Raw genomic sequence first — 55113 nt, forward strand, 5'->3', positions numbered from 1 at the left:
CGAGATGCGTGAGCAGGTCAAGAAAATGGCCCTGGAGCTCGGGGTCATTGGCCTGATGAACACCCAGCTGGCCTATCAGGATGGCAAGATCTACGTGATCGAAGTCAATCCGCGCGCCTCGCGCACCGTGCCCTTTGTGTCCAAGTGCATCGGCGTGTCTCTGGCTAAAGTGGCAGCGCGCTGCCAGGCCGGTACCAGCCTGAAGGATCAGGGCTTTACCCAGGAAATCGTGCCCAGCTACTTCAGTGTCAAAGAGGCGGTGTTCCCGTTCAACAAATTCCCGGCGGTGGATCCGATTCTCGGCCCGGAAATGAAATCCACCGGTGAAGTGATGGGGGTGGGCGACACCTTCGGCGAGGCCTATGCCAAATCGCAGCTGGGCGCCAGCAGCCGTATCCCCACCGAGGGCACCGTGTTTATCAGTGTGCGTGAAGTGGACAAGCCGGGCGTGGTCAAGGTGGGTAAAGACCTGATCGAGCTGGGCTTCAAGCTGGTCGCCACCCGCGGCACCGCCGCGGTCCTCAAAAAAGCCGGTCTGGCGGTTGAGGTGGTCAACAAGGTGCAGGAAGGTCGTCCGCACATTGTCGACATGATTAAAAATCGTCAGATTGATCTGATCATCAATACCACGGAAGGCCGTCAGGCGATCAAGGATTCTTCCTCCATTCGCCGCAGTGCGGAAAATGGCCGGGTGTACTACACCACGACCATGGCCGGTGGCGAAGCCATTTGTATGGCGCTCAACGAAGGTCGCGAGACCCGTGTGCGCCGCCTGCAGGATCTGCATGAGAGGGCAAAGGTATGAGCAGCAAATTCCCGATGACAGTGGACGGCGCACAAAAGCTGCGCGAGGAGCTCGAGCAGCTGAAAAAGGTCGATCGCCCGCGTATCAGTCAGGCGATTGCCGACGCCCGTGAGCATGGCGACCTGAAGGAAAATGCCGAGTATCACGCGGCGCGCGAGCAGCAGAGTTTTTGTGAGGGTCGGATTCAGGAGATCGAAGGCAAGCTTGGCAATGCACAGATCATCGATGTAAAGAAAATCCCTCATTCAGGCAAGGTGATCTTCGGCACCACTGTGACCATCATCAATTGCGATACCGATGAGCAGGTCACTTACCAGATCGTCGGTGACGACGAGGCCAATGTGAAGGCGAACAAGATTTCCGTCAACTCACCCATCGCCCGCGCCCTGATTGGCAAGGAAGAGGGTGACGTCACCGTGGTACGCGCACCCGGCGGTGAGATCGAGTACGAAATTGACAAGGTGGAGCATATTTAGGGAAGCAGGGCGGTGCGCTGATGCGTGCCGCTTTGTCGGATTACGCCCTGCGGGCTAATCCGACCTACTGGGTGCAGCGTGCCATTTTTGTCGAATTACGGCTGCGCCTAATCCGACACTGAGGCACCCGACCCGCCGTTAGCGCAACAGATTCGACAGCTTCGGGTTCGGCTCTTTCGCAGGTTTGTACACCAATGCAATCTTGCCCACCTGCTGAATCACTTCCACCTTGGGTAAAGCCTTGATCTGCTCGATCACTGCGTTGCGGTCCTCGCGCTCCGTCACCGCCAGCTTGACCTTGATCAGCTCGTGGTCGTTCAGCGCCCGGTTGAGCTCTTTGAGTACACCCTCAGTCAAGCCATTGTCGGCCACGGTGACAACGGGTTTGAGGTTGTGCCCGATGGAGCGGAACTGTTTTTTGCGGTCGGCACTGAGGGGCATAGATTTACCTTGTTTTATCGAAAAAGTGGATGCGGTATTGTAACCCATCCCTCAAGTGACTTCGCGGATTTATCATGGCCAGATCGAAAAGCAGTAACCGGTGGCTGGAGGAGCACTTCAACGACCATTACGTCAAATTGTCCCAGCGCGATGGCTACCGCTCCCGGGCCAGCTACAAGCTCCTGGAAATCAATGACAAAGACCGACTGATCCGTCCGGGCCTGACGGTAGTAGATTTAGGCGCGGCCCCCGGCGGCTGGTCCCAGGTGGCGGCCCGGTTGGTCGGGGACAAGGGCCGGGTTCTGGCCTCGGATATCCTGCCCATGGATACCATAGCCGGGGTAGATTTCATCCAGGGCGACTTTACCGAAACCGAGGTCTTCGAGCAGCTGATGGCGGCGATGGACGGGCAGCGGGCCGACCTTGTAATCTCGGACATGGCCCCCAACATGAGTGGTGTGGATGCCGTGGATCAGCCCCAGGCCATGTATCTGGTGGAGCTGGCGCTCGATATGGCGCAGCAGGTACTGAAACCAAACGGCGCTTTTGTTGCCAAAGTCTTTCAGGGTGAGGGCTTCGACGATTATCTGAAGAGTGCCCGCAGCCTGTTCACCAAGGTCGCTATTCGCAAACCCCAGGCCTCGCGGCCCCGTTCACGCGAGGTTTACCTGGTCGCCAAGGGCTACAAAGCCCCCTAAATTCGCCCCCTCGACGGTACATTTGGGTGTATTCACAGTATACTGGCCAGTGATGCCCGACAGTCTGAGTAAAGCAGTGAGGACGTTTCCTTGAACGATATGACCAAAAATTTGATTCTGTGGCTGGTGATCGCCGCTGTGCTGTTCACCGTGTTCCAGGGTTTCAACCAGGAACAGGCGGACCCCAAGCTCACTTACTCCGAGTTTGTGAGTGCGGTGAAAAACGACCAGGTGCGGGAAGTGACCGTGGACGGCCTCAGAATTGAGGGGGTCTACAGTGACGGCTCGCGCTTTACCACGATTCGTCCTCAATTGCCGGACAACAAGATCATCGACGAGCTGATCAACCACCGGGTCGACGTCGAGGGTGTCGAGCCTTCGACCCCGAGCCTCTGGCAGCAGCTGCTGGTGGCCAGCTTCCCGATTTTGATCATTATTGCGGTGTTCCTGTTCTTTATGCGCCAGATGCAGGGCGGTGCAGGTGGCCGCGGCGGCCCCATGAGCTTTGGCAAGAGCAAGGCGCGGCTGCTGGGTGAAGACCAGATCAAGACCACCTTTGCCGATGTCGCCGGGGTCGACGAAGCCCGGGAAGATGTGCAGGAGCTGGTTGAATACCTGCGCGATCCCTCCAAATTCCAGCGTCTTGGCGGCCAGATCCCGCGCGGCGTGCTGATGGCGGGCCCGCCCGGGACCGGTAAGACCCTGCTCGCCAAGGCCATCGCCGGCGAGGCCAAGGTGCCTTTCTTCTCGATTTCCGGTTCCGACTTCGTGGAGATGTTTGTCGGTGTCGGTGCCTCCCGGGTACGGGATATGTTCGAGCAGGCCAAAAAACAGTCGCCGTGTATCATCTTTATTGATGAAATCGACGCCGTGGGTCGCCATCGGGGCGGCGGTCACGGGGGCGGTCACGATGAGCGTGAGCAGACCCTGAACCAGCTGCTGGTGGAAATGGACGGCTTTGAAGGTAACGAAGGGGTTATCGTGATTGCCGCCACCAACCGCCCAGACGTGCTCGATAAGGCGCTGCTGCGCCCGGGTCGCTTCGACCGCCAGGTGGTGGTGGGACTGCCCGATATTCGCGGCCGCGAACAGATTCTCAAGGTCCATATGCGCAAGGTGCCGATCGACGAGCGCACCAACCCGGGCATTATCGCCCGCGGTACGCCGGGCTTCTCGGGTGCTGACCTGGCCAACCTGGTGAACGAGGCCGCGCTCTTCGCGGCGCGTGGCAACAAGCGCCTGGTGACCATGGAAGAGTTCGAGAAGGCGCGCGACAAGATCATGATGGGGGCCGAGCGCCGCTCCATGGTGATGAGCGAAAAAGAGAAGGAAAACACCGCCTACCACGAAGCCGGCCATGCCATTGTCGGCAAGTTGGTGCCGGAGCACGACCCGATTCACAAGGTCACCATTATCCCTCGTGGCCGGGCTCTGGGTGTCACCCAATTCCTGCCGGAAGGCGACAAGTACAGCATGAGCCGTCGGGCTATCGAGTCCAGCATCTGTACCCTGTTCGGCGGTCGTATTGCCGAGGAGATGACCCTGGGCGCTGAGGGTATTACGACCGGTGCTTCGAACGATATCGAGCGGGCCACCGAGCTGGCGCGCAACATGGTGACCAAGTGGGGGCTGTCTGACAAGCTGGGCCCGCTTCACTATGGTGAAGATGAAGGCATGATGCCCGGTACCGGTAAGGCCAACTATTCCGGCGATACCTCCAAGCTCATCGATGAAGAGGTGCGCCGTATTATTGATAGCTGCTACAAACGGGCCGATCAAATCCTGCACGACAACCGCGATATTCTGGAGGCCATGAAAGAAGCGCTGATGGAGTACGAAACCATCGATGCCGAGCAGGTCGAAGACCTGATGGCCCGTCGCAAGGTGCGTCCGCCGCGGGATTGGCACGATGACGACTTCAACAGCCACTTGCGCAACAAAGACGGCAAGGGCGAAAGTGAAGATGCCAAAGACGGCAAGCAAGCCGACGACGGCAAAACCGGGCCCATTGGCGGTCCGGCGGAAGATCACTGACGCCAGTCATCATCAGGTTATAATTGAGACCCCGGGGCAACCCGGGGTTTTTGTTTTACTGGACCCTAAGCGAGACCGGTTATGCAGCTTGCGTGCGGCACCCACCGCCTGGATCTGAGTCGCCCCCAGGTGATGGGGATTCTCAATACCACCCCCGATTCCTTCTCCGACGGCGGTCACTACTACCGCAACGGACAGTTGTCTCTGGCGCGCGCCCTTGAGCGCGGCCGGCAGATGTTGGCAGAAGGGGCGGCCATCATCGATGTTGGCGGTGAGTCCACCCGTCCGGGGGCGGTGCCGGTGTCCGAACAGGAAGAGCTGGATCGGGTCGTGCCGGTGGTCGAGCGCCTGGTGGCCGAGTTGGGCGCCCTGGTATCGGTGGATACCAGCCGTCCCGGGGTGATCCGTGAGGCGGCGGCGGCCGGTGCCGGCATGCTCAACGACGTCAGGGCGCTCACGCGCGACGGCGCCCTCCAGGCCGCTGCCGACACGGGGTTGCCGGTGTGCGTGATGCACATGCAGGGGCAGCCCGACACCATGCAGGCGCAGCCCGCTTACGGGGATGTGGTAAGCGAAGTGAAGGGTTTCTTGCATCACCGGATCGACGCCTGTCGCGCTGCCGGTATCGGACCTGAGCGGCTGATCCTGGATCCCGGGTTTGGCTTTGGCAAAACTCTGGCGCATAATCTCGCTTTGTTGCGTCGCCTGCCGGAACTGGTTGCTCTGGGCTACCCGGTACTGGTGGGCATGTCGCGCAAATCCATGCTTGAACACCTGCTCGGTCGGGCTCTGGAAGACCGCCTGGCGGGCAGCCTGGCGCTGGCGCTGGCGGCGGCCCAGCGGGGCGCACATATTATCCGGGTGCACGACGTCGCAGCCACCCGGGATGTACTCGACGTCGAAGCGGCGCTGCACAGCCCGCTCGACGACTGACACGGAGAGATAAACCCATGACACGCAAATATTTTGGCACCGATGGCATTCGCGGCAAGGTAGGCGACCATCCGATCACCCCGGAGTTTATGCTCAAGCTGGGCTGGGCTGCAGGTCGGGTCCTGGTGGACCGCTACCCGGGCCCGAACCTGATCCTGATTGGCAAGGACACGCGAATTTCCGGTTATATGTTCGAATCGGCGCTGCAGGCGGGCCTGATCAGCGCCGGTGTCGATGTCGGCTTGCTGGGGCCTATGCCCACCCCCGGGATTGCCTACCTGACCCGGACCTTCCAGGCCCAGGCGGGCATCGTGATCAGCGCCTCGCACAACAGTTACCACGACAACGGCATCAAATTCTTCAGCGGCAATGGCACCAAGCTGCCGGACGAGATCGAGCGCCAGATCGAGGAAGAACTGGACAAGCCGATGGTAACGGCCGAACGTCTGGGCAAGGCCCGGCGGATCGACGACGCCGCCGGTCGCTACATTGAGTTCTGCAAGGGCACCATGCCCTGGGGGTTCAGCCTGGCGGGCCTGCAGATCGTGCTCGACTGCGCCAATGGCGCGACTTACCACATTGCGCCCAATGTCTTCAGCGAGCTGGGGGCCAAGGTGATTCCGGTTGCGGCCGAACCCAACGGCACCAACATCAACCGCAGCTGCGGCTCTACCAAGCCCGAGGCAATGAAAGAAAAGGTCGTGGAGATGGGGGCCGACCTCGGCATCGCCTTTGATGGCGACGGCGACCGGGTGGTTTTTGTCGATCACAAGGGGAATATTGTCGACGGCGATGAACTGCTGTTTATTATCGCCGAGGATGCCCATGAGTACGGCGGCGGGTGTGACGGGGTCGTGGGCACGCTGATGACCAATTTCGGCTTTGAGTTGGCGGTGAACAAACTGGGCATTCCCTTCTATCGGGCCAAAGTCGGCGACCGCTACGTCCTTGAGGCCATGCGCGATAACGGCTGGAAGTACGGCGGTGAATCTTCCGGCCACATTGTCTGCGGCAATGTCACCACTACCGGTGACGGCATCATTTCTGCCTTGCAGGTGCTCAAGGCGATGGTCAGCCGGGATGAAAGCCTGTACAAAGTGCGCCAGGGCATGACCAAAATGCCCCAGACCATGATCAACGTTCAGATGCCCACGCGCATGGATATTTCCGACAACCCCGCCATCGCCGAAGCGGTTGCCGCAACCGAGGCTAAACTTGGGGATACAGGTAGGGTATTATTGCGCCCCTCCGGCACCGAGCCCGTTGTTCGGGTGATGGTTGAAGGGCAGGATAAAGCCCAGGTCAAAGCGCTGGCCCAAGAGCTCGCGACCGCCGTGGAAAACGCACTACACTAAAAACGAGACAACTGAGAGAGACCTGGCGGGTACAGGGTGGCACAAAGTCGGTACGGGTGATTGTATGTTGCGGCTTTCTTCGCTACCATTGGCGCCCGCTTTGTCGGGAGGCACTATTTGGACGCACAAAAACCAGGCCCCCAACGACGCCCGTTGGTGGTAGCGAACTGGAAGTTGAACGGTTCCCGGCGTAGCAATCAGGCTTTATTGGAAGCGCTGGTCGCGGGCTGGAAAGCGCAATCGGGTTCGGCAGAGGTGGCGATATGTCCACCGTTTATTTATTTGCCGCAAGCCGCTGAGCTGCTGGAAAAAAGCGAATTCTACCTGGGTGGGCAGAACCTGAGTCAGTATAGCGAGGGCGCCTACACCGGTGAAGTATCGGGAAAAATGCTGGCTGAGACCGGTTGCCGGTACGTGATTATAGGCCACAGTGAGCGCCGTCAGTTGTTTAATGAAACTGACGAGTTGGTAGCCGAAAAGTTTGCGGCTGCTTTGAGCCACGGCCTGACGCCAATACTCTGCGTGGGCGAATCGCTCGAAGAGTGTGACGGCGGCCACACCTTGGCAGTCGTTGGGCGCCAGCTCGGTGTGGTTATCGACAAGGTGGGGCTGGAGGCATTTGCCCGCGCTGTGGTGGCTTATGAGCCTGTTTGGGCAATCGGCACCGGGCGTCATGCAACACCGGCTGATGCTCAGCGCGTCCACGCCTACATCCGCGAACGTCTGGGGGTGCAGGGCGAGACCATTCAGGTCTTGTACGGTGGTAGCGTAAAGCCTGATAATGCCCCCGAATTGTTTGCCATGGCAGATATCGATGGCGGCCTGATTGGTGGGGCGTCACTGAAAAGTGAAGATTTTTTGGCGATTTGTCGCGCAGCAGGGTAGAATACGCCCCCTGAAATTGACTGCGAATCAATGAGTCGCTCAATTAGAGAATTGAATGATGGAAAACCTCGTACTCGTACTACATTCGCTGACCGCAATCGCGATCGTTGTGCTTATCCTGCTTCAGCAGGGTAAGGGTGCAACCGCCGGTGCCTCCTTTGGGGGTGGCGCTTCGCAAACCGTATTCGGCAGTAGCGGCAGCGTCAGTTTCTTTGCCCGCGTGACCGCGATCATGGCGGTGGTATTCTTCGCCACCAGCTTTGGCTTGGCAATTATTGCCAAGAACAAAGCCGACATCGGTGATCTGGGCGTACCCGCTGTTATCGAATCCCGCGACGCGGTGCAAGACTCCGATATCCCCATGGTGGATGATGATGCCGACGACGGCAGCACAATCCCCGAGGTGCCGGAAGACTAAGTTGTAACAACGCGCAGCGTGTCGGGATACTGGCACGCTGGGTGTTAAGTAAGTAGTAATGAGTTTGACCCCTTATTATGCCCAAGTGGTGGAATTGGTAGACACGCTATCTTGAGGGGGTAGTGGCGCAAGCCGTGCCGGTTCAAGTCCGGCCTTGGGCACCATATTAAAAAAGGCTCTCCTAACGGAGAGCCTTTTTTTTTAAGCTTTGATGCGTCTCGCTTGAGGTTTAAGGCTGGTCAATTCCTCGATCTTGACCGGGCGGCCTTCGTCGATACTCTTGCGCGCGGCGACACCGATCAGCACAGCCATGGCACCATCCCGGAAATTGGCTTTTTGGCCCACGTTGCGCTCGGGAGGGATACCCTTAAACACATGGGCGTTGAGGATCGGATCGCCGCCCCAGTGAGCCCGGCGGACATAGGGCAATTCGATACGTCTGTGACTGCCGAAGTTGTTGGCAATATTGATCTCCTGCACACCTTCATCCCGGGCGCTGTGACTGCTAAGGCCCATTTCCTTCTCATAGATTGAGGCCTGGTCAATGGCCGCCTGTTCCAACCAGGGGATGCCTTCCCAGGTTTCGGCGCGGCCCGCCTTGCCATTGAAGGCCAGGCGGAAGCCTTCGAAGGGCGAATAGGTGGTCAGCGAATAGTTCACAATGACATTGTTGGCGTAGCGAATCTGTACGCTCATCTTGTCAAAAATGTCGATCTCTTCACGCCACAGACAGTTATCGCGAATATAGCCATCGTGATGCTCGTTGTTGACATAGAGGTTGGTCGCCAGCTCGTCCTGGGTGATATCCCAGTGGTAGTCCCCGCACGCTTTCTTGTGCGGACATCCCCGGCACTTCTCACCGCGGAATGCGTTATTCTTGCCGTAATGCTCCAGATCACCGTAAGCATGGACTTCCACCGGGTCCGATTCCAGGTACCAGTTCAGCAGGTCGAAATGGTGTGCTGACTTGTGCAGCAGCAGGGTACCCCCTTTGTCGCGCAGGCCGTGCCAGCGACGGAAGTAGGATGCGCCGTGATACGTATTCAGGTACCAATTGAAATCGACCGAAACAACGTCTCCAATCTCCTTGGTTTCCAATACTTCTTTCATGGATGTGAACATCAGACCATAGCGATAGTTGAAGGCCATGATCAGCTCGCCTTTGGAGTTTTCTACCGCCTCCTGAATGGCCGTACACTTGAACTCGTCGGTGGTCATCGGTTTTTCGGTGACCACACTGATGTTTTTTCCGAGAGACTTGATGATGATCTCATCGTGGCTGGCATCGTCCGTGGTCACCATAACGAGGTCGATATCCTCGACCTGTGCCAGCATCTGATCAATGTGGGTAAAGGTCGGGCAATCGACCCCAATATACTCCTTGGCAAAGGCCAGACGACCGGGGTTGAGGTCACACAGTGCGACAAACTCAACGCTATCACTGAAGTTCTGCACCAGGTCACGCCCCCAGAAGCGCACGCCCCGAATACCGGTACCGACCAAGGCGACACGCTTCTTGCGGCCGGCAGAGGGTCCGGCAAAAGAGCCCATGGCGGTGGTGGTCAGCATGGACCCGGCGAGCACCTTGCCGGTACTGGTGATGAAGTTTCTTCGGTCAATGGAATGGTTTTTATCTGTCATGATTTTGTCTCTCATTGCTGTATTTATAATGTGTTATCACGGCTTGAGGTTACAACGCCGGGGGCTGCCAGATAGTGTGCGCTCTGGCGGTTGTGCGATCCGAACCCGGTAGCGTAAGCACCCCCATAGTTTGGCAACCAGGACTTTTTTACAAGCATCTGCAAAAGTAAACATTTGTAAAGCTCTGGTTGGGTGATACGGATACGGCTGCGTCGGGAACCCCCATTTCAATAATATGTATGATAATTGCCAAAGCAATCATGCGCCCCCAATGCTATAATTTCCAGGTGATAATGCGGGAAAATATGCCAGGCGCAAGTGTAAAGATCCTTTCTTCCCAGCCCCAAACACGTTATGGTTTATATGACTTTATGTGACGGCGGTGATCATGGCAAAAAACAATAAGCGGACACCCCACACGCTGCCTGGTCACGGCGGCCAGCGGGGCAAATTTGGTCTGGAAGTGGGTTTGGCGGTGCTGGTGCTGTTGACACTGATGGCGATCGTGGCGGAGCGCCCGATTCTCGAGACCAGCCTGACTCTCACAGCAGATGATGGCTATGTGGCCAGCTACGATGATTCGGGCGAAGGCGGGCGCAGTTCCTCGATCATTACCGATCCGCATGCCATGCAGTGGCGCTGCGAGCTTGCCGATCAGGGACCCTATACCTTTTGCGGTTTCGAGTTGATCCTGGATCTTGAGCGTCAAAGCGGCATTGACCTGCGCAGGTACGATCGCATTCGTATCGACCTGAACTACGAGGGGCCGACCGAGACCATTCGCTTCTATTTACGCAACTTCGATACCGCGTACAGCATTCCCCAGGTCAACGACTCTACCAAGTACAATCAAATCGAATTCAATGCGGCACTCGCCAGCGGCGGTGACCCCCTGGAATTTGCGATGGCAGACTTTTTTGTCGCCAACTGGTGGTTTCAGCGCTATCGCCTGTCGCCAGCGATGGGGCATCCGCAGTTCGATAATATTGTTGTGATTGAGGTGCAAACGGGGTCTACCGCCATACCCGGAGAGCACCGTTTTGAGCTGGGTAACATCACCTTTACCGGTCAGATCCTTACCACCGAGCAGTGGTACCAGTTTATCGTTGGGGTCTGGCTCGCTGCGGCCCTGATCTTCCTGGGGTCGCGTACGCTGGTATTGAAAGGCGAAATCAGGCGTCGCCGCTGGCGCGAGCGCGAACTGATGGAAATTAACCGGCTGCTCGATTCCCGCGGTCGGGCGTTGGAGGAAAAGGCGCGTACCGATCCGCTGACGGGGGCGTTTAACCGCGAGGGCATTGAAGGTGCAATCAAGGTCGGTCTTGAGGAGTATCGCCGTCAAGGCAAGCCGTTGTCATTGATTCTGCTCGACGTGGATCACTTCAAGCAAGTCAACGACCGCTTTGGTCACGGGGTGGGTGACCAGATACTGACCGGGTTGACGCGGCTCGTGCAAGCCAATATCCGCGACAGTGATATTTTTGCCCGCTGGGGTGGTGAGGAGTTCTTGTTGGTGTGTCGCAACACGTCGCTCTACGACGCGGCGAACCTGGCCGAAAAGTTACGCCAGTTGATTGCCAGCCACGACTTTGGCGAACCGGGCCGAGTCACCGCCAGCTTTGGGGTGGCGACCTTGCGTTCGCAGGAAAGCCTGGATCAGATTTTCTCGCGCACGGATGAGGCGCTGTACAAAGCCAAAGGGGCGGGCAGGGATCGGGCCGAGGTGTCCCGTTAGCGCAGAATAATGCGGTATGCCTCCTCCTCAAGATCGTAACGTTGCTTGCCCGGGATGGCTTTTATAAAGTGGGTGTCGGCATCCTGAGCGTGGTGTTGTTTCAGTGCCACCGACAAACTGTAGTGGTCGCCCAGGTGGTAGTGATGAAACTGCCAGTCCTTGTCGTTATCGTTCAGGCTCGGGTCAAAGTGGACGTGAATACTGCCGTTGTTGTCGATATGAAACTCGGGCTTGGCCAGGCCGGCGGAAATGCCGGTGCCACGGGCTTTGAAGTAGGCCTCTTTGAGTGTCCAGAGCTCGAAGAAATGTTGCCGCCGGCGCTGCTCGGGGCTTTTCTCCAACGCCTCGATTTCGCTTTCGGCAAAGAAGCGCTTGGCGACCGCGCGCCAGTTGGCGGCGCGACTGCTGTTCTCGATGTCGACGCCGATGGTGGTTTCGCCGGTAACGGCGATGGCGAGCCAGTCACCGCTGTGGCTGACACTGAAGCTCAGGGGCAGCTGAGTGTTCACAAGCTTGGGTTTGCCTTTCTGGTCCCGCTCAAACTCCCACTGCGCAGGTTTGATACTGTCACTGTACTGGGATAGGCACCAGCGCACTGAAGCGCGCGAGATCAGGCGTTCGCGCCTTACCGCCGGGCTATTGCTGGCATCCTCCAGATGTTGTTGTTCTTCATCGCTGAGCCATTCGCCGTATTGCGCGATCAGCGCCTCGTCGTCGACCGTGCGCAGATCAACCAGCCAGATGTGCACAGTTTTCAGGGGCAGTAGCTTCATAATCAGTGGTTCCGGTCGTGCTGAGTAGATGTCTGTGAGTATAGTCAAACCCGGCGCAGGTGCGAGCGTCAACCGCTGGTGTGTGTCGATCAATGTATTGCCGAATAGCTGAGCAAAAAACTGTGCGGCGAACCCGCGCCGCACAGTTTTTGTCAGGAAGGTCAGAGTTCGAGTGTAATCAGGGATTTGGCGGGCACCGGCACGATCAACTTGTCGCCACGGACATGGGCCCGATTGTAGGGGCGCGGCATCAGCTTGTCGGGGTCATCAAAAGTGTTGTGAGCGTTCATCTCATCGGCAACAAGAATTCGGCCACGGGTCACTCCTGTCACGTCTATCCCTTTCAGCTCGATCTCGACGGTGCGGGTCATGTGCGGGTCGATATTGGTCAGGCTGATGTGAATCCGGCCCTCGTTGTCGCGCGAAGCGGTGCCGCTCAGTGCTGGCAGACTTTGACTCGCGTAGGTGTACTCGCCCGTCTCCAGCGCTATGGGAAAGGCCTGAGCGTCATGGTGCACCTGGTACATATCGAACACATGGTAGGTGGGGGTCAGGATCATCTGTTCGCCATCGGTGAGAATCATGGCCTGCAGCACGTTCACGGTCTGCGCGATGTTGGCCATTTTGACCCGGTCCAGGTGGCGATGGAAGGTGTCCAGTGTAACGGAGGCTGTGAGCGCATCGCGCAGGGTGTTCTGTTGATACAGGAAGCCGGGAATCGAGCCCTCTTCCTGTTCGTGCCAGGTACCCCATTCACCCACGATCAGCCATACGCGCTGCTCGGGGTCGTACTTGTCCATGATTGCGATGTGCCGGGTGAGCAGCTCTTCCATCTCTTGTGTGCGCTCCATCAGTTCGAACCAGTCACTCTCGTCAAAGTCGACTGCCTGGCCTTTTTGGGTCACCCAGTCGCCCTGGATGGTGTAGTGATGCAGGTCCAGGCCATCGATCATATCGCCGGCGCGTTTCATCATCACTTCGGTCCAGTGGTAATCGTCACCGGCCGCCCCGGCTGCGACCCGGAAGGGGCGAACATTCTCATAGGGGTGCAGATAGGTGGCGTAACGGCGATAGAGATCGGCGTAGTACTCAGGACGCATGTTGCCGCCGCAGCCCCAGCTCTCGTTGCCCACGCCCCAGTACTCCACATTCCAGGGGGCTTCCCGGCCGTTTTCGGCGCGCAGGCGCGACATGGGACTTTCGCCCGGGTGGTTCATATACTGCCACCAGTCGGCCATATCCTGGACGGTGCCGCTGCCGACATTGCCGACTACGACTGGCTCGGTGCCCAGCTCGTCCACCAGGGCCATAAATTCGTGGGTGCCGACGGCGTTATTTTCGGTAACGCCGCCCCACAGGTTGTTGACCACTGAGGGGCGCTCCTCCTTGGGACCGATACCGTGCTGCCAAAAATAGTAGTCGGCAAAACAGCCGCCGGGCCAGCGCAGGTTGGGAATGGCGATGGCCTTGAGCGCCTCGACCACGTCCTGGCGAATCACATACTCGCCTTGGTCATCCTTTTTCCAAAAGCCGTCGTAAATGCCGCGCCCCAGGTGCTCGGCAAACTGACCGTAAAGGTGTCGACTGATTTCACCCGCAGAGCCTTGGGTATCAATGGTCATACGGTGGGTTTCTGCCAGAGCGCTGGCCGTTGGGAGCGCCAGACTGGCGGTGAGCAGCAGGGTGCTGAGTCGTTTCATCGTTCTATCCCGTCGGGTTATTATTGCTGGAACATAATAGTCATAAGTACAATATCATGCCGCGGGAGCGCAGGACCAGTCTGAAAACGGTAAAGGATATTAAAGATCGGAAGGATTAATCCTTCGGGTTACCGAGGTGCCGGAACTGGCCACTGATCAGCACCAGAATGCCCAGAATACCCAAGGGCAGGAGGGTGGAGACATCCAGTGCCGATTCCGCCTGTATGGCGTTGCGCGCACCGTAGATGGCGCTGCAGTAGACTGACCACTTGATTGAGAGGCCAATGACGGTGGCGGCGATGAAGGTGGGCAGTGGCAGGCGCAGCAGGCCGGCGCTGAAGTTGACGATCACGTGGGGAAAGCCCGGCAGCATACGCAGGGCGGTTTGGGTCAGCAGGTCGCCGCGCTCGGTCAGCAGTTTGTAGATCCGTTGGCCGATACGGGTACGCGGGGCCGCTTCGCGCAGGCGGCTGCTCAGGGCATAGCCGCCGAGGGCACCGGCCAGGCTGCCCGCCACCAAGAGCAGAGTGGCCGTCAGGGGCGGGTGAAACGGCGCTATTAGCCACAGACACATACTGCCCGGCAGACCCAGACTCATCATTACCGCCATGGTGATCAGGATCAGGGCGATGGCCCAAGGCTTATCCGCGGCGGATTCACCCCAACCCATGATGTGGGCGGGCGTCAGGGGGGTAAAAGTAAACGCCAGGAACAGCAGCGCCAGTCCCACCACGATGGCAACGGTACGGGTGTGTTGTCTCTGTTCCTGTTCCTGCGGATCCGGCTGGTCCATAAAAGGGCTATTGCGTCCTGTTATCGGTCTCATCTGTATTCTAGAGGACTGGAGGACAAACTACCAACCCGCTAGTCACCTATTGGCGGGGCAGGGAAGGTAGATTCAAGCCCCAGCGAACCGCGAGCATCCGCAGGGCGAAGACCACGGCGACGCCGGTGAAAAAGGCACCGGTTTCCGGCACCGACAAGGCCCGCAAGGCCAGATAGACCAGGATCCCGACGATGGCTGCTGTGGCATAAACTTCCTTGTGCAGCACCAGAGGTACGTGGGCGGTGATGACATCGCGCAAGATGCCGCCAAACACCCCGGTCATGGTGCCCATGACCACCGCGATCATCGGCGAGTGACCCGCCGCGAGCGTCAACTGCGCGCCGGAGAGCGCGAAAATCGCGAGTCCTGCGGCGTCAGCGGCCAGAAATAATAGGCCGGGGGGAGGTCGACGGCTGAGGTAGATGAGCGTGATCAGCGTCGCCATGGCGATGGTGGCCAGATACCAGTGGTCGACGATCCAGAAGATCGGATGGCGCCCCAGGAGCAGATCGCGCAAGGTGCCGCCGCCGATGGCCGTGAGCGTGGCCACGACCAGCATGCCAAAGACATCCAGATTGCGCTCGCGCGTAGCAAGCACACCGCTGGCTGCGAATACGGCAACACCGGCCAGGTCGAGGTAGTAGAGCAGCATGGGGTCTCCGTTGTGTGCCGCTGCCGGTGGGTCTGGTTGCGGGATGTGTCGGATTACGCCCTGCGGGCTAATCCGACCTACAGGGATGGGTGCCTCAGGTGTCGGATTACGCCCTGTGGGCTAATCCGACCTACGAGGGACCATGTGCCTCTGGTGTCGGATTACGCCTGCGGCTAATCCGACCTACGGGAGGCGGTGTGCCGATGTTTGTGTAGGTCGGATTAGGCGCAGCCGTAATCCGACAGTGAGGCACTGATCCGGATAATGCCTTGTGGCCGGCGTAGTCCGCTGAGGCTCAACATGAGCCGAAGGCGATAGGGTGAAGCCCAGCAGGGTGGAGCCAAGCCGTGTGCGACGCACCGTGTCAAGAACAGGTGGAGCGCCGCAAGGCGATATGGTGGGCCCAGCAGGACTTGAACCTGCGACCAATCGATTATGAGTCGACTGCTCTAACCAGCTGAGCTATAGGCCCGTAAAAAAGAGGCCGCATTATAAGGCCACCGGCGGGCGGTGGCCAGCGGCAGGCCCGCAGTGCGGGCCGGAGGTTACTCGTCCAGGAAGCTGCGCAGGTGATCGGAGCGGCTCGGGTGACGCAACTTGCGCAACGCCTTGGCTTCGATCTGGCGGATGCGCTCGCGGGTCACGTCAAACTGCTTGCCCACTTCTTCCAGGGTGTGGTCGGTGTTCATGTCGATACCGAAACGCATGCGCAGTACTTTGGCTTCCCGGGCAGTCAGGCCCGCGAGGACTTCGCGGGTGGCTTCGGTCAGGCCTTCAGTGGTGGCCGACTCAATCGGTGACACAATGGTGGTGTCCTCGATAAAATCACCCAGGTGCGAGTCTTCGTCGTCGCCAATGGGCGTCTCCATGGAGATCGGCTCTTTGGCGATTTTGAGCACCTTGCGCACTTTGTCTTCGGGCATTTCCATGCGCTCACCCAGCTCTTCCGGGGTGGGCTCGCGGCCCATCTCCTGCAGCATCTGGCGGGACACACGGTTGAGTTTGTTGATGGTCTCAATCATGTGCACCGGAATCCGGATGGTGCGCGCCTGGTCGGCGATGGAGCGGGTGATGGCCTGGCGAATCCACCAGGTGGCATAGGTGGAGAACTTGTAGCCCCGACGGTATTCAAACTTGTCCACGGCTTTCATCAGGCCGATGTTGCCTTCCTGAATCAGGTCCAGGAACTGCAGGCCGCGGTTGGTGTACTTTTTGGCGATGGAAATCACCAGACGCAAGTTGGCCTCCACCATTTCTTTCTTGGCGCGGCGGGCGCGGGCCTCACCGATGGACATGCGGCGGTTGATGTCCTTGATCAACATCAGGGTCAGGCCGCTCTCTTCCTCGATCTGCTGCAACTTGCGTTGGGCGCGGGCAATATCGCCCTCAACCCCGCGCAGGGCGTCGGAGTAATCGCGCTTCTTCTTGATGATCTCGGGAATCCAGGCTTCGTTGGTCTCGTTGCCCGGGAATTCCTTCATAAAGGTTTTGCGCGGCATCTTGCTGTGACGCACACACAAACGCATGATGGCGCGCTCTTCGCGGCGAACGCGCTCCAGGATAATGCGCACCTGGGTGTAGATGGGTTCGAACTGGCGTGGCGGCAATTTGAAGAACTTGAACAGTTCGCCGAGGGCGGTCAGTTCTTTTTGGGCCTGTTTGCTTTCGCGACCGTGTTTGGCGGCGATTTTTTCGGCCTTGGTCAGCTGTTTTTGCAAGTCGGCAAAGCGCGCACGGGCTTCTTCCGGATCGACACCGGAGGTGGTTTCTTCTTCCTCCTCCGGCTCATCGGAATCGTCATCGTTGTTGTCATCAGACGCTTTGGTGCTGGCGCTGTCATCGCTGCGCGGGGTCGCCGGCGGGATGTTGTCGTGAGGATCGAGCCAGCCGATGATAACGTCGGGCAGGCGACGCTCTTCCTTTTCCACCAGATCAAATTCGTCAATGATCTGCTGAACGGCGCCGGGCCAGTAGGCCAGGGCGTGCATCAGCTCGCGTACGCCCTCTTCGATACGCTTGGCAATGGCGATCTCGCCCTCACGGGTGAGCAGCTCCACGGTACCCATTTCGCGCATGTACATGCGCACCGGGTCGGTGGTGCGACCGGCTTCGGTCTCCACGGCGGCCAGTGCGGCGGCGGCCTCGGCGGCGGCAATCTCATCGGGCGAGGCTTCGCCGTCGGTCATCAGCAGGGTTTCGGCGTCTGGTGCGGTTTCGTAGACGCGAATACCCATGTCGTTGATCATCTGAATGATGTCTTCGACCTGATCGGGATCTGAGATGTCCTCCGGCAAGTGGTCGTTGACCTCGGAGTAAGTCAGGTAACCCTGTTCCTTGCCCCGGGCAATCAACTCTTTGATGCGAGACTGTTGCTGTTTAGCGTCGTCAGCCATTCGGTACCCTGTAACGTGTGGAGGTGATAGAAATGCAAAGCGCGCGATTATAACGTAACTATTGGCCCGGATTCCATAAAATCAACCCTCGGGGGTGATTTTACCGGCCAGTGCCTGGTCGACCAGCTGCTTTTTTTCCTCGGCGCTGAGCTGGCCGAAATCGGCCTGCTTGAGCCGTGCCAGCGACGCCTGTCGGCGCTCCTCGCTCAGTTGTCGGCGCAATCCGGTCAGGCAGTCGCGCAATGCGCTGGCGGCGTCGTACTCGGCCTTGGCGGCCTTATCCGGCCGGGGCCGGGCTATGGCGCTGGCGGCAGCCAAAAGGTCGTGACCGGCAATCGCCGCCAGGGTTTCAGTGGCGTCTGGCCCGTAGGTGCCCTGCCAGAAGCCGATGATATGCGAGAGCCGGTAGTGGGGGCGTTCGCGCAGTAGGGCCAGGAGTTGGCGCAGTTGCACCAGCTCGGGCTCGTCCCGGGCCAGTGCTTCGTCCAGATCGCCCAGCTCAAGCTCGGCCGCCAGCGCCGGGTGAGCCAAGAGTAGCCCAAGGGCCTTGCGCGCTGGTCGAAGCAAGTACTTACTTGGTGCGCGGGCCTCGGCTTCCGGGGCGAACGGGTTATCTGGCAGGCCCTCGAAGTAACCGTCGTAATCCGGTGGCGGCTCGTCGGCCGCGCCTTCCGGTCGGTCGGGAGCAAGGGCCCCGGGGCCCGGATCGTCGGTGTGCAGTGGCGCAGCCGGCGGTGCACTCGGGCGCGCTTCTGAAGGCGCGGGCGTTTCCGGTGCGGGCGTTTCCGGTGCGGGCGGGCTGGCCCGGTTCGTCGACGCGCTGATCAGCTCCTGCAGTGTACGCCGGTTGAGGCCGGTGCGGGTCGCGAGGCTGTCGAACATCAATTCCCGGAACACACCTTTGGGCAATTTTGCCAGCATAGGGGCGGCCCGTTTACTGAGCGTAGCGCGCCCGTCCATGGAGCGTATATTCAAATCTTCTGACACCGCATCGAACAAAAAGTCTTCCAGCGGCACGGCCAGCTCGATCATGTGGGTGAACTTGTCCGGTCCGATCTGGCGCACCAGGGTATCCGGGTCTTCGCCGTCGGGCAAAAACAGGAACTTGACCGTGCGCCCATCCTCCATCACTGGCAGCGCGCTTTCCAGCGCACGCAGGGCCGCGTTGCGACCCGCCTTGTCGCCGTCAAAGCAGAAAACGACTTCTTGCGTGTAGCGGAAGGCCCGACGCAGGTGGTCCTCGCCGCAGGCCGTGCCCAGGGTGGCAACGCCATAGCGGATGCCGAACTGGGCCAGGCTGACCACGTCCATGTAGCCTTCGACCACGAGCAGGCGCGGCAGGCTGCGGTAGGCCAGGCGCGCTTCGAACAGCCCGTAGAGCTCCTGGCCCTTGTGAAACACCGGGGTTTCCGGGGAGTTCAGGTACTTGGGCTTGTCGTCGCCCAGCACCCGGCCACCGAAGCCGATGACCCGCCCACGGGTGTCGCGGATGGGGAACATGATCCGGTGGCGAAAGCGGTCGTAGAGTTTTTTCTGCTCGGCCTGGTGAATGAGCATGCCGCCGTCGATCAGCAGTTGCTTGTCTTCCTCGGTCTGCGCCAGGGCCTTGAGCAGGTTGTCCCAGCCCGGGGGAGCAAAGCCGACGCCATAATCCTTGGCTGTGCGCCCGTCGAGCCCGCGGCGCTTGAGGTAGTCCACGGCCTTTTGGCGGCTGGGGTGGTGACGCAACTGATTCTGGTAGTAGTCGTCGGCCTTCTCCAGCAGCGTGTAAATGTTCTTTTTCTGCTCGGCGCGCTGCTCCTGAGCGGCGCTGCGTTCTTCCCGGGGCACTTCGAGCCCGGCGACTCGGGCCAGGCTGTCCACGGCGTCGGGAAAGCTCAGGCGCTCGTATTCCATCAAAAAACCGATGGCGTTGCCGCTCGCGCCGCAGCCAAAGCAGTAGTAGAACTGTTTGTCCTGACTGACGGTGAAGGAGGGGGTCTTTTCGTCGTGAAACGGGCAGCAGGCGCTGTAGTTCTTGCCGGTCTTCTTCAGCTTGACGCGATGATCCACAACCTCGACGATATCGAGGCGGTCGAGCAGGTCGTCGACAAAGTTTTGTGGAATCAGGCCGGCCATAGTGTCGTCACAAAATTGCGTCGAGGAAAGGACGTCGGGTTATTGTGTCATAAAGTGACCAGCGGCGCTCTGGTGCAGTGGCCGCGGGGGAGGGATCAGCCGAGTTTGGCTTTGATGCGCTTGCTGACCTCGGCCATATCGGCGCGCCCCTGCATCTGAGGCTTGAGCTGGCTCATTACCTGACCCATCTCGCGCATAGTGCTGGCGCCGCTGGAGACGATAGCGGCGTCGATCATCCGGTCGATGTCTTCGAGGCTCAGGGGTTGGGGGAGAAATTCCTGAATGACGCCGATCTCGAAGCGTTCCTGAGCGGCGAGCTCCTCGCGACCGGCATCGATATACTGCTGGGCAGAATCGCGCCGCTGCTTGAGCATCTTGTCGAGCACAGCCAGCACCCGAGCGTCATCCAGTTCGATGCGCTCGTCCACTTCGATGCGTTTGAACTCCGCCATAGTCAGACGCAGGACACCCAGGCGCTCTTTTTCTTTGGCGCGCATGGCATCCTTAACGGCGGCGTTGATCTGTGCTTTTAGCTCAGAGCCGGACATGGGGCTGCTCCCGAGGGCAAAATTGACCGGGGCGGGCGCTGAGTGGCCCGCACCCAATCAATACAGGCGCTGAAACTTCTTGGTTTCGCGCTGGAGTTTCTTGGCGTGACGCTTAACGGCAGCTGCACGCTCGCGCTTACGCACGGAGGTGGGCTTCTCGTAAAACTCACGGCCGCGAACTTCGGCCAAAATGCCGGCTTTTTCGCAAGAACGCTTGAAACGGCGCAGGGCTACGTCAAACGGCTCGTTGTCTTTAATCTTTACTGAAGGCATGCTTTTACCTTTACTGGGTCAATTCAGCCCGCCGTTGCCTCGAGTTGTACGGTCGGGTTCCTAAGGGGCGCAGATTCTAACCATTTACCGTGCCCGCTGCAACTGTCAATTGTACTCCAGGTAACAAATCCTTTGGGCACTGGCGGGTGGCGCCGCGCGCCTTTATCATACGCCCCTTTCTTTCAGGCATTCTGTCAGGGTTTGGCAAGGGGCAAAGCTATGCGCGTACTGGGTATCGAAACCTCCTGCGACGAGACCGGGGTCGCCATTTACGATGGCGAGCGGGGTCTGCTGGCGCACGCCCTTTACAGTCAGATCGACCTGCATGCTGAGTATGGTGGCGTGGTGCCCGAACTGGCCTCGCGCGACCATGTGCGCAAGCTGTTGCCCCTGATTGAGCAGGTGATGGCCGAGTGTGGCTCCCAAAAGGAAGATATAGACGCCATTTGCTACACCGCGGGCCCGGGTTTGATCGGTGCCCTGATGGTGGGGGCATCCCTCGGGCGCGCCCTTGCGTATGCTTGGGGGGTGCCGGCGGTGGGCGTCCACCATATGGAGGGTCATCTGCTGGCGCCGATGCTGGAGGCGTCGCCGCCAGCGTTCCCGTTTGTGGCCCTGCTGGTCTCCGGTGGCCACACCCAGTTGGTGGCAGTAAAGGGTATTGGTCAGTACGAAATGCTGGGGGAATCCCTGGATGATGCGGCGGGCGAGGCCTTTGACAAGGCCGCCAAGATGCTCGACCTGGATTACCCCGGTGGCCCGCATATTGCGCGCCTCGCCGAACGCGGTACGCCTGGGCGCTTCACCTTCCCCCGGCCCATGGTTGACCGGCCGGGGCTGGACTTCAGTTTTAGCGGGCTCAAGACCTACACCCTGAACACGGTGGCCGAGCATGCGCAGGTCGATGGCTTGCCCGACGAGCAGACCTGCGCGGACATCGCGCACGCCTTCCAGGAGGCGGTTGTGGGTACCCTGGCGATCAAATGCCGCCGGGCGCTGGAGCAAACCGGCCTGAAAACCCTGATTATCGCCGGGGGCGTGTCAGCCAATACCCGCCTGCGGACGGAGCTGGAGGCCGCTCTGGGTAAAATCGGCGCGCGGGTGTACTACGCGCGCCCGGCGTTCTGTACCGACAATGGCGCCATGATCGCCTATGCGGGCTGCCAGCGTCTGATGGCGGGGCAGCGTGAGAGTCTGGCGGTGAACGTCAAGGCGCGCTGGCCGCTCGACAGCTTGCCGCCGCTGTAATCAATGAAAGTAGTTTCCCCACAAGAGGCGCGTCTATGGATATTGTGTATATCCGTGATTTACAGATCGAAACCATTATTGGCATTTATGATTGGGAGCGGCAGGTCAAGCAGACAGTGAGTTTGGACCTGGACATGGCGGCGGATATCCGCAAAGCCGCCGAGACCGACGACATCCAGTACGCGCTCAACTACAAGGCAGTGTCCAAACGCCTGATTGCCTATGTCGAAAACCGGGATGCCTTGCTGGTAGAATCATTGGCAGAAGAGGTGGCCGCGATTATCCGCAACGAGTTCGGCGTGCCCTGGGTGCGTCTGCGCTTGAGTAAGCCGGGTGCATTGCGTGGTGCGCGTGATGTGGGGCTGATTATCGAGCGGGGGGAAAAACCGCAATGACAGGGGTTTACCTGAGTCTGGGGAGCAACATGGCGCGCGAGCAGCATATTCTCGCGGCCCTTGATGCCCTGCGGGCCCAATTCGGTGAGCTGAGTATCTCCTCGGTGTTTGAAAGCGAGGCTGTGGGCTTCGACGGAAGCAATTTTTACAATTTGGTGGTGGGCATAGATACGGCGCTGTCCATTGCCGAATTGTCTGACGTTCTGAAAACCATAGAAGATGATAATGGCCGCTGTCGGAAAGGCCCGAAGTTCAGTTCCCGAACCCTGGATATCGATATTCTCACCTATGGCGACTTCGTCGGCTCCGAGGCCGGGGTAGATCTGCCGCGGGATGAAATTACCAAAAACGCCTTTGTGCTATGGCCCCTGGCGGAAATTGCCCCTGATACCCTCCACCCGGTCGCGGGCAAAGCCTATCGTCAGCTCTGGCTCGACTATGACAAAAACCGCCAGCGCCTGTGGCCGGTGGATTTTGTCTGGCAGGGGCAGGTGATTTCTTCCGCGCTTTAGCCTGCCAGCGAGCGACCACCGTCGACGGCGATAATTTGCCCGGTGATATAGGGTGCGTCGCGCACCAGAAACAAAATCGTCCGGGCAATGTCGTCCGGGTGTCCCTCCCGCCCCAGCGGTACTTTGTGCAGAATCCCCTGTTTGGCATCCTCGCTCATGTCGGCGTCACTTTCCGGCCACAGAATGGCGCCCGGTGCGATGCCATTGACGCGCACCTCGGGCGCGAGCTCGCGCGCCAGTGACTTGGTCAGCATGACGTTACCGGCTTTGGCGGCACAGTAAATCGGGTGTTGGCTCAGAGGTCGGTCGGCGTGAATATCCGCCATGTTGACGATGGTCCCGCCGCTGGCACGCAGGGCTGGTGCGAGCGCCTGGGCGAGAAAAAACGGCGCCTTGAGGTTGCTGTTGATCAGGTCGTCCCAGTGCGCCTCGGTGGCTTCGCCCACCGGCGTCGGAAAAAAGCTCGAGGCGTTGTTGATCAGCGCGTCCAGGCGCTGCCATTGGGCGAGCGCCGCACGCGCGAGTTGTTCGACGTCAGTCGATTGGTTCAGGTCAGCCTGAAGGGCCACGGCGGAATCCGGGCGCGTCCGGTTGAGGTCTGCCGCCAGTTGTTCGGCATCGTTGGCCGAGTGTCGGTAGTGCAGCACAATCCGGTAGCCGGCGGCGTGGAGCGTACGTGCGGTTTGCGCACCGAGGCGTTTGGCGCTGCCGGTAATCAGGGCGACGGGAATCACGTCAGTCATTGAGGGCATCCTTTGACAGGGTCTTTAACGCCAGCAGGCGTTCACGTTCAAGCGCGTCGCCCAGGTCTTTGCCGGACAAGCCGCGGGCGACCAAGTCCTTTACGTTGACGGCTTGGCACTGGCTCAACGCTTGGCGAAAAAGTTTTGCCTGGGGGTAGCTGCGGTCTTCAAACCCGGTGCGCCCCCGGGCGTCAGCTTCGCAGGCCAACAGGAACTGCTCAAAACGCCCAGGGCGGCGCAAGGCGTCGGTACGTTTGAGCACCTTGAGCAGGGTAGCCGGCTTCAGCTCGGCGGCCCGGTGGCAGTGCAGGTGAAATTCGCTCACCAGCAGCGCCAGTTCCCGGTAGTCTTTGGGAACGCTCAAGCGTTCGCACAGCGCCCGCACCAGCGGCAGGCCCCTGGTTTCGTGACCAATATGACGAGGCCATTCACTTTGCGGTGTCACACCTTTGCCCAAATCGTGGGTCAGGGCGGCAAAGCGCACCTGGGTGTCGTCGCTCAGGCGTGCGGCCTGCTCGAGTACCATCAGGGTGTGAATGCCGGTGTCGATTTCCGGGTGGTACTCGGCTCGCTGGGGGACGCCAAAAAGCGCGTCGACTTCCGGCATCAGTCGGGCCAGGGCGCCGCACTCGCGCAGCGCTGAGATATACACCTGCGGCTGGGCTTCACCCAGGGCGCGCTCGGTTTCTTTCCAGACCCGCTCGGGCACCAGGTGGTCCACTTCTCCCGCGGCGACGATGTCGCGCATGAGCGTGGCCGTTTCCTTGGCGATGGTAAACCCCAGGTGGGCGTAGCGGGCGGCAAAGCGTGCAACCCGCACGACCCGTAGAGGATCTTCCACAAAGGCCGGAGACACGTGGCGCAGGACTTTTGCGGCGAGGTCGGCCTGTCCACCCCAGGGGTCGATCACGCGCCCCTGGTCGTCTTCGGCCATGGCGTTGATGGTCAGGTCCCGGCGTTGCAGGTCCTGCTCCAGAGTGACATCCGGTGCGCAGTGGAAGGTGAAGCCGCCGTAGCCGTGACCGCTTTTGCGCTCGGTGCGCGCCAGGGCGTACTCCTCTCTGGTTTCCGGATGCAGAAACACCGGGAAGTCCTTGCCCACGGGTTTAAAACCCTGAGCCTGCAGGGTATCCGGTTGAGCGCCGACCACCACCCAATCATTTTCGTGATGGGGGTAACCCAACAGCTTGTCGCGCACGGCGCCACCAACTCGATAGATCTGCATGGTTTTCGTCTGAATCCACTCTTTTCTGAAAAGACGATGAGTTTGACATAAAAAAGCGCGATCTGCTTATTGTTGGCGGCTGCCGATTGTTTTAGACTCAGTGAACTCGGGGCCGCTTTCGCGAGCGCCGCCGTTCTCTGAACTGATTTGACCATGAGCTACCCCATGAACTGTATGACCCCAGTGATTCGTTCCGTCGCACTGCACGCCCTATGGCGCGCGGTGGTGCGTGCACGTGGGCTGCGGCAGGGGATTTGGCAATGAGTTTCAGTGATACCTGATTGAATTTACCCCAAGCCGCAGCGCCAACCGCCTGCGGCTTTTTTGTTTTTCCTTCCTCAAAAATCCCGCCGGCGGTACGCGCTCACAACAGGATGTGTGTCATGACGATCGCAATTGGATTTATTTTGGTGATACTGATTTGGGCCACTACGCCGCTCAGTATTCAATGGAGCAGTGACAGCCTGAGTTTTGTCGCCGCCGCCAGCGCCCGCATGGTGTTGGCGTTGGTGCTCGCCCTGATTATTAATGCCTTGTTTAACCGGCCGGCGCTGTTTGCTCAACCCGGTGCCTGGAAGGTCTATCTGGCGGCGGCGATCGGCATCTTTCCCAATATGCCCCTGGTGTACTGGTCCGCGCAGTTTATTCCCTCTGGTGTCATTGCCGTGGTGTTCGCACTCTCGCCTTTTGTCACCGGTTTGATGACCTTGCTGATTCTGCGTCAGAACCCGTTTACCCGCCGTCGGGTCCTGGCCCTGGTGGTGGCGGTCGCCGGTTTGGCGGTGATTTTTTCCGAGCAATGGCGCATTGATGTGCAAGCGGCCATCGGCATGTTGGGCATTCTCGGGTCGAGTGTGCTTTTTTCGTTCAGCAGTGTCTCGCTCAAGCGTCTGAATACGACGGTGGACCCTTTCAATCAGGCTGCGGGCGCTCTGCTGTTTGCCGTGCCGGGGTTACTGCTGTGCTGGTGGTTGCTCGATGGCGCGGCGCCCGAGGCGGTATCGGTCAAATCCGCTGGTGCGGTGGTTTATTTGGCGGTGATGGGGTCGCTGGTGGGTTTTACCCTGTTCTTCTATGTGCTCAAACACACCTCGGCCAGCGCGGTGTCGCTCACCACCTTGATAACCCCGGTGCTGGCGTTGCTGCTTGGTGCCTGGGTGGCGGGCGAGAGGCTGACCTTGTCAGTCTTGATCGGATCAGTATTGGTACTGGTGGCGTTGACCGTGTATCTGGAATTCTCGCCCAGACAGTGGTTGCAGCGCCGTGGTAAGCGGCGCCAATCATCGACAGAATTGGCGCTGAAATAGCTGCATTAAATTGGTGCACGGTGTGCCGGGATACCGGGCACTGTCGCACTGTAATGGTGCGTCATGGTTTCGGGATACTGGGTAGAAATGCCAGAAATACGTATAACGTATTGTTTTTTAAGTAAATATAAAAGTTGGCGCGGTCCCTGCTATTTACCGGATAAGCTCGTTCGGTATGGAATCGAATAGCTCCATTAGAAAACCAAGTACTGCCATTACACTTAGAGGAAGAACTCATGAACTTGAAGCAAAAATTTCTTTCCAGCTCTATCGCCGCATCTGCTCTGGCCGTATGTGCTGTAGCGCCGGTTGCTCACGCTCAAACGGAAGTCTCTGCCGAGGTGGGCGCTGCCAGCATGTACTACTGGCGTGGTCAGGATCTGGGCGGTGGTGCCGCCATCTGGGGTGATTTGAGCATCAGCTCCAACGGTTTCTACGCCGGTTTGTGGACCTCTTCAGGTGATGCCTCTGAGGGTACTGAGTATGACATCTACTTGGGTTATGCGGGCGACTACGGCGACTTTTCCTACGACCTGGGTATCGTGACCTATGTCTATCCGGAAACCGAGCAATCACCGGGTGACAATGTTGAAGCCTACCTGGGCCTCGGCTACAGCGCCTTCTCTCTGACCTATTTCCACGGTCTGGAAGATCTGGATGAGTATTGGTACGTTGTCGCTGGCGTTGATGTAGGTGACTTCACCTTCGCCTACGGTCTGCATGAAGATGACTATTCTCACGTTGACATCACCTACAACTACAATGACAACCTGAGCTTCACTCTGGGTCTGGTGGTTGATGATGCCGACGATCCGGACCTGAACGACGAGCCTAAATTCCTGGTGTCTTTCAGCTTGCCGATCGAGTTCTAAACAGCTTTTACCCCGGGCAGGAAGCCCGGGTTTTCTGAACGGACGTTATGCATCTGTCTCCCTTGCCGGCCCTTTGGGTCGGCTCTTTTTATGAGAGGGGATGGAGCCAAAAAAAACCACCCAAGCGGGTGGTTTTTTTTGGTTTTAATCTTTAGGTTCTAAGTGCTGCCGGCCGGCAAAATCAGCGTAAATTCAGCGCCGCCCAGCTCTGCATCGGTCACCGTGATGTTGCCGCCGTAGCTGTCGACAATATCGATAACCACCGACAAGCCGATCCCCTGGCCGGGCTGCAGGGTGTCCAGACGCTGGCCGCGTTGAAGAATGCGCTCGCGCTCGTCTTCGGGCACGCCCGGGCCGTCGTCGCTGATGCTGATGCAGACTTGGTTCCCGGCCCGGCCTTGGACGCTTACCCTGACCTGATGGCGGCAGTATTTGTAGGCGTTCTCGAGCATGTTGCCGAGCACTTCCATCAGGTCCTGCTCGTCGGCGGCAACGTGTAGGCTCTTGTCGATGTCCACTTCGCAGTAGACGGACTTTTCCCGGTACACCTTATCCAGTGCGCTACTCAGGCGTTTGATGACCGCGGCAGGTTTAGCTCGCTGATGCATCCCTTGCTGTTGTTCGGACATGGCGCGCTGTAACTGGTAGTTGACCACCTGGCTCATGCGTGAGACCTGCTCGGTGGCAGTGGCCCGCAAATCGTCTGCGGGTTGGTCCAGGCTGGACTGGAGTACGGCGAGCGGTGTTTTCAGGCTGTGGGCGAGGTCGCTCAGGCTGTGTCGGTAGCGCTGACGCATGGCCTCTTCGCGCGCAAGGACCTGGTTCAGGTTGTCGACCACCTCCTGCATTTCGGTGGGGTAGTGGCCCCCCAGGCGGTTGCTTTGGCCGCGCTCCATCAGGTGCAGCGCCCGCGCCAGTCGACGCAGGGGGCGGAGCCCCCATTTCAGGATGATGCCCTGACCGATCAGCAGCAACAGACCTGCGGCCACGAGCCAGCTCAGCAGGTGGTTGCGATAAGCGGCCAGCTCGGCCATATAGATGGCTTTATTGCGCAGTACCACAAAGCGGAAAGGGTGGGTGTCGCCGTCGTCGTCTTCCCAGATAATATCGAACTGCGCGGCGAAGAAGCGTTCGCCGTCGTAATTTAGCGACTGCATTACCAGGTCGCCCGGCTGACGGGTCGGGTTGAGGCGGGCCACGGGGTCCGGCTTTAGCCCGACCGAGCCGGACTGCCATAACAGGCGATCGTTCTCATCATAGACAAACGCATAGAGTCCGGAGTCAAAACGCTCGAATTCCGGCTCGATCAGAGCGGCAGGCATCTGCAGGCTCGGAATGTCGCCATTGTCGCTCATTTCCGCAACACTGAAGAGCAGATACAGTTGGCCGCGCATCCGCTCTTCGGTGGCGGTCTGCAGGCTGCGCTGAAAGGCATTGTCCAGAAAAACGCCGGTCAGGCCCAGAAACACCGGCATCAATACGGCCGAGGCCATCAATAGGCGGGTTGAAAGGGAGCGCACGCGCACGGTTAAGGGGTTCCTTGTCCTGGCTGAAGGTTAAAGCGGTAGCCAAGCCCCCGCTGTGTGGTAATCAGTTGCAGTGTGCCGTTCGGATCGAGTTTTTTGCGCAGCCGACCGATAAAGACTTCAATGACATTGCTGTCCCGGTCGAAATCCTGAGCGTACAGGTGTTCAGTCAGCTCCGTTTTCGATACCGCCTTGCCGCCGTTGAGTGCCAGGTAGGTCAGGGTGTTGTATTCATAGCTGGTCAGCTCCACCGGCTCACCGTGGAGGCTGACCTGGCGGGCGCTGGTGTCCAAGCGCAGCGGGCCGTACTCCAGGACCGGTGAAGCCTGGCCGTTGGCGCGGCGTACCAGAGCGTTGATACGGGCTTTGAGTTCCTCGGGATGGAAGGGCTTGGTCAGGTAATCGTCGGCGCCGGCTTCCAGGCCTTCGACTTTGTCCTGCCAGGCGCCCCGGGCTGTGAGGATCAGCACCGGAAACCGTCGTTGCTGGTCGCGCCATTGGCGAATGATGGAGATTCCGTCCAGCCCGGGCAGGCCGAGGTCAACAACAGCCAGATCGTAGTCGACTTCCTGGCCCAGGAACAGGCCTTCGTTGCCTTCGGCGGTGGTATCGCAGGCATAGCGCTGCCCCGTAAGCAGCTGGGCGATCTGCTCACGTAGTGCAGGTTCGTCTTCGATGACCAGAATTCGCACGTAACAGCCAGCCTGTAATAACGCGTTAGGCGTTTAGTTCATGATGGCGCCGGTCTCTGCGTTGACGCTCACGGTGCGCATATGTCCCGAGCTTTGCAGAATCTTGACCCGGTACACGGTGATATTGCCCTCTTGACGAGTGCTGACGTTCATCACTTCACCGCCAAAGCGTTGGCGCACGATGGTGGCCGCCTCGGCAGAGGAAATTCGCCCCCGGTTAACCTGTTGGCGATTCTCTTGTTGGGCGGCCGTCCAGCTGCTGCCCGGCGCGGCGGCATAGGCTCCGGCAGCACCCAGCAACAGTGTAGCAGCCAAGGCTAAGGAGGTAAGGCGCGGCATCATTGTACGACTCCTGTAAGTTCATGTGTAGACGCATTTTTCTACGATTACTATCCCGCGAGCACCGCCAACATGCAAGTGCCCGCACTGTAAAGATGCGGACACTTTCGTTTAGCTGCGTTAAAGCCCAGGGTGCGGGCTCAGTAGCGCCGTGCCGGACGAACGCTGACTGTGACCGGGATGCGTCCCCCGGGGTGTTGGCGAGTACGGGTTTCGTACAGGCGCCCCTGATAGCGATAAGTGACATTGTACCCCACAAGCTCCCGGCTGTGCTCGGTGCGGTAGTGGGTTTGGCAGACCTCGTGGTCGCGGTAGCGAGTCGTTGCTGGCGCCCTGTTGCGGGTGGCGTCACGGGCGATGGCCGCGCCCAGTAGCCCTCCGGCGGCGGCACCCACCTGTTTGTTTCGGCGGCTATTGCCCAGTTCGTGGCCTACCGCAGCACCGAGCAGGCCGCCCACCACGGTAACGGTGTCGCGGTTGGTGCCACCGGTGCGGTGGGCCCGAGTTTCAATATGGCAGGCCTGATAGGGTACCCGGTGACTGCGGGTTTGATAGATCGGTTGGGCATCAACGACCCGGCCGTACTGGTGGCCCGGAGGCGCGGCGTGGGCGGTCTGGGTCAGCAGAGATGCCGCCAGCAATGTGCCGGCAAGGCTCAGGGAAAATCGTGAATAGTGACGCTTTTTCATGGCGTTTCTCCTCTTGGACATCGTGTGCCTTTCGCTGGATCGGGTGTTATTCACCCTTGATGCCAGAGTAGCGCCGTGAAGCTGAATACAAACTGAAGGGAACATGGAAAAATCCCCGGTTCGAAATGCGCAAAAATGCACCAAAATGCCGCCCCAAACAGGTATAATCCGCCGTTTAATGCGCAAAACGACGCTGTTTTTGCGCGCTCGAGCCCAATGGTGCGCTCGGGCCTTTGTGTTTTTGGTGGGAGTGGAAGTGAGAAATGGCTGAAATCGACAACGTAGCAGCTTATATGGAAACCTTGGGCGAACAGGCCCGGCAGGCTTCGCGAGTGCTGGCGACCGCCAGCGCCGGGGTCAAGAACAAGGCTCTCCTGGCCATTGCCGAAGCCCTGGAAGCGGCGCGTACTCGCCTGGCCGAGGAAAACCGCAAAGACCTGGATGCGGGCGAGGCCAACGGCCTGGATATGGCGATGCTCGATCGTCTGGCGCTCAAGCCGGCCACCATCGACGGCATGATCGAGGGCTTGCGTCAGGTTGCGGCGCTGGCGGACCCCTGCGGTGCCATCACCGACCTGAATTATCGTCCGAGCGGCATCCAGGTCGGCAAGATGCGTGTGCCCCTGGGGGTCGTGGGCATTATTTATGAGTCCCGCCCCAACGTAACTGTCGACGCGGCCAGCCTGTGTCTCAAGTCCGGCAATGCCGCGATTCTGCGCGGTGGCAGCGAAGCGATCCATTCCAACCGGGCCATTGCCGCGTGTATTCGTCAGGGGCTGGAAAAGGCCGGCCTGCCCGCGACCGCCGTGCAGGTGGTGGAAACCACCGATCGGGCGGCCGTGGGCCGGCTGATTACCATGCCCGAGTATGTGGATGTGATTGTGCCCCGCGGTGGCAAAGGGCTGATCGAACGTATCAGCAACGAGGCGCGGGTACCGGTGATCAAGCATTTGGACGGTATCTGCCACGTGTATATTGATGGCCGTGCCGACCTGGACAAAGCCTTCGCCATCGCCCTGAATGCCAAGACCCACCGTTATGGCGTCTGCAACGCCATGGAAACCCTGCTGGTGGATGAGTCGGTCGCTGGGGACATTCTCCCGCGCCTGGCCGATGCCTACGACGACAAGGGTGTAGAGTTGAGGGGCTGTCCCAAGACTTGTGCCATCATCAGTGCCAGTGACGCCACGGAAGCGGACTGGGCAACGGAGTACCTCGCGCCGGTGTTGTCGATCAAGGTGGTTTCAGGGATTGACGAAGCGATTGCCCACATCACCCGCTACAGCTCCCAGCATACCGAGGCGATAGTGACTGAGGACTACACCCGGGCGCGCCACTTCCTGAGTGCGGTGGACTCCAGCTCGGTAATGGTCAATGCCTCGACCCGCTTTGCCGATGGCTTCGAATACGGACTGGGCGCGGAAATCGGTATCTCTACGGACAAAATCCACGCGCGCGGCCCGGTCGGCTTGGAAGGTTTGACTTCACAGAAGTGGATCGTGCTTGGCGATGGCCACATCCGTCAATAACGCGCACGCTGTCGGATTGATGGGGGGCACCTTTGACCCCATCCATATCGGGCATCTGCGTATGGCGCTGGAGGCGCGGGAGGCGCTCGGGCTGGCACAGGTCCGGTTGTTGCCTTGCCACCGGCCGCCGCACCGGGATCAACCTTCCGTGACCAGCGTCGAACGCGCAAGGATGTTGCAGCTGGCCCTGCAGGACTGCCCCGAGTTGGTACTCGACGAGCGTGAGTTGCGCCGCGACGGGCCGTCCTACACCGTCGAAACCCTGATAGAAGTGCGTCGGGAACTGGGCGCTGATACGCCGCTCTACTGGTTGCTGGGTACCGATGCCTTTGCCGGGCTTGATCGCTGGCACCGTTGGCGCGAGCTGCTTGATCACGCTCACCTGGTGGTGATTGAGCGCCCGGATGCACCGCTGCCGACCCGAGGGCCGGTGGCCGATCTGTTGGCCGAGCGTCGCCGGCCACTGGCGCAGGCGGCGACGACGCCGGCGGGCGCGATTGTAACGTTGAGATTGCGCCTGCTGCCGATCTCGGCGACCGAGATTCGCGCGCAGATCGCGGCCGGTGAGTCGGCGCGCTTTTTGCTGCCGGATCCGGTATGGCACTACATTGAGCAGAACCACTTATACGCCCGGGCTTGAAGCCCTGGCGTCCATTAGACGTAAAAAGCGAGTTATAGAGACCTCATGTCACCGGATGAATTGAATACCCTGATTACCGAAGCCCTGGACAACCTCAAGGGCAAAGAGATTACCAGCCTGAATGTACGCGATCTGAGCGACGTGATGGACACCATGATCATCGCCAGCGGCACCTCCACACGGCACGTCAAATCCCTGGCTGATAACGTCGTACAGGAAGCCAAAAAACAGGGCATGCAACCGCTCGGGAGCGAAGGCATCGAGGCTGGCGACTGGGTGTTGGTCGACTTCGGTGATACCGTGGTTCACGTGATGCTGGAGGAAACCCGGACCTTCTACGACCTGGAAAAACTCTGGTCCACGGAACCTGCCGGCCGCTCCGGGAACTAATAGCGTGCGTTTACGCCTGATTGCTGTGGGCACCAAAATGCCCGCGTGGGTTGAACAGGGCTACCAGGAGTACGCCAAGCGCTTGCCGCGCGACTGTGCGGTGGAGTTGGTTGAGTTACCCTTGGGCTCCAGAGGTAAATCTACCGACCCCGCAAAAGCCATCGAGAAGGAAGGCGAAGCCATGCTCGCGGCGATCGGCAAAGGTGATCAGGTGATTGCGCTGGATGTGAAGGGTAAGCCCTGGAGCACGGAGCAACTGGCTGAACGCATGGCCGATTGGCGCATGAGTGGCCGCAATTACAGTCTGCTCGTCGGTGGTCCTGACGGTCTGGCGCCGGCGTGCCTGGCGCTGGCGCAGCAGCGCTGGTCGCTTTCGGCGCTGACGCTGCCGCATCCGCTGGTGCGCATTGTGCTGATCGAACAGCTTTACCGGGCCTGGACCCTGTTAAATAACCATCCCTATCATAAATAGCGCAGCTCAACGATAACGACGAGCAGTATCGACCTGAGGCAGCATGTCAGAGGCAAGGCGTTTTAAAGATCACCATCGCGAGGAGCGTATCTTCCTCAGCCGCCTGATTGTGGTGGCTGTGCTGGTAGCGCTGATGATGGGCGTGCTGGTCATGCGCTACTATGGCCTGCAGGTGACCCATCATCAGGTTTACGCGACCCAGTCGGATCGCAACCGGGTGCACTTGCAGCCCATTCCACCCACCCGCGGGCTGATTTACGATCGCAATGGCGTCCTGTTGGCGGATAACCGCCCCAGTTACACGCTCTCTGTTGTGCGCGAGCGCGTGGGCGACCTCGAGGCTACCCTCGAACTGTTGCAGCGCTTGGTGGACGTTACCCCGAGCGATATCGATCGTTTTTACGATCAGTTACATCAACGCCGTCGGCCCTTTGAGGCCATCCCTTTGCGCTATCGGCTGAATGAAAAGGAAATTGCCCGCCTGGCGGTCAACGAATACCGCCTCGATGGGGTCGAGGTGGATGCCCAACTGGTGCGCCATTATCCCTATGGCAAGCTCTTTGCGCATACTGTGGGTTATGTGGGGCGCATCAGTGAGCAGGACGTGGCCCGTTTTGACGAGGATGACTTCAAACGCTATAGCGGTACCCACTCAATCGGCAAAATCGGCCTTGAGCGTCAGTACGAACGTATTCTTCTCGGGCAGGTGGGGCACCAGAACGTTGAGACCAACGCTCGTGGCCGGGTGTTGCGGGTACTTGACCGGACACCGCCGGTGCCCGGCCAGGATCTGGTGCTGCACATGGATATCCGCCTGCAAGAAGTCGCCACCGAAGCGATGGCGGGGCGCCGGGGCGCGGTGGTGGCACTGGACGTCAAAACCGGTGGCGTTCTGGCGGCTGTGAGTGTGCCAAGCTATGACCCCAACCTGTTTGTCACCGGTATCAGTTTTACGGATTACAATGCGCTGAACACCTCCCTGGACATTCCGTTGTTCAACCGTTTTATCCAGGGTCAGTACCCTGCGGGTTCAACACTCAAGCCGATTATCGGCCTCGCGGGTTTACACCACGAAATTGTCGACACGGATCATTGGGTACGCGACCCGGGTTACTATCGGTTGCCCGGCGACGATCGTCTGTACCGCGATTGGCGCCGTCGCGGTCACGGTCCCCGGGTGGATATGAAACAGGCCATGGTCGAGTCCTGTGACGTCTATTACTATGACCTGGCGCACCGCATGGGGGTGGACTTGATGCATGAGTTTGGCGCCCGCTTCGGCCTGGGTGCCCGTACTGGCATTGATATTCCCACCGAGCGTGCAGGGATCTGGCCCTCGCGTGACTGGAAGCGCCGCGCCCGAGGGCTGCCCTGGTTTCCCGGGGACAATCTCAATATGGCTATCGGTCAAGGCGATGTGCTGACGACGCCATTGCAGCTGGCCGTGTCCACCGCCGCATTGGCTACTCGCGGTGTCCGCTTGCGTCCACAGGTTGTGCAAAGTGTGGGCGAGGTGCCCCAGCTGGCACAGGTTGACGATGTCGTCACACTCAAGGACGAGCACTGGGATTTCATGTTTGACGCGATGGCCGACGTGGTTCATGGCACACGTGGAACCGCTCAGGGAATTCGACGCGGACTGGACTACCGCATTGCCGGCAAAACCGGTACTGCACAGGTGGTGGCCATCCCGCAAGGTGAAGAGTACGACTCCGAGGCACTGCTCGAGCGTCATCGCGACCACGCTTTGTTTGTGGCCTTTGCACCCGAGGACAACCCGCAGATTGCAGTGGCGGTCATTGTGGAGAATGCCGAATCCGGTGCCGGGGTCGCGGCGCCGGTAGCCCGCAAAATTTTTGATGCCCATTTGCGCGAACGCTACCTGGGTGCGGACAGCGGAGGTCAACCGTGAGCACCCAGGACTTTCTGCGCCGCTTGCCCTCGATGGGCCAGGGCTTTGGGCGACGCGATCGTTTTCAGCAACGCTTCCATGTCGATCTGTTGTTGATCCTGTTGCTGTTGTTGACCGCCGTGTTTGGGTTGGTGGTGCTCTACAGTGCCAGTGGCCAGAGCATGCCCAATGTTCAGCGTCAGGCGGTCTATTTTGTTATTGCTCTGGGCACTATGCTGACAGTGGCGCAAATTCCCGTGCACGTGATGCGACGCTTCGCGATCTGGTTTTACCTGGGCACCGTGCTGGTACTGGTGTTGGTGCTCCTTGTGGGGGTGGGGGCCAAAGGTGCGCAGCGTTGGTTGAGTATTGGCGGGTTCCGGTTCCAGCCGTCCGAGTTGATGAAATTGGCTATGCCCCTGGCCATCGCGGCCTATTTGAGCCAGCGCATGTTGCCGCCAGTATTCAAGCATGTGCTGTGGTCTCTGGTGTTGGTGGTCATTCCGACTTTGTTGATTGTGCGTCAGCCCGATTTGGGAACGTCGATTCTGGTGGCCTCCTCCGGGCTGGTGGTGTTGTTTTTTGCCGGACTGCGTTGGCGTTATATCGTTGGTGCCTTCTTCGCGTTGCTCGCGAGCGTCTGGCCGCTGTGGCAATTTGTCCTGCAGGACTATCAAAAGCGTCGGGTGATCACCTTATTTGATCCCGAACAGGATCGCCTGGGGGCAGGTTGGAATATCATTCAGTCCAAGACCGCCATCGGTTCGGGCGGCACCTCAGGTAAGGGTTGGCTTCAGGGCACTCAGTCGCAGCTGGATTTCTTGCCGGAAGGACACACGGACTTTGTGGTCGCCGTGCTGGCGGAGGAATTTGGCCTCTACGGCATTCTGGTGCTCCTGGGCTTATATACCCTCATCATCATGCGCGGCATGTTGATCGCACTGCGCTCCCAGGACAGCTTTGGCCGCTTGGTGGCCGCGAGCATCACCTTTACGTTTTTCGTGTATATTTTCGTCAATGTCGGCATGGTTGCCGGGCTTCTGCCGGTGGTTGGGGTACCCCTGCCACTGATCAGTCAGGGCGGGACCGCGATCATTTCTATTATGGCTGGCTTTGGTATTTTAATGGCGATTGCCACTGAGCGCCGGCGCGTGACGCGCTGACCTCGGGGACAACAACAGGATTGATAATGATGAGAAAACCCGGAGTGGCCGGCTTGCTGCTGGCTCTGACATTGTCAGCCCATAGCGACTACAGTGAGCACCCGGAGGCTGAGGCCTTCACCGATCACATGGTGAGCGAGCACGGGTTTGAGCGCGAGCAAATTCAGGCTTGGCTGTCCGAGGCCGAAAAGCGTCAGAATATTCTTGATGCCATTGCCCGGCCGGCCGAGCGCACCCTGACCTGGGCCGAGTATCGGCCGATTTTTGTGGTGCCTCTGAGGGTGAACAACGGAGTGGCGTTCTGGCGTGAGCACAAGGATATCCTGGCGCGCGCTGAAAAGGAGTTTGGCGTGCCCGCCGAGATCATCGTTGCCATCATTGGGGTCGAGACCAACTATGGCCGCAATATGGGCAGTCATAGGGTGATTGACGCGCTCTCGACCTTGGCCTTTGACTATCCGCCCCGGTCAGACTTCTTCCGACGGGAACTGGAAAACTATTTTCTGTTGATGCGCGAACAGGAACAGAACCCTTTGGACTTTAAAGGGTCCTATGCCGGAGCCATGGGTTATGGCCAGTTCATGCCCTCGAGTTATCGCCACTACGCGATAGATTTTGATGGCGATGGGTTTACCGATATCTGGAACAACAGGACTGACGCCATCGGCAGTGTTGCGAACTATTTTAGTCGCCACGGCTGGCGTGCGGACGAGCCGGTCGCCGTGCGGGTGCGCACTGACGACAAGCCCGATGACATCCGCTACAACAGTATCAGCCGGCCCGAGACGCCGGTCTCGGAGTGGCGAGAGCGGGGCTTTCAGCCGGTGGTGCCGGTCGACGACGCTGCACCAGCATCACCTCTGCAGCTGGAGGGCGACTACGGTGAAGAGTTCTGGTTTGGGTTTCACAATTTTTATGTGATTACGCGCTATAATCGCAGCCACTTGTATGCCATGGCCGTGTATGATCTGAGCCGTGAACTTCGCTCGCAATTGGAGGCCGGCGAATGACCACTCTGAAACTTTTTTTACCCGCGTGTGCCTTGGCCCTGCTCGCGGCCTGTGCGGGGTTCCCGCCGCTGGCGCCCGAGCCGCCGGAGGAGCGTGATCGGGGGCCGTCCGAGCCAGTCGACCTCTCCGATGTGCCCGACGCTGTTCCCCGGCACGAAGTGCGCACCCTGGCAGGCAACCGCAACCCTTATACAGTCCTCGGGCGGACCTACCGACTGATCGATGATGAGACGGACTATCAGGAGCGCGGGATCGCCTCGTGGTACGGCAAGAAATTTCACGGGCGACACACCTCCAATGGCGAGATTTACGATATGTACGCCATGACCGCGGCGCACAAGAAGCTGCCGATTCCATCGTATGTGCGGGTCACCAACGTCGATAACGGTCGCAGTGTGGTGGTGCGTGTCAATGATCGCGGCCCGTTCCACGACAACAGGATCATCGATTTGAGCTACGCTGCGGCCCAGCGCCTCGGGTTTGCCGATCAGGGTACGGCGATGGTGGACGTTGAAATTATTGTGCCTGATGGCACCGCCCCTGCGCCGCTGCGTCAGGCGGGCGGTGACACAGCGCTGCCCAGCAATGCTTTTTTGCAGGTGGGTGCTTTTCGCGAGCAGAGCAGTGCTCAGCGCCTGGCTGAAAGCCTTGCGCCAGATGTCGAGCACGGTGTGATCGTGTCGCACGCGACGACGCCGGCGCAGGTGTACCGCGTGCGCGTCGGGCCGCTTGTCGATACCGGCGATCTGCACCGCGCGCGTGAGCAACTACAGGCGCTCGGTTACGATCAGACGCCACTGGTTTATGAAACCCCTTAATTCACTTTTAAACGACGACAGTGACAAAATCGCCATGTTGAAGCAACTAATGATCGCCCTGGGGCTTGCGGCTTGCGCAAGTCTGGCTCACGCCCAGCAAGTACTGATCCCGGCGCCGCCGCAGGTCAATGCCTCGGGCTACATCTTGATGGACGCCGATACCGGCCGCGTGCTGATTGAGCGCAACGCCGACGAATTGCTACCACCGGCGAGCCTGAGCAAGATTATGACGGTGTATATCGTCGCCTCCGAGATTGACCAGGGCCGACTGAACAAAAGTGACCTGGTGCGGATCAGCCCCAATGCCTGGCGCAAAGGTGGCGCCGCCAGTGGTGGCTCGACCATGTTCCTCGACCCCAATTCGGAAGTGCCGGTGATTGATTTGCTGCGTGGGGTGATCGTTCAGTCGGGGAATGATGCCAGCATTGCCCTGGCGGAACACATTGCCGGCAGTGAAGACGCCTTTGCCGATGTCATGAACCAGAAAGCCGCCCTGATGGGGATGAATGCCAGTAGTTTTGAAAATGCCACCGGGTTGCCGGGCGCAAACCATTTGACCACAGCGCGGGATATGGCGGTGCTGGCCCGGGCGATGATTCGTGAATACCCGGACATCTACCGGATATACTCCGAGCGGGCCTATACCTACAACGGTATCCGTCAGCCCAACCGCAATGCCTTGCTGTTCCGCGATGACTCGGTCGACGGTATGAAGACCGGACACACCCGCGAGGCAGGCTACTGCCTGGTGGCCTCGGCCCAGCGTCAGGATATGCGTCTGATTTCCGTGGTGATGGGCACCTCAAGCGCCGAAGCGCGTGCGGTCGAAACCCAAAAACTGCTGGCCTACGGCTTCCGCTACTATGAAACCAAGGGCTTTTACGACGCCGGGGATACGCTCACGACCCGGCGTGTATGGTCCGGTCGTGCCAACGAAATTGACCTGACTGTGGCTGAAGATATCCGTCTGACCATCCCCCGGGGCAGTGAACGCGACCTGAAGGCCACCATGACCTTCGAGGACGTGATTCGCGCGCCTATTGAGGCCGGGCAACGCTTGGGTACGCTGACGGTTGAGTTGCACGATGAAATGCTCGCCGAGGTGCCGCTGATTGCCTTGCAGGACGTTGAGCGCGCAGGCTTTTTCGCCCGTATAGTCGACAGCATCAAACTCTTTTTCCGGCGTTTGTTCAGCTAAGGCATACAGCAACTGTTCTGCACACGAGCGGGCTCACCCCAAGGGGTGGGCCCTTTTCTGTTATAATGGCCAGCCACGCAATAGCCACCAAGCCCGTATTATGACTGAACAGCAGCCCCCCAAAATTGAGTTTCCGTGCCAAGATTATCCGATCAAGGTGCTCGGCGATGCCGGCGACGGCCTCTATCAGTGTGTGCTGGAGGTCATGGAGCGCCATGCGCCGGGATTTGACGAGGCGGCGATAACCGTGAAAGACAGCCGCAATGGTCGCTACCAGTCGGTCACCGTCTGGATTGTGGCCACGGGTGAACCCCAACTGCGCAGCATTCACCAGGACCTGACCGCGAGCGGCCTGGTCAAAATGGTCATCTGACGCTGATGACCGAGTCCCTGACTGTCAAATACCTGGGCCGGGCCGAGTACGAGCCGACCTGGGCGGCCATGACCCGCTTCACCGATGAGCGTACTCCCGAGACGCCAGACCAGCTCTGGCTGGTGGAGCACCCGCCGGTATTCACTCAGGGCCAGGCGGGCAAGCCTGAGCACCTGTTGTTTCCAGGTGATATTCCCGTGGTTCAAACTGATCGGGGCGGGCAGGTGACCTATCACGGGCCAGGTCAGCTGGTGGCTTACCCGTTGCTGGATTTGCGCCGTCTCAAGCTCGGCGTGCGTGACCTGGTGACGCTTATTGAGCAGAGTCTGGTGGCACTGCTGGCCGACTACGGCATTGATGCTGAAGCCAAGGCGGATGCCCCGGGGGTTTACGTCAACGGCGATAAAATTGCCTCGTTGGGCTTGCGGGTGCGGCGTGGCTGCAGCTTTCACGGTCTGGCGCTCAACGTTGATATGGATCTGGCTCCCTTTGGGCGCATCAACCCCTGCGGCTATGAGGGGTTGGCGATGACCCAGATGGCGGATCTGCTGACGAAGGCGCCCGCAATGGCTGAAGTGCAGGCGGGGCTGGTGGCTCAGCTTGTACAGAAATTAGGCGTCAAACAGGGTATAATGCCCGCCCGCACGTCGGCACGCACAGCCGAGCACTGATTCACGACCCCATCGAGAGACCATTTCATGTCTGATACGCCGGAATTACAGCCTGTCAAACGCACTCGCCGCTACCAGCAGGGTGAAAAGCTGCGCGATGCTGACAAGGTCGAACGCATTCCCGTTAAAGTGATCGCCACCGACGAGCTGCCGCGCAAGCCCGACTGGATTCGGGTGCGGGTTGCCGCCTCGCCCGAGGTCGACCGTATCAAGCAGATTCTGCGCAAGAACAACCTGTCATCGGTGTGTGAAGAGGCCAACTGCCCGAATCTGGGAGAGTGTTTCAGCGGTGGCACGGCGACCTTTATGATCATGGGTGATATCTGCACCCGGCGCTGTCCCTTCTGCGATGTGGGTCACGGCAAACCCAATCCGCTCGATCAAAGCGAGCCCCGGCACCTGGCCGAAGCGATCGCCGAGATGAAGCTCAAGTATGTGGTGATTACCTCAGTGGACCGTGATGACCTGCGCGATGGCGGTGCTCAGCATTTTGCCGACTGTATCCGCGAGGCGCGCGCGCTCAGCCCCAACCTGCAGGTGGAAGTGCTGACGCCGGACTTTCGCGGGCGTATGGACATCGCTCTGGATATTCTCGAGCAGGAAGCCCCGGATGTGTTCAACCACAACCTGGAAACCGTGCCCAGCCTCTACCGTCAGTCACGCCCAGGTGCCAACTATAAATGGTCATTGGAGCTGCTGCGCAAGTACAAGGAGCGTCGCCCGGATGTGCTCACCAAGTCTGGCCTGATGGTGGGCCTGGGTGAGACCAAGGAAGAAATCATCGAAGTGTTGCACGACATGCGTGCCCACAATATTGACATGCTCACCATCGGTCAGTACCTGCAGCCCTCGCGCGACCATTTACCGGTAGACCGCTACGTCCACCCGGATGAATTTGAAGAGTACACTCGGGTTGCCTATGAGCTGGGCTTTACCCACGCGGCCTGCGGCCCGTTGGTGCGTTCGAGCTACCACGCCGACAAACAGGCCCACGGCGAGCAGGTGGGTGTGCTCAATCCGGCCTTTAGCGGTTAATTTGACGCCCGAACCCGTGACGGTTGTCCCCCTGGGGCAGCGCCCTGAGTATCTGGAGCCGGTGGCGCGTTGGCACCACACGGAGTGCCTGCGCCAGGGGCTGGTGTCTGAGCTGTCGGTACGTCGCGCCCGACTCGAGCAGCAAGTAGCCGGTGGTCGTATCCCGGTTACTCTTATCGCTCTGGCTCCGCAGCCATCGTCGGCGCCCATGCTGGCCGGTTGCATCAGCTTGGTGCGCTACCACTACCGTCCTTTCGACGCGCCCGCACATACTACCTCGCCAGTGTGGCTGAGCAGCTTGTACGTCGCCCCCGCGCAGCGCGAGCAGGGCATAGGCACCCATCTTGTGACCACCGCCGAGGCTTATGCCCGTGCGCGTGGTGAACAGTACCTCTGGTTGAGCACGCACGACAGCACCGGATTTTATCGTCGGCGCGGGTGGCAGCCGGTGCGCACGATTCAATTGGCCGGTCGCGAGGCGCAGGTGATGACCAGGAACCTTATGGGCCCGTGACCACAGCGGTGTGTCTGTGTGAGTTTATTCGCAACGAGAGATGCAACGCCCGCCCGTTTCCGCTACGATGCTCTAACCTGTTGATTGCCAAAGACCTGCTATCGAATGAGCAATGCCGAGATTCTTGACCCCACCGCTTATTTTCCCCATTACCAGCCGGTGGTGGATTTAGTCACCGGTTGTATTGGTGGTTATGAGGCGCTGGCGCGTTATCGCGATGAACAGGGTGTGGTGCGCAGTGCCGGGCCATTGTTCCACGGTGTTGGCTCCGATCGCCTACGTGTGGTTGACCGCCATATCCGCGCCCAGGCCCTGAGCCATTTCGCTGAGCACCCCGAGGCGGGCTATCTGGCGCTCAACATCTCGCCCGACTGGATCGATCGGCTCGAGGGCGATGCCAGCCCGACTATCGCCATGATCGAAGCGTCGGGGATCGACCCGGCTCGCGTGGTGATCGAAATTACCGAGGGCCAAGGCGAGTTGTCCGCGATTCAGCGTCTGGTGCAGGAGTATCACAATGCGGGATTGCGGGTGGCCATTGATGACTTTGGCGCGGGTGCGTCCCAGATCGACCGGGTCGCGGCCTTGCGCCCGGACATTCTCAAACTGGATATGCGCCTGTTCAAGCAGGCCGCGGTGGGCGGCGTGAGTGCCGATGCCATTCTCGCCTGCGCCGCCATCGCCCAGCGGGTGGGCTGTGACATTGTATGTGAAGGTGTCGAAACCATTGAAGAACTGCATTTCGGAATAGAGTGCGGCGCCCGCTATATTCAGGGACACATCTACCAGCCGGCGCTGCCCGCGCTGCTGGATAAACGCCAGCCCCTCGAGCAGACCCGCGCTATTCAGCAGTCCTTTCTCGATCGAAAAACCGAGCGCCTGCGTATGGCCTCGCGCCACAATCGCGTGATCAGTCAGCGGGTGGCGGATCTGCGCCTGCAGTTGATTGAAGAGGATTTTGCCAGTATCGATCCGAGCGGTCTGGCACAGTCCGGTATTCTGCGTTACTACCTATGCAACGCCGATGGCACGCAGGTGACTGATAATTTTGAGCTGAGTCCGGCCGGACTCGTGTGTCAACCGGAGTACATGGGTAGCAACTGGAGCCATCGACCCTACTTCCCGCTGCTGCTGGCGCTTGGGGGGTCTGCCACGCGTGAGCTGGTGGTGTCCAATGCCTATCGCGATGTCAGTACACGCCAACTGTGTAAAACCTACGCCACCTTCATTGGTGACGACCTGATTCTGCTGGTGGATGCGGAGGTTGAAGACGAGGTGCTCTACGCCCCGATGGGCTGAGCGTCAAATCAGAATGCCATGCAGGGGCTAAACCCGAGTCGGTTGTGTTCCAGCAACTGCTCGGGCAAATCGGTAAACACTGCATCCACGCCCAGTGCCTGCAGCCAATCCCAATCCTCTGGGTGATTGACTGTATACACCCAGTTTTTCAGCCCGCGTCGGCGCGCGTCGGCAATCAGCTCGGCGTTGACAAAGGTCATGCCGGTGTTGAACGCGTAGGCGCCCAGCGGTTCGCAGCAGGCGGCGTAGTCAAGCGGATTCCCCTCTACCAGAACGCCCCGGCGTACCGACGGTAGCCGTTGTTTGAGGTCGAACAGTTGGTGGTGATCAAAGCTTGAGGCAATGTAGTGTTCCAGGCCCAACCCGGTATCCTGAGCGTAGCGGGTCAGCTCGCGCGCCAACACCGGCGCACAGCCCGGGCCTTTGATCTCGATATTGAGCAGGACCCGATCCTGCACCCGCTCGAGAATCTGGCGCAGCGTCGGAATGGGTTCACCGTTAGTCAGGCGCAGCTCACGCAATTCCGCCAGCGTGTGATTCACCAGCAGGCCATACCCCGGGACATCGCGTCCCAGGCGGCGGTCGTGGGTGGCGAGCAGCTCGCCCTCGATCTGCCAGACATCGATCTCGATACCGTCAACACCCAGCGCCAGGCTACGGTCCACAGCCTGAAGGCTGTTTTCGGGGCCGGGGCCGCCGCGGTGGGCAATACAGAGAAGGGGATGATCCATGGCAATTCCTGTGGTTGTCGCCGCTAGTATGGCATGGGCTTATGACCAGTCAATGGTCCCTGTGCTTTAATTAGGAGCAGGTATTCCCGGGATCCGATTCTATGCACAGACGCTTGTCCATTACACCCCAGCAAGCCCTGCGGCTGTCTTTAGCGGCGGCCTTTGCCACCATGGGGCTCAAGGCGCTGGCTTGGTACCTCACCGGTTCGGTAGGTTACCTGTCCGATGCGCTCGAATCGTTGGTGAATGTGGCCGGCGCCGGGTTCGCGCTGGCAATGGTGAGCTATGCCCGGCGCCCGGCGGACCGTGGTCACCCCTTTGGCCACGGCAAGGCGGAATATTTCTCTTCCGCATTTGAGGGTGCACTGATCGCGATGGCGGCGGGAATGATTATCTGGGTTGCCGTCGAGCGTTGGCTCAACCCGCGCGAACTGGAGCAGCTCGGAGGAGGTACGCTGATCATCATCGTTGCCAGTGGCATCAACGCAGGGGTTGCCTGGCTCCTGTTTCGCGTCGCCAAGGCCCATCACTCGCCGGCAGTCGAAGCCGACGCGAGGCATCTGCTCACGGATGTCTGGACCAGTGCCGGTGTTATCGTCGGCGTGCTTCTGGCGGGGTGGAGCGGTCTTTACTGGCTGGACCCGTTAGTGGCGATTGCCGTGGCGCTGCACATTCTTTATCACGGCTGGCACTTGCTGGCCAAATCCACTGGCGGGCTCATGGATCATGCCCTCGACGGTGAAGACATCGCTGCTATAGAAGCCGTGTTTGCCCGGTATAGCGAGCGCGGCTGCCGTTTTGTACGCCTGCGCACCCGCGCCGCCGGGGCGCGGAAATTTGCGCAGGTGGCAGTGCAGGTGCCGGGCGATTGGTCGGTGGAGGAGGGACACGCACTGGCCGACGCTGTCGAGCAGGCGCTGCGCGCCCAAGGCTATTACCTGGTCACGCACCTGGAGCCCCTGGGGGCTCACGAGTCCTGAGCGAGCACCTCGGCGATGGCGTCAGCGACGTAGGCGATGGTTTCCGGGTTCAGTCCGGCAATATTGATGCGGCTATTGTCGGTCATGTAAATGCTGTAGCGTGCGCGCAGGGCATGGACCTGCCCGACACTCAGACCCAGGAACGAAAACATGCCGCGCTCGCGGGCGATAAAACCAAAATCCCGGGTCTGCTGGCGCTGGCTCAGGGCATCGACCAGTTGCTCGCGCAACCCTTGAATGCGTGCACGCATGCTGTCCAGCTCGGTGCGCCATTGGGTGCTCAGTGCTGAATCGTGCAGAATAATGTCCACCAGTGCGGCCCCGTGGGCGGGCGGCATGGAGTAGAGCCCCCGGGTGACATTGAGCATCTGGGTATGAATGGCATCGGCCCGCTCCCTGTCTGCCAGCACCAGGCTCAAGCTGCCGGCGCGCTCGCGGTAGAGGCCAAAATTCTTGGAAAAGGACGACGCCACCAGCAGTTCCGGTTGGGTCTGCGCCAGTAAGCGCACGCCGTAGGCGTCCTGGTCCAGACCCTCACCAAAACCCTGATAGGCCATATCGATAAACGGGGTAAATTCCCGCTCGCGCGCGACGTCTGCTACGGCTTGCCATTGGACTTGAGTCAGATCGGCGCCGCTGGGGTTGTGGCAGCAGGCGTGCAACAACACCAGATCGCCTTTGGCGACTTGGCGCAGACTGGCCAGCATGGCGTCAAAGTCGATGCTGTGGCTGGTATGGTCGTAGTAGGGGTATTCCTGTAAGGCAATGCCGGCGTTGCCCAGAAGCGGGACATGGTTGGCCCAGGTGGGGCTGCTCACCCAGATGGTGGCCTCGGGCCGTGCCCGGCGAATCAATTCGGCCGCCACGCGCAGGGCACCGCACCCGCCTGGGGTCTGGATGGTGCGCACCCGTTCGGCCGCGAGCGCCGGATGATCGGCGCCAAAGACCAGCTCATTGACCCCGGCATTGGCGCCCGGGTAGCCGGCCGGATTGGTATACGCTTTGGAGTCTTCCTGCTCAAGCCGACGCTGTTCGGCGGCATGCACGGCCGCCATGATCGGCGTGCGTCCGGCGTCATCTTTGTAAACGCCAACCCCCAGGTCGACTTTGTCGGGGTTGTTGTCCTGTTGAAAGGCAACACTCAAACCCAGAATCGGGTCGGCGGGTAGCTGGGGTAGAGTCTCAAACATGGTGGTTACTCGTGTCGATTCGCGATGGGGCGATTATACAGACACCGGCCTTACTGTATAATGATCGCTGACGTCGATGTTCAAGTCACCCAGTGGAACCTGCCTTTATGTCCAGATTCTGGAGCCCCCGCGTTCGCCAGCTCGTGCCTTATGTGCCCGGCGAGCAGCCCCAAATCGAACAGTTGATCAAGCTCAATACCAACGAGAACCCCTATCCGCCGTCGCCTCGGGTTGCCCAGGTGCTTGACGATGCTGCGCTGCGGGAGCGTCTGCGGCTGTATCCGGACCCGGAGTCGCGCCGCTTTTCCCAGGCCGTGGCCGATTATTACCAGATCGAGCGCGACCAGGTATTTGTCGGCAACGGCTCGGACGAGGTCTTGGCGTTGGCGTTTATGGCATTTTTCCAGCAGGACAAGCCGCTTCTTTATCCCGATATCACCTACAGCTTTTACCCCGTGTACTGCCAATTGTTTGGCATCGAAGCAGAAACTGTGGCGCTGGGGGAAGACTTTCGACTCAAGCTCACCGATTTTGATCGCCCTAATGGCGGCATCATTTTCCCCAATCCGAATGCGCCCACCAGCCTGGGGTTGCCGCTGGCCGAGATCGAGGCCCTGCTGACGCGCAATAGGGATTCAGTGGTGATTGTCGATGAAGCGTACGTGGACTACGGTGCGGAGAGTGCGGTGGCTTTGGTCCAGCGGTTTCCGAACCTGTTGGTGGTGCAGACGCTGTCCAAATCCCGATCGCTTGCGGGGCTGCGTCTGGGGTACGCGATTGGCCACCCGGCGTTGATTGAAGGCCTGGAGCGGGTTAAAAACTCCTTTAACTCCTATCCGGTCGACGCCTTGGCGCAAGCGGCCGGTGAAGCGGCAATGGCTGATACTGCCTACTTTGAACAGTGTCGAGATCGGGTTATCGCGACGCGCGAGCGCACCCGCACTGCCCTTGAGACCCTGGATTTTACGGTGCTGCCCTCACAGGCCAACTTCCTGTTTGCCCGCCCGCCCGCGGGGCAGAGCGCCGAGGCACTGGCGCAGCAGCTGCGCGACGCCCGTATCCTGGTGCGTTATTTCAATAAACCCCGGATCAGCGAGTTCCTGAGGATCAGTGTTGGCACCGATGCGGAAATGGACGCGTTCTTGGCGGCGCTGGGGGATTGCCTGGGACAGTGAAAAAATGACCTTGACTTAGGGTGATTTGGACAAAAAGCGAAAAAAGCGTGGATTGTTGTGCCATACTGGCCTTAATATAAGGAAGTTTTACGGATATCGCTTGCACATCGTTGGATGTTTTAATAGATTGACGCAATAATCTTCTTAGAAGTGAATATTTGAGCACGGCCAATTTTTATTATTATTGGCAATGACGGGCCGCCCCACGGACACGACACGCGATATGTCAAACCAAAACACAGCGGTAGAGCTGATCAAGAAGTTTCAGCAGCTCTTTACTGATCTGAACCACAAGCAGATCGCCGAGCGGCTGGTAAAAATGGTCGCTGTCAAAAGTGCCGTCAGTCGAGCGGTGCTGGTGGTCGAGCGCGACAGCCGCCTCTACGTTGAAGCAGTGGCCAGTAAACGCGACGAACAAATTCAGGTCAGTGCCCTGGCTACGCCCCTCAAGAAGATAAATGGTCTCCCCCACGAGGCGATTACCAACGCCTTCGTATCCGGACAAATCAGCTCCCTTAGCGCCGAATCCATCCGTGCTCACGGCACCCATTCCGCACAGCCTGGCGTTGCCGGGGCTTATCTTTATCCTGTGCTGGAGCGCGGCAAGCCCATGGCCGTGTACTACATCGAAACCGAGCAGAGCCTCGCGCACCTGAGTCGCGCGGTGAGTGAGCTGGATACGGTCTGGACCTTCAGCTCACTCTTGATCCGACAAGTGATTGAGATGTGGCGCCACGATGAACAGGCCGAGCGCTTCCGTCTGGCTGAACAGGCGCTGTGGGCCAGTGAAACCTATCTGAATGCGATTTTGCACCACTCGCCGGCGCTGATTTCGGTGAAAGACCTGGACGGCAATGTGGTGCTTGCGAGCGAGCACTACAAGGAGCTGGCCCAGGTAGACGAGGCCGGGTTCGTCGGTAAAAACGTGTTCGATATCTACCCGGCGGATATTGCGCAGCAGTTGTGGGATATCGACCTGGCGACCCGGGAGAAGGATCGACCCCAGGAAACCGAGCTGGAGCTGATGCACAAGGACGGCAGTCTGCATACCTACTTGATGGTAAAATTTCCACTGCGCAACCAGCTCAACGAAATTTTTGGTGTGTGTACCATCTGTACGGACATCTCCGAGCGTAAGCTCGCGGAAAATGCCCTGCGAGAACAGCAGTCGCGGCTCAACTATCTGGCCTTCCACGACTCGCTCACCGCCCTTCCCAACCGCTCCCTGTTTTACGATCGCATCTACCACAGCCTGAGTCGCGCGCGCCGCAGCAACAGTAAAGTGGCGGTGATGCTGCTGGATATCGACCGGTTCAAGAACGTCAACGACAGCCTCGGCCACGATGCCGGGGATTTGATGTTGAAGGCCATTGCCGTGCGCCTGAAGGAGAGTGTGCGCGACATGGATACGGTGGCGCGCCTGGGGGGCGATGAATTTGTGGTCGTGCTCGAAGGTGTGCACGATATGGACGATGTGATTTTTGTGGCCAACAAGATTCTGGCCATGGTCACCAAACCCATTGATATTTACGGTCACGATATCACTACCACCGCCAGTATCGGCGTGAGTGTATTCCCTGAGCACGGCGACGATGCCGATGATCTTTTGAAGAACGCCGACATCGCCATGTACAAGGCCAAAGAGGCGGGCAAAAATACCTGCCAGTTCTACGCCAGTGGTATGAGCGCCTCGGCGGTGAATTACCTGTTGCTGGAAAATGATTTGCGCCGGGCCTTGGAGCAGAATCAGCTGATTTTGTACTATCAGCCCCAAGTGGATATGCGCACCGGTGAGTTGGTGGGGGTGGAGGCGCTGGTGCGCTGGAAGCACCCCGAGCGCGGCCTGATTTCGCCAGCGCACTTTATTCCGTTGGCAGAAGAAACCGGCTTGATTGTGCCACTCGGCGAATGGGTTCTCTATCAGGCTTGTCTGCAGCGCAAGTGCTGGCTCGACCGTGGTATGCAGGTGGGACGGATTGCGGTCAACCTGTCGCCACGGCAGTTCCGACAGCGCAACTTCCCGGGCAAGGTTGATCAGATACTGATGAGTGTCGGCCTGCCGGCCGAGCTGCTGGAGCTGGAAATTACCGAAAACTGCGCCATGGAGCACGCTGGGGAGACCATCAACCAGTTGCACCAACTGCATCGCATGGGGCTGTGCCTGGCCATCGACGATTTTGGTACCGGTTATTCATCACTCTCGTACTTGCGCCGCTTCCCGATTCAGCGCCTGAAAATCGACAGCAGTTTTATTCGCGATATCGAGGGGATCGAGTCGGACGGTGCGATCGCCCGCTCCATTATCGATCTGGCGCGCAATATGCACCTCAATGTGGTCGCCGAAGGGGTTGAAAACCCCGGTCAAGCGGCCTGGCTCCAGGCCGAAGGTTGCGACCAAGGGCAGGGCTTCCTCTATTCCCAACCCCTCTCGGCCGAGCAGCTCGAAGGCCACTTTGTGCGCGGCAAGTTTGCCCACGACGCCAATGTCATCTCACTGAAGCGTATCGCCAGCGCGGCCTCCTGATTACCCCCAGCTCCCGCTAACGCTATTCCTCGTTTTCCAATGAATCGTCCTGTCCGATAAAGAAGGGTGGATCGTCGCTGGTCAGTGTGTCTTGAAGATCGGCCAACTGGCTGGCCACTTGGCGGGTCTGGCGCTTGAAGCGTGCCAGGTGGAAGAGTGCCTCACCCTCATGGGCCAGGGGCAGGTTGTTGGCGCCGATCACAATGGCCTCATCCGGGGCGGTAATCGGGGTTTCATTGAGTCCGGTGGGGTCGGCAATGTAGCCGAGCACTTCACCGCGCTTGACCCGGTCGCCGAGCGCGATGCGGGTGCGCATCACGCCACTGGCGGGGGCGCGCACCCAACGGCTATCGTCGGCCACCACCGGGTTGTGGACTTTCTGGGCTTTCTTGCGGCTCGGCAGCATGCCCAGCTCGCGCATCACGTTGACAATCCCCCGGGTGCCGGCACGGATACACAGCTCGTCAAAACGCAACGCCTCGCCCGCTTCGTACAGCAACAAGGGAATGCCCAGTTCCCCAGCCGCCGCGCGCAGCGAGCCGTCGCGCAGTTTGGCGTCGAGCACCACCGGGACATCGAAGGCCATGGCCAGGTCGTGGGTAATCGGATCGCTCAGATCGGCGCGGATTTGGGGCAGGTTGCTGCGGTGACGGGCACCTGTGTGCAGGTCAATGCCGTGGGTGCATTGGCGCAGGATCTCCTCCACAAACCGGTGCGCGACGCGCCCCGCCAGTGAGCCCCGGTCGCTGCCGGGAAAACTGCGGTTGAGATCGCGGCCGTCGGGCAGGTAGCGGGACTGGTTCAGAAAGCCGTGAACATTGACCACCGGGATAGCGATCAGGGCGCCGCGCAGCTGATTGATCTGTTTGTAGTTGAGCAGTCGGCGAATGATATCGATGCCGTTGAGCTCGTCGCCGTGAACCGCCGCACACACGAACAGGTGCGGGCCGGGGCGCTTGCCATTGATAACGTGTACGGTCAGTTCCACGTCCGTGTGGGTGTACATGGCAGCCAGGGGAATGTCTACCGAGGTCCGCTCTCCCGGGGCGATATCAATCCCCCCGATGTGCAGGGTTTTATTTTTTGGGCGCATGGCGTTCGGTACCTGTCAGCGGGTTCAGCCTTTACCGCCGCGTGTGCGGTTCTGGTGAGGCTTGGCGTTTTCTTCAATAAACGCAATGATCGCGCTGGCAACGTCCTTGTGGGTGGCGCCCTCGATACCCTCGAGCCCCGGGGACGAGTTCACCTCCATCACCAACGGCCCGCGCGAAGAGCGCAACAGGTCAACACCGGCGAGTTGCAGGCCCATGGTCTGGGCGGCCTTGACGGCGGTGCGGCGCTCGGTCGGTGTCAATTTGACCAGTTGCGCCGAGCCGCCGCGATGCAGGTTCGAGCGGAACTCGCCTTCCTGGGCGGTGCGTTGCATTGAGGCCACCACCTTGTTGCCGATCACCAGGCAGCGGATATCCGAGCCGCCGGCCTCTTTGATAAATTCCTGTACCAGAAACTCTGCACGTAACTCCCGAAACGCCTCGATCACGCTCTCCGCGGCCTTGACCGTCTCCGCCAGGATTACACCTCGGCCCTGGGTGCCTTCGCACAGCTTGACCACCAGAGGCGCGCCGCCCACCAGTTTGATCAGCTCCTTGGTGTTGTGCACGCGAAAGGCGAAGCTGGTCTTGGGCATGCCCACGCCTTTGCGCGACAGCAGTTGCAGCGCGCGCAGTTTATCCCGTGAGCGCCCGAGTGCGACCGATTCGGTCATACAGTAGACCCCCATCATTTCGAACTGGCGAATGACCGCCAGGCCGTAGTGGGTGACTGAGGCGCCGATGCGCGGAATCACCGCGTCAAAGTTCTCCAGTTTATCGCCCTTGTGCCAGATGGCGGGGTGGGCGGAGGTGATATCCATGTAGCAGTCGAGAATATCAACCACGTGCATCTCGTGGCCGCGTGCTTTACCCGCCTCAATCAGGCGGCGGGTCGAGTACAGGCGGCGGTTGCGTGACAAAATAGCTATTTTCATAACGCTCTCTTAATTAGGGGGTTGGGTTTTGGTGCCACCGAGCACAAACGACTGCTCGCTATCGACCAGGTACTCACCACTCAGCGCGGTGCGCCCGAGCAGCATCCGAAAGCGCATGGTCTCGCGGTCGGTCAGCGTGACCTCGGCGGAAAACTGCCTGTCGCCGACTTGCAGCACGGTCTCAATCACATAGCGCTGCTCGCTGTGACCGCCGGAGTCTGTGACTTTACGCTGATCCTTGATTTTGGCTTCGCAGGTCAGCGCGTAGTCGATATTGTCCTGGCGTGGGTGCAGGCCAAAGCGTACCCAGCGTTCGCCTTCGCGCTCGAAGGGTTCGACAAAATAGGCGTGTAGGGCACTGGTGCGTGCGCCGGTGTCTACCTTGGCTTTGATCACCGGCGTATCGCCGGAACTCTCGATAGCTGGCAGGCTGACCCATTCTCGCCAGCCCACGACCGGTCGTGATTCTGCAGTCACAGCTGTCCCTCAGTTTGTGGCTTCGATGGCTAGTTTACCTGTTAAGTGTGGCTCGGTGGCGAGAAAAGTCCAGTGAACGATAAAAGTTGTTGTCTGGGCGGTGCCTGGCGGTTGCGTCAAAAACCCTTGTGATGACGACAAAAATTTTTAGTTTTGCGCGCTAGATAGGCTGTGGTAAATAGCAACCTGATGTGTGGCTTGCCAGAGGAGCGCCCGTATGTCGGTAACCGATGATGATCTGTTGGATATGGATGATGCTCAGGAAGAGGAAACCACTCGCTTGACTGGCCGGGAGGCCAATCAGTTCGTGCTGGAGATGCGCCGTAAAATCGAAGACCGGCTCGAGCGTCGTCGCTTGCGCGATCAGCTCGGCTGCGACGACCTTTGGGAACTGGACTGCTAGGTCAGTGCCTTTGCCAGCAGGGCCGCCAGGCCCTGCTTAACACTCAGATCCTTCCCCGCCCGGCCATAGCAGGCATACAGGGTGCGCTGGAACACGGGCGCATCAAGTACCGGATACACCGCCGCCTCCGCCTCGATCAATGCCGCCGGCAGGTAGGCACACAGACGTTGTTCGCGCACCAGGGTCAAGGCCACATCGAGATTGTTGGTGAACAGCCGGGCATCCTGCTCGCCCAGCTTGCGGGCTTGAAATTGGTCGAAGGCCGCCCCCCAGTCCACCGCCAGATAACCGCGGGCAAGGGCTTGTTCACGCCCGAGGCTGGGCTCTCCGGTGGCCAACTGTAGTGGCCAGGGGCACAGTTTGGTACCGGTCAGCTCAGCGCTGCGCGGCAGCTCGTCCAAAATCACGATATCCAATTGTTGGGCATTGAGGCGCTCAATCAGCTCCTGGCTTTGGTGGGCCTCGGCACGCAGGCGCAGCGTCGGCTGATCAGCGCTCAGGGCGGCCAATGGTCCGCTCAGGGCCAAGCGCCAGATCGCGGGCGCTGCGCCCAGGGCGATGGCGGACGGTTGCTGCTGACCGAGCGCGACGGCCTGGCGCGCTTCCTGCCAGGCCGTCACCAGTTGCTGAGCGTGAGGCAGGAGCCGCTCGCCTTCCTCGGTCATCTGGATATTGCCTCTGATGCGGTGCAGCAGTCTGACGCCGAGGCTTTGTTCGAGCTGGCGAATACGTGCGCTGACCGCCGCCGGGGTCAGAAACAGGTGGTCGGCCGCACGTCCAAAGTGGCGTGTGCGGGTGACCTCGATAAAGGTTTTGAACAGTTCGATATCCACGGCTAAAAGCGGTAGTGACTGTGCAGACTGAGCCGGTTGCCCCGAGGGGTGTCGGCAAAGGCGAGGGCGACATTGAGGCCCGGGCGCACGTAGCGGCCGGTGCGCAGGGTGATCTCGTCGCCCCAGAAGGTGTTGGCGTACTCGGCGCCGATGTGGGTATCCCGATCCAGGTAAAAGTCCGCTCCGAGGTAGTGTTTGGCGCGTGCCTGTTGCTCGAAGTACCGGCCGCTGGGCGCATCGGTGTCGAGCACTCCCGCGTCCAGATGCACAAAATGTCCCGCGCCCAGGTCGAGCAGATAGCGCAGTTGCAGGTTGGCGTCGTAGCCATCGTCATTGAGGGTAGTGGTGATACGCAGGTGCTCCAGAGGCATAACGCCCACCTGGGCAATCCAGCCGCTGTCGGTGCCGGCGCCGGTACGATCGTTGATCAGGGCGGCGCGCGCGTAGAACTGGGTGTCTGGCACGTAAAATTCAAGGCCCGCGAGCACCCGGTCGAGATCCTCTTCGGCGCGGGCAAAGAGGTTGCTGGCGCGGGCGGTATAGCTCGCTTGCGCGCGCGGGTAACGGTGGCCCGGGTTGACCGGGGCAAAATGGTGCACAGCGTAGGCATCAAGGGAGTTGGTGGTGTCGTTGCGGATGTTGAGCTGGGCGCCGACCTCGGTTTGATAGCTGCTGGCAAGGGCGCCAGGTACCCACCCGACGACGAGGGTGGCGGCCAGAAGGGTAGCACGCATTGAGAGGTCTCCCGAACAGTACCAGTGAGCGAAGCGCTCAATTTCTCCCGGCTATTGTAGAGGATTGCGCGCTAACTGCCAGCATCTCGCGTTTTCAGCCTACCAGTCCGCGGCATCGGCAGGCAAAGCGCTCGCCATCGTCCAGACGCAGTGCGGTCAACTCGCCGCCCCAAACGCAGCCGGTGTCCAGTGCCACGACGTTGCTCGCATCAGTGCGACCCTCAAGGGCGGCCCAGTGGCCGAAGAGAATGCGCTGGTCGCGGCAGCGATGGTTGGCGTGCGCAAACCAGGGTTTGTAGCCCTGGGGGTGTTTACCCGGTGCAGTTTTGGTTTCCAGATCCAGGTGTCCCTCGGCGGAGCAAAAGCGCATGCGTGTGAAGTAGTTGGTGATCACGCGCAGGCGATCATTGCCGGTGAGATCGTCAGACCAGATGGCCGGGTTGTTGCCGTACATGGCCGCGAGAAAGCCCTCGAGTTGATCGCCGCGGATGACGGCTTCGACCTCGGCCGCCCGGGCCAGCGCCTGGGCCAGGTCCCACTGGGGCGGAATACCGGCGTGAACCATGGTGTATTGCAACTCAGGGTCGTGATGTACCAGTTTAAGCTGGCGCAACCAGTGCAGTATGTCGTCGCGCTCCGGCGCGTCCAGAATCTCCGTCAGGGTGTCTTTGCGGTTGGGTTTCTTGAACCCGTAAGCCACGGCCAGAAAGTGCAGGTCGTGATTGCCGTGCACCGCGACCACGCTCTCACCCAGTTCCATGAGCAGGCGCAGGGTATCGAGCGAT

The 55113-nt window shown here is 59.7% G+C and carries 56 protein-coding genes and 2 tRNA genes (2 of these 58 running past the window's edge); 33 read left to right on the forward strand and 25 right to left on the reverse strand.

The genetic code is table 11. The features are described 5' to 3' along the window. Nucleotides 1–805, forward strand: the 3' portion of a protein-coding gene (gene carB / locus DKW72_RS03645) for a carbamoyl-phosphate synthase large subunit (protein ID WP_111640978.1). 2417 nt of this gene lie to the left of the window's left edge; 805 of the gene's 3222 nt are visible here — the last part of the coding sequence; the start codon falls outside the window, past its left edge; its stop codon occupies nt 803–805. Further along, nucleotides 802–1281 (forward strand): transcription elongation factor GreA, encoded by a 480-nt coding sequence (gene greA, locus DKW72_RS03650; protein ID WP_111640979.1) that lies wholly within the window; start codon nt 802–804, stop codon nt 1279–1281. Before carB ends, greA begins: the two co-directional genes overlap by 4 nt. 138 nt (nt 1282–1419) lie before the next feature. Here the strand turns inward: greA and yhbY are convergent, their stop codons facing one another. Next, on the reverse strand, nt 1420–1722 hold the full coding sequence (gene yhbY / locus DKW72_RS03655; RefSeq protein ID WP_111640980.1) for a ribosome assembly RNA-binding protein YhbY: 303 nt from the start codon (nt 1720–1722) through the stop codon (nt 1420–1422). 74 nt (nt 1723–1796) lie between these two features. Between yhbY and rlmE the strand changes: the two genes are divergently transcribed. The 7 genes from rlmE (at nt 1797) to DKW72_RS03690 (ending at nt 8209) form a co-directional block, all read left to right on the forward strand. After that, entirely contained in the window at nt 1797–2420 is a 624-nt protein-coding gene (rlmE, locus tag DKW72_RS03660) for a 23S rRNA (uridine(2552)-2'-O)-methyltransferase RlmE (protein WP_111640981.1), read from the forward strand. A 99-nt stretch (nt 2421–2519) separates the two neighbouring features. Beyond that, the gene (gene ftsH, locus DKW72_RS03665; RefSeq protein ID WP_111641330.1) at nt 2520–4454 is read left to right on the forward strand and encodes an ATP-dependent zinc metalloprotease FtsH; all 1935 of its coding nucleotides are present in this window, start codon (nt 2520–2522) and stop codon (nt 4452–4454) included. A gap of 81 nt (nt 4455–4535) precedes the next feature. After that, a complete protein-coding gene (gene folP, locus DKW72_RS03670) occupies nt 4536–5387 on the forward strand; it encodes a dihydropteroate synthase (RefSeq protein ID WP_111640982.1) in 852 nt (283 codons plus the stop codon). A gap of 17 nt (nt 5388–5404) precedes the next feature. After that, nucleotides 5405–6742: a phosphoglucosamine mutase gene (gene glmM / locus DKW72_RS03675; protein WP_111640983.1), complete on the forward strand. Its 1338-nt coding sequence runs from the start codon at nt 5405–5407 to the stop codon at nt 6740–6742. Between the two features lie 117 nt (nt 6743–6859). Beyond that, nucleotides 6860–7627, forward strand: a complete 768-nt coding sequence (tpiA, locus tag DKW72_RS03680) for a triose-phosphate isomerase (protein WP_232522306.1) — start codon at nt 6860–6862, stop codon at nt 7625–7627. Between the two features lie 55 nt (nt 7628–7682). Then, complete coding sequence (gene secG, locus DKW72_RS03685; protein ID WP_332835784.1) at nt 7683–8045, forward strand: preprotein translocase subunit SecG; 363 nt, start codon at nt 7683–7685, stop codon at nt 8043–8045. A gap of 79 nt (nt 8046–8124) precedes the next feature. After that, nucleotides 8125–8209: transfer RNA gene (locus DKW72_RS03690), tRNA-Leu, on the forward strand. A 37-nt stretch (nt 8210–8246) separates the two neighbouring features. On the opposite strand, the gene DKW72_RS03695 is transcribed toward DKW72_RS03690, so the two are convergent. Next, nucleotides 8247–9686 carry a Gfo/Idh/MocA family oxidoreductase gene (locus tag DKW72_RS03695; protein ID WP_111640986.1) on the reverse strand — a complete coding sequence of 480 codons (1440 nt, stop codon included), beginning with the start codon at nt 9684–9686 and terminating at the stop codon, nt 8247–8249. Between the two features lie 388 nt (nt 9687–10074). Here DKW72_RS03695 and DKW72_RS03700 point away from each other — a divergent pair, with 388 nt between their 5' ends. Beyond that, nucleotides 10075–11421 (forward strand): GGDEF domain-containing protein, encoded by a 1347-nt coding sequence (locus DKW72_RS03700; RefSeq protein WP_111640987.1) that lies wholly within the window; start codon nt 10075–10077, stop codon nt 11419–11421. Here the strand turns inward: DKW72_RS03700 and DKW72_RS03705 are convergent. The 9 genes from DKW72_RS03705 to rpsU form a co-directional block, all read right to left on the reverse strand. After that, nucleotides 11418–12194, reverse strand: a complete 777-nt coding sequence (locus DKW72_RS03705) for a 4'-phosphopantetheinyl transferase family protein (protein ID WP_111640988.1) — start codon at nt 12192–12194, stop codon at nt 11418–11420. The two genes, DKW72_RS03700 and DKW72_RS03705, sit on opposite strands and share 4 nt — an antisense overlap. A 161-nt stretch (nt 12195–12355) precedes the next feature. Next, nucleotides 12356–13894, reverse strand: coding sequence for an alpha-N-arabinofuranosidase (locus DKW72_RS03710; protein WP_198411209.1), 1539 nt, complete (start codon nt 13892–13894; stop codon nt 12356–12358). Nucleotides 13895–14009: 115 nt separating this feature from the next. Further along, entirely contained in the window at nt 14010–14720 is a 711-nt protein-coding gene (locus tag DKW72_RS03715; protein WP_111640989.1) for a TVP38/TMEM64 family protein, read from the reverse strand. Nucleotides 14721–14766: 46 nt separating this feature from the next. Next, nucleotides 14767–15372, reverse strand: coding sequence for a trimeric intracellular cation channel family protein (locus tag DKW72_RS03720; RefSeq protein WP_111640990.1), 606 nt, complete (start codon nt 15370–15372; stop codon nt 14767–14769). Nucleotides 15373–15767: 395 nt separating this feature from the next. Next, nucleotides 15768–15844, reverse strand: a tRNA-Ile gene (locus DKW72_RS03725). Nucleotides 15845–15917: 73 nt separating this feature from the next. Then, a complete protein-coding gene (gene rpoD, locus DKW72_RS03730; protein ID WP_111640991.1) occupies nt 15918–17765 on the reverse strand; it encodes an RNA polymerase sigma factor RpoD in 1848 nt (615 codons plus the stop codon). Between the two features lie 81 nt (nt 17766–17846). Continuing rightward, nucleotides 17847–19883 carry a DNA primase gene (dnaG, locus tag DKW72_RS03735; protein ID WP_111640992.1) on the reverse strand — a complete coding sequence of 679 codons (2037 nt, stop codon included), beginning with the start codon at nt 19881–19883 and terminating at the stop codon, nt 17847–17849. Between the two features lie 95 nt (nt 19884–19978). Continuing rightward, nucleotides 19979–20431 carry a GatB/YqeY domain-containing protein gene (locus DKW72_RS03740; RefSeq protein ID WP_111640993.1) on the reverse strand — a complete coding sequence of 151 codons (453 nt, stop codon included), beginning with the start codon at nt 20429–20431 and terminating at the stop codon, nt 19979–19981. A 57-nt stretch (nt 20432–20488) separates the two neighbouring features. Further along, entirely contained in the window at nt 20489–20704 is a 216-nt protein-coding gene (gene rpsU, locus DKW72_RS03745; protein WP_111640994.1) for a 30S ribosomal protein S21, read from the reverse strand. A 219-nt stretch (nt 20705–20923) separates the two neighbouring features. Here rpsU and tsaD point away from each other — a divergent pair, with 219 nt between their 5' ends. The 3 genes from tsaD to folK are packed head-to-tail and all read left to right on the forward strand — an operon-like array spanning nt 20924 to nt 22859. Then, entirely contained in the window at nt 20924–21952 is a 1029-nt protein-coding gene (gene tsaD, locus DKW72_RS03750) for a tRNA (adenosine(37)-N6)-threonylcarbamoyltransferase complex transferase subunit TsaD (RefSeq protein WP_111640995.1), read from the forward strand. A 35-nt stretch (nt 21953–21987) separates the two neighbouring features. Further along, on the forward strand, nt 21988–22347 hold the full coding sequence (gene folB / locus DKW72_RS03755; RefSeq protein WP_111640996.1) for a dihydroneopterin aldolase: 360 nt from the start codon (nt 21988–21990) through the stop codon (nt 22345–22347). Next, entirely contained in the window at nt 22344–22859 is a 516-nt protein-coding gene (gene folK, locus DKW72_RS03760) for a 2-amino-4-hydroxy-6-hydroxymethyldihydropteridine diphosphokinase (protein WP_111640997.1), read from the forward strand. The genes folB and folK overlap by 4 nt, the downstream gene beginning before the upstream one ends. On the opposite strand, the gene DKW72_RS03765 is transcribed toward folK, so the two are convergent. Both DKW72_RS03765 and DKW72_RS03770 read right to left on the reverse strand, forming a co-directional pair. Beyond that, nucleotides 22856–23602 carry a pteridine reductase gene (locus tag DKW72_RS03765; RefSeq protein WP_198411210.1) on the reverse strand — a complete coding sequence of 249 codons (747 nt, stop codon included), beginning with the start codon at nt 23600–23602 and terminating at the stop codon, nt 22856–22858. The two genes, folK and DKW72_RS03765, sit on opposite strands and share 4 nt — an antisense overlap. Next, entirely contained in the window at nt 23595–24827 is a 1233-nt protein-coding gene (locus DKW72_RS03770) for a multifunctional CCA addition/repair protein (RefSeq protein ID WP_111640999.1), read from the reverse strand. Before DKW72_RS03770 ends, DKW72_RS03765 begins: the two co-directional genes overlap by 8 nt. 383 nt (nt 24828–25210) lie before the next feature. Here DKW72_RS03770 and DKW72_RS03775 point away from each other — a divergent pair, with 383 nt between their 5' ends. After that, nucleotides 25211–26134 carry a DMT family transporter gene (locus tag DKW72_RS03775; RefSeq protein WP_111641000.1) on the forward strand — a complete coding sequence of 308 codons (924 nt, stop codon included), beginning with the start codon at nt 25211–25213 and terminating at the stop codon, nt 26132–26134. A gap of 236 nt (nt 26135–26370) precedes the next feature. After that, entirely contained in the window at nt 26371–27006 is a 636-nt protein-coding gene (locus DKW72_RS03780) for a TorF family putative porin (RefSeq protein WP_111641001.1), read from the forward strand. Between the two features lie 158 nt (nt 27007–27164). Here DKW72_RS03780 and DKW72_RS03785 read toward each other — a convergent pair whose 3' ends face one another. From DKW72_RS03785 to DKW72_RS03800, 4 genes are all read right to left on the reverse strand, one after another. After that, entirely contained in the window at nt 27165–28532 is a 1368-nt protein-coding gene (locus DKW72_RS03785) for an ATP-binding protein (RefSeq protein ID WP_232522307.1), read from the reverse strand. Between the two features lie 2 nt (nt 28533–28534). Then, the gene (locus DKW72_RS03790; RefSeq protein ID WP_111641002.1) at nt 28535–29224 is read right to left on the reverse strand and encodes a response regulator transcription factor; all 690 of its coding nucleotides are present in this window, start codon (nt 29222–29224) and stop codon (nt 28535–28537) included. Nucleotides 29225–29257: 33 nt separating this feature from the next. After that, a complete protein-coding gene (locus DKW72_RS03795) occupies nt 29258–29566 on the reverse strand; it encodes a PepSY domain-containing protein (RefSeq protein ID WP_111641003.1) in 309 nt (102 codons plus the stop codon). A 137-nt stretch (nt 29567–29703) separates the two neighbouring features. After that, complete coding sequence (locus tag DKW72_RS03800; protein WP_111641004.1) at nt 29704–30252, reverse strand: glycine zipper 2TM domain-containing protein; 549 nt, start codon at nt 30250–30252, stop codon at nt 29704–29706. 263 nt (nt 30253–30515) lie between these two features. On the opposite strand from DKW72_RS03800, the gene DKW72_RS03805 reads away from it, so the two are divergent. The 14 genes from DKW72_RS03805 (at nt 30516) to DKW72_RS03870 (ending at nt 43255) form a co-directional block, all read left to right on the forward strand. Next, a complete protein-coding gene (locus DKW72_RS03805; protein WP_111641005.1) occupies nt 30516–31781 on the forward strand; it encodes a glutamate-5-semialdehyde dehydrogenase in 1266 nt (421 codons plus the stop codon). Then, the gene (gene nadD, locus DKW72_RS03810; protein ID WP_111641006.1) at nt 31762–32421 is read left to right on the forward strand and encodes a nicotinate-nucleotide adenylyltransferase; all 660 of its coding nucleotides are present in this window, start codon (nt 31762–31764) and stop codon (nt 32419–32421) included. The genes DKW72_RS03805 and nadD overlap by 20 nt, the downstream gene beginning before the upstream one ends. 45 nt (nt 32422–32466) lie before the next feature. Next, nucleotides 32467–32811 (forward strand): ribosome silencing factor, encoded by a 345-nt coding sequence (rsfS, locus tag DKW72_RS03815; protein WP_111641007.1) that lies wholly within the window; start codon nt 32467–32469, stop codon nt 32809–32811. A 4-nt stretch (nt 32812–32815) separates the two neighbouring features. Further along, on the forward strand, nt 32816–33283 hold the full coding sequence (gene rlmH, locus DKW72_RS03820) for a 23S rRNA (pseudouridine(1915)-N(3))-methyltransferase RlmH (protein ID WP_111641008.1): 468 nt from the start codon (nt 32816–32818) through the stop codon (nt 33281–33283). A gap of 43 nt (nt 33284–33326) precedes the next feature. Continuing rightward, on the forward strand, nt 33327–35195 hold the full coding sequence (gene mrdA, locus DKW72_RS03825) for a penicillin-binding protein 2 (protein WP_111641009.1): 1869 nt from the start codon (nt 33327–33329) through the stop codon (nt 35193–35195). Continuing rightward, nucleotides 35192–36337: a rod shape-determining protein RodA gene (rodA, locus tag DKW72_RS03830; protein WP_232522308.1), complete on the forward strand. Its 1146-nt coding sequence runs from the start codon at nt 35192–35194 to the stop codon at nt 36335–36337. Before mrdA ends, rodA begins: the two co-directional genes overlap by 4 nt. 26 nt (nt 36338–36363) lie before the next feature. Further along, nucleotides 36364–37347 carry a lytic murein transglycosylase B gene (gene mltB, locus DKW72_RS03835; RefSeq protein WP_111641010.1) on the forward strand — a complete coding sequence of 328 codons (984 nt, stop codon included), beginning with the start codon at nt 36364–36366 and terminating at the stop codon, nt 37345–37347. Beyond that, the gene (locus tag DKW72_RS03840; RefSeq protein ID WP_111641011.1) at nt 37344–38165 is read left to right on the forward strand and encodes a septal ring lytic transglycosylase RlpA family protein; all 822 of its coding nucleotides are present in this window, start codon (nt 37344–37346) and stop codon (nt 38163–38165) included. Before mltB ends, DKW72_RS03840 begins: the two co-directional genes overlap by 4 nt. Before the next feature lie 34 nt (nt 38166–38199). Beyond that, entirely contained in the window at nt 38200–39363 is a 1164-nt protein-coding gene (locus tag DKW72_RS03845) for a D-alanyl-D-alanine carboxypeptidase family protein (RefSeq protein WP_111641334.1), read from the forward strand. A gap of 100 nt (nt 39364–39463) precedes the next feature. Next, complete coding sequence (locus DKW72_RS03850; protein ID WP_111641012.1) at nt 39464–39736, forward strand: YbeD family protein; 273 nt, start codon at nt 39464–39466, stop codon at nt 39734–39736. A gap of 5 nt (nt 39737–39741) precedes the next feature. Then, entirely contained in the window at nt 39742–40407 is a 666-nt protein-coding gene (lipB, locus tag DKW72_RS03855; protein WP_111641013.1) for a lipoyl(octanoyl) transferase LipB, read from the forward strand. Between the two features lie 27 nt (nt 40408–40434). Beyond that, nucleotides 40435–41442, forward strand: coding sequence for a lipoyl synthase (gene lipA, locus DKW72_RS03860; protein WP_111641014.1), 1008 nt, complete (start codon nt 40435–40437; stop codon nt 41440–41442). A 1-nt stretch (nt 41443) separates the two neighbouring features. Next, nucleotides 41444–41956 carry a GNAT family N-acetyltransferase gene (locus DKW72_RS03865; RefSeq protein ID WP_157960384.1) on the forward strand — a complete coding sequence of 171 codons (513 nt, stop codon included), beginning with the start codon at nt 41444–41446 and terminating at the stop codon, nt 41954–41956. Nucleotides 41957–42061: 105 nt separating this feature from the next. Further along, nucleotides 42062–43255: an EAL domain-containing protein gene (locus DKW72_RS03870; RefSeq protein ID WP_111641016.1), complete on the forward strand. Its 1194-nt coding sequence runs from the start codon at nt 42062–42064 to the stop codon at nt 43253–43255. Nucleotides 43256–43263: 8 nt separating this feature from the next. On the opposite strand, the gene DKW72_RS03875 is transcribed toward DKW72_RS03870, so the two are convergent. Then, the gene (locus DKW72_RS03875) at nt 43264–43986 is read right to left on the reverse strand and encodes a glycerophosphodiester phosphodiesterase (protein WP_111641017.1); all 723 of its coding nucleotides are present in this window, start codon (nt 43984–43986) and stop codon (nt 43264–43266) included. A gap of 101 nt (nt 43987–44087) precedes the next feature. On the opposite strand from DKW72_RS03875, the gene DKW72_RS03880 reads away from it, so the two are divergent. Next, nucleotides 44088–44966, forward strand: a complete 879-nt coding sequence (locus DKW72_RS03880) for a cation diffusion facilitator family transporter (protein ID WP_111641018.1) — start codon at nt 44088–44090, stop codon at nt 44964–44966. Here the strand turns inward: DKW72_RS03880 and DKW72_RS03885 are convergent. Beyond that, nucleotides 44954–46156 (reverse strand): amino acid aminotransferase, encoded by a 1203-nt coding sequence (locus tag DKW72_RS03885; protein ID WP_111641019.1) that lies wholly within the window; start codon nt 46154–46156, stop codon nt 44954–44956. The genes DKW72_RS03880 and DKW72_RS03885 overlap by 13 nt on opposite strands. A 107-nt stretch (nt 46157–46263) precedes the next feature. On the opposite strand from DKW72_RS03885, the gene hisC reads away from it, so the two are divergent. Both hisC and DKW72_RS03895 read left to right on the forward strand, forming a co-directional pair. Then, a complete protein-coding gene (gene hisC, locus DKW72_RS03890) occupies nt 46264–47331 on the forward strand; it encodes a histidinol-phosphate transaminase (protein WP_111641020.1) in 1068 nt (355 codons plus the stop codon). Between the two features lie 223 nt (nt 47332–47554). Then, a complete protein-coding gene (locus DKW72_RS03895; protein WP_111641021.1) occupies nt 47555–49855 on the forward strand; it encodes a putative bifunctional diguanylate cyclase/phosphodiesterase in 2301 nt (766 codons plus the stop codon). Nucleotides 49856–49877: 22 nt separating this feature from the next. On the opposite strand, the gene DKW72_RS03900 is transcribed toward DKW72_RS03895, so the two are convergent. The 3 genes from DKW72_RS03900 to DKW72_RS16560 are packed head-to-tail and all read right to left on the reverse strand — an operon-like array spanning nt 49878 to nt 52358. Further along, the gene (locus DKW72_RS03900) at nt 49878–50948 is read right to left on the reverse strand and encodes a succinylglutamate desuccinylase/aspartoacylase family protein (RefSeq protein WP_111641022.1); all 1071 of its coding nucleotides are present in this window, start codon (nt 50946–50948) and stop codon (nt 49878–49880) included. Between the two features lie 24 nt (nt 50949–50972). Further along, on the reverse strand, nt 50973–51881 hold the full coding sequence (gene rimK, locus DKW72_RS03905; RefSeq protein ID WP_111641023.1) for a 30S ribosomal protein S6--L-glutamate ligase: 909 nt from the start codon (nt 51879–51881) through the stop codon (nt 50973–50975). A gap of 9 nt (nt 51882–51890) precedes the next feature. Beyond that, the gene (locus tag DKW72_RS16560; protein WP_111641024.1) at nt 51891–52358 is read right to left on the reverse strand and encodes an ATP-dependent zinc protease family protein; all 468 of its coding nucleotides are present in this window, start codon (nt 52356–52358) and stop codon (nt 51891–51893) included. A 217-nt stretch (nt 52359–52575) separates the two neighbouring features. Between DKW72_RS16560 and DKW72_RS03915 the strand changes: the two genes are divergently transcribed. After that, complete coding sequence (locus DKW72_RS03915; RefSeq protein ID WP_111641025.1) at nt 52576–52761, forward strand: PA3496 family putative envelope integrity protein; 186 nt, start codon at nt 52576–52578, stop codon at nt 52759–52761. Here the strand turns inward: DKW72_RS03915 and DKW72_RS03920 are convergent. The 3 genes from DKW72_RS03920 to DKW72_RS03930 all read right to left on the reverse strand — a co-directional run. After that, a complete protein-coding gene (locus tag DKW72_RS03920) occupies nt 52758–53594 on the reverse strand; it encodes a LysR family transcriptional regulator (RefSeq protein WP_111641026.1) in 837 nt (278 codons plus the stop codon). The genes DKW72_RS03915 and DKW72_RS03920 overlap by 4 nt on opposite strands. 2 nt (nt 53595–53596) lie before the next feature. Then, a complete protein-coding gene (locus tag DKW72_RS03925) occupies nt 53597–54328 on the reverse strand; it encodes a hypothetical protein (RefSeq protein ID WP_111641027.1) in 732 nt (243 codons plus the stop codon). 94 nt (nt 54329–54422) lie between these two features. Beyond that, nucleotides 54423–55113 carry the 3' portion of a symmetrical bis(5'-nucleosyl)-tetraphosphatase gene (locus DKW72_RS03930; protein WP_111641028.1) on the reverse strand. 131 nt of this gene lie beyond the right edge of the window, so 691 of the gene's 822 nt are visible here — the last part of the coding sequence; its start codon lies off the right edge, out of view; its stop codon occupies nt 54423–54425.

It is taken from the genome of Marinimicrobium alkaliphilum, from assembly GCF_003259155.1.
Lineage (GTDB): Bacteria > Pseudomonadota > Gammaproteobacteria > Pseudomonadales > Cellvibrionaceae > Marinimicrobium_A > Marinimicrobium_A alkaliphilum.

Excerpts from the sequence above, each read along its gene's own strand:
- greA (WP_111640979.1), top strand. The coding sequence starts at position 802 with ATGAGCAGCAAATTCCCGATGACAGTGGACGGCGCACAAAAGCTGCGC.
- yhbY (WP_111640980.1), bottom strand. The coding sequence starts at position 1,722 with ATGCCCCTCAGTGCCGACCGCAAAAAACAGTTCCGCTCCATCGGGCAC.
- rlmE (WP_111640981.1), top strand. The coding sequence starts at position 1,797 with ATGGCCAGATCGAAAAGCAGTAACCGGTGGCTGGAGGAGCACTTCAAC.
- ftsH (WP_111641330.1), top strand. The coding sequence starts at position 2,520 with ATGACCAAAAATTTGATTCTGTGGCTGGTGATCGCCGCTGTGCTGTTC.
- folP (WP_111640982.1), top strand. The coding sequence starts at position 4,536 with ATGCAGCTTGCGTGCGGCACCCACCGCCTGGATCTGAGTCGCCCCCAG.
- glmM (WP_111640983.1), top strand. The coding sequence starts at position 5,405 with ATGACACGCAAATATTTTGGCACCGATGGCATTCGCGGCAAGGTAGGC.
- secG (WP_332835784.1), top strand. The coding sequence starts at position 7,683 with ATGATGGAAAACCTCGTACTCGTACTACATTCGCTGACCGCAATCGCG.
- DKW72_RS03695 (WP_111640986.1), bottom strand. The coding sequence starts at position 9,686 with ATGACAGATAAAAACCATTCCATTGACCGAAGAAACTTCATCACCAGT.
- DKW72_RS03700 (WP_111640987.1), top strand. The coding sequence starts at position 10,075 with ATGGCAAAAAACAATAAGCGGACACCCCACACGCTGCCTGGTCACGGC.
- DKW72_RS03705 (WP_111640988.1), bottom strand. The coding sequence starts at position 12,194 with ATGAAGCTACTGCCCCTGAAAACTGTGCACATCTGGCTGGTTGATCTG.
- DKW72_RS03710 (WP_198411209.1), bottom strand. The coding sequence starts at position 13,894 with ATGAAACGACTCAGCACCCTGCTGCTCACCGCCAGTCTGGCGCTCCCA.
- DKW72_RS03715 (WP_111640989.1), bottom strand. The coding sequence starts at position 14,720 with ATGAGACCGATAACAGGACGCAATAGCCCTTTTATGGACCAGCCGGAT.
- DKW72_RS03720 (WP_111640990.1), bottom strand. The coding sequence starts at position 15,372 with ATGCTGCTCTACTACCTCGACCTGGCCGGTGTTGCCGTATTCGCAGCC.
- rpoD (WP_111640991.1), bottom strand. The coding sequence starts at position 17,765 with ATGGCTGACGACGCTAAACAGCAACAGTCTCGCATCAAAGAGTTGATT.
- dnaG (WP_111640992.1), bottom strand. The coding sequence starts at position 19,883 with ATGGCCGGCCTGATTCCACAAAACTTTGTCGACGACCTGCTCGACCGC.
- DKW72_RS03740 (WP_111640993.1), bottom strand. The coding sequence starts at position 20,431 with ATGTCCGGCTCTGAGCTAAAAGCACAGATCAACGCCGCCGTTAAGGAT.
- rpsU (WP_111640994.1), bottom strand. The coding sequence starts at position 20,704 with ATGCCTTCAGTAAAGATTAAAGACAACGAGCCGTTTGACGTAGCCCTG.
- tsaD (WP_111640995.1), top strand. The coding sequence starts at position 20,924 with ATGCGCGTACTGGGTATCGAAACCTCCTGCGACGAGACCGGGGTCGCC.
- folB (WP_111640996.1), top strand. The coding sequence starts at position 21,988 with ATGGATATTGTGTATATCCGTGATTTACAGATCGAAACCATTATTGGC.
- folK (WP_111640997.1), top strand. The coding sequence starts at position 22,344 with ATGACAGGGGTTTACCTGAGTCTGGGGAGCAACATGGCGCGCGAGCAG.
- DKW72_RS03765 (WP_198411210.1), bottom strand. The coding sequence starts at position 23,602 with ATGACTGACGTGATTCCCGTCGCCCTGATTACCGGCAGCGCCAAACGC.
- DKW72_RS03770 (WP_111640999.1), bottom strand. The coding sequence starts at position 24,827 with ATGCAGATCTATCGAGTTGGTGGCGCCGTGCGCGACAAGCTGTTGGGT.
- DKW72_RS03775 (WP_111641000.1), top strand. The coding sequence starts at position 25,211 with ATGACGATCGCAATTGGATTTATTTTGGTGATACTGATTTGGGCCACT.
- DKW72_RS03780 (WP_111641001.1), top strand. The coding sequence starts at position 26,371 with ATGAACTTGAAGCAAAAATTTCTTTCCAGCTCTATCGCCGCATCTGCT.
- DKW72_RS03795 (WP_111641003.1), bottom strand. The coding sequence starts at position 29,566 with ATGATGCCGCGCCTTACCTCCTTAGCCTTGGCTGCTACACTGTTGCTG.
- DKW72_RS03800 (WP_111641004.1), bottom strand. The coding sequence starts at position 30,252 with ATGAAAAAGCGTCACTATTCACGATTTTCCCTGAGCCTTGCCGGCACA.
- DKW72_RS03805 (WP_111641005.1), top strand. The coding sequence starts at position 30,516 with ATGGCTGAAATCGACAACGTAGCAGCTTATATGGAAACCTTGGGCGAA.
- nadD (WP_111641006.1), top strand. The coding sequence starts at position 31,762 with ATGGCCACATCCGTCAATAACGCGCACGCTGTCGGATTGATGGGGGGC.
- rsfS (WP_111641007.1), top strand. The coding sequence starts at position 32,467 with ATGTCACCGGATGAATTGAATACCCTGATTACCGAAGCCCTGGACAAC.
- mrdA (WP_111641009.1), top strand. The coding sequence starts at position 33,327 with ATGTCAGAGGCAAGGCGTTTTAAAGATCACCATCGCGAGGAGCGTATC.
- mltB (WP_111641010.1), top strand. The coding sequence starts at position 36,364 with ATGATGAGAAAACCCGGAGTGGCCGGCTTGCTGCTGGCTCTGACATTG.
- DKW72_RS03840 (WP_111641011.1), top strand. The coding sequence starts at position 37,344 with ATGACCACTCTGAAACTTTTTTTACCCGCGTGTGCCTTGGCCCTGCTC.
- DKW72_RS03845 (WP_111641334.1), top strand. The coding sequence starts at position 38,200 with ATGTTGAAGCAACTAATGATCGCCCTGGGGCTTGCGGCTTGCGCAAGT.
- DKW72_RS03850 (WP_111641012.1), top strand. The coding sequence starts at position 39,464 with ATGACTGAACAGCAGCCCCCCAAAATTGAGTTTCCGTGCCAAGATTAT.
- lipB (WP_111641013.1), top strand. The coding sequence starts at position 39,742 with ATGACCGAGTCCCTGACTGTCAAATACCTGGGCCGGGCCGAGTACGAG.
- lipA (WP_111641014.1), top strand. The coding sequence starts at position 40,435 with ATGTCTGATACGCCGGAATTACAGCCTGTCAAACGCACTCGCCGCTAC.
- DKW72_RS03870 (WP_111641016.1), top strand. The coding sequence starts at position 42,062 with ATGAGCAATGCCGAGATTCTTGACCCCACCGCTTATTTTCCCCATTAC.
- DKW72_RS03875 (WP_111641017.1), bottom strand. The coding sequence starts at position 43,986 with ATGGATCATCCCCTTCTCTGTATTGCCCACCGCGGCGGCCCCGGCCCC.
- DKW72_RS03880 (WP_111641018.1), top strand. The coding sequence starts at position 44,088 with ATGCACAGACGCTTGTCCATTACACCCCAGCAAGCCCTGCGGCTGTCT.
- DKW72_RS03885 (WP_111641019.1), bottom strand. The coding sequence starts at position 46,156 with ATGTTTGAGACTCTACCCCAGCTACCCGCCGACCCGATTCTGGGTTTG.
- hisC (WP_111641020.1), top strand. The coding sequence starts at position 46,264 with ATGTCCAGATTCTGGAGCCCCCGCGTTCGCCAGCTCGTGCCTTATGTG.
- DKW72_RS03895 (WP_111641021.1), top strand. The coding sequence starts at position 47,555 with ATGTCAAACCAAAACACAGCGGTAGAGCTGATCAAGAAGTTTCAGCAG.
- DKW72_RS03900 (WP_111641022.1), bottom strand. The coding sequence starts at position 50,948 with ATGCGCCCAAAAAATAAAACCCTGCACATCGGGGGGATTGATATCGCC.
- rimK (WP_111641023.1), bottom strand. The coding sequence starts at position 51,881 with ATGAAAATAGCTATTTTGTCACGCAACCGCCGCCTGTACTCGACCCGC.
- DKW72_RS03915 (WP_111641025.1), top strand. The coding sequence starts at position 52,576 with ATGTCGGTAACCGATGATGATCTGTTGGATATGGATGATGCTCAGGAA.
- DKW72_RS03925 (WP_111641027.1), bottom strand. The coding sequence starts at position 54,328 with ATGCGTGCTACCCTTCTGGCCGCCACCCTCGTCGTCGGGTGGGTACCT.